Source organism: Sorangium sp. So ce362 (assembly GCF_051519845.1).
GTDB lineage: Bacteria > Myxococcota_A > Polyangia > Polyangiales > Polyangiaceae > Sorangium.
Map to the genome: position 1 here is coordinate 11,211,618 of NZ_CP150332.1, position 57,671 is coordinate 11,269,288.

A 57,671-nucleotide genomic window follows, 5' to 3' on the forward strand; every position below is an offset into this window, starting at 1 on the left:
GAGGAGCCCGCATCGGCGAAGACACCAGCGACGCCGGCGCAGCCGCCGGAGAAGGAGCCTCCGGCGGCTGCGCCGGCGTCGCTGCCGCCGGACGAGCCGCCCGCGGAGGAGGACGCGCCCGCGTCGGAGCCGACCTCCGAACGGATGAGCGGCTCGCGGCCTGCTTTCGCCCCGACGCTGCTGCGGGAGCTGGAGGCCGCCGAGGCGGAGCGCATCGCCCGGGAGCGCGAGGAAGAAGCCAGGCGGAAGCTCGCCGAGGAGACCGAGCGCGCCGCCAAGGAGCGCGAGGAGAAGGCCAGGCGGAAGCGCGCAGCCCAGGAAGCGCGCGCGTCGCGACCGAGCCACGCAGGCCTCGGCGGCCGCCTGGGCCGGATCGCCCCGTACCTGGGCGGCGTCCTCCTCGCCGCGGGCGTCATCGCAGCGCTCGCCGGCGGCGGGCGCGCCCCGCCCGAGCCGGACCCCCAGCTCGGCCAGACGAGCCCGCCCGCGAGCGCGCTCGCCACGAGCGAGCCCGCGCCGGCCGCCGCGGCGCCCGAGGCCGCTGCGCCGGCGACGACCGCCGTACCCGACGCGCCGGCCGAGCCTCCGCCCGACGACGCGGCTCGGAAGGCGCTCACCGATGCCTCCAGGGCGCGCCGGTGGGTGAAGGCCGCCGAGGCGCTCAACCTGCTCGCCGAGCGCGATCCGACCGCGCTGCGCGAGCGCGCGGTCGCGATCGCGGCGCGCAACGTCGCCATCGCCATCTCGAAGACGGGCGGCGAGCTCGCCGACAAGGTCTTCGACGCGCTCGCGAATCGCTTCGGGGCCGCTGGCCTCGACGTGCTCTACGAGATCGTCGAGACCCGCGGCCGCTCCACCCCGGCCACCCGCGCGGCGAAGCTGCTCCGCGATCCGGAGATCGCAGCCCGCGGGACGCCCGCCGTCCGGATCTCCTTCGAGCTGCGCGACGCCACGTGCGGCGAGAAGATGCCGTTCCTCGATCGCGCCGTCTCCGAGGGCGACCAGCGCACCCTGGTCGTGCTCGAGACGGCGGTGAGGCCCTGTTACAAGACGAACCGGACCATCGACGAGGCGATCAAGAAGCTGAGATCGCGGCTCGAAGACGGGTGAGCGCGGGCCGCGCCGGCCCCTTGCTCGTCGCGGCCCGCGCGCCGCGCCCAGCGCTCGCCGGCTCCCTCATCCGAACCGGACGCGCTCCTCGAAGGGCACGTCGCCGACCGACACCACCTCGCCGAGCACCCAGGCCCGCTCCCCGCTCCCGGCGAACGCCTCGATGGCCCGGTCCGCGGCGCCCTTCTCCACGACCGCGACAAGCCCGACGCCGAGGTTGAACGTGCGCCGCATCTCGGCCTCCTCGACCGGCCCGCCGCGCTGGAGCACCTGGAACACCGCCGGCCGCTGGTACGAGCCGAGGTCGAGCTGCGCGCCCAGCCCGTCCGGCAGCACGCGCGGGAGGTTCCCCGGCAGGCCGCCGCCCGTGATGTGCGACAGCCCCCGGACCGCATCGCCGCAGGCCGCGAGGAGCGCCGTGATCGCGCGGGCGTAGATGCGGGTCGGCGTGAGCAGCGCCTCCCCCACGGTCGCGCCGAGATCGTCCACGCGGTCGCTCATCCGGAGCCCCATCTCCTTCTCGAGCACCCGCCGCGCGAGCGAGAAGCCGTTCGAGTGCAGCCCGCTCGACGCCACGCCGATCACGGCGTCGCCGGCCGCGATCCGCTTGCCGTCGAGGATGCGCGAGCGCTCGACGACGCCCACGGCGAAGCCGGCGAGGTCGTACTCGCCCTCGGCGTACATTCCCGGAAGCTCGGCCGTCTCGCCGCCGATGAGCGCGCAGCCGGCCTGCTTGCAGCCCTCGGCGATGCCGCGCACCACCGCCTCGCCCACGTCCACGTCGAGCTTGCCCGTGCCGAAGTAGTCGAGAAAGAACAGCGGCCGCGCGCCGACCGTCACCACGTCGTTCACGCACATGGCGACGAGATCGATGCCGACCGTGTCGTGAACGCCCGTCGCGAACGCCACCTTCAGCTTGGTGCCGACCCCATCGGTGCCGCTGACCAGCACCGGCTCGGACAGGCCGCCCGGCAGCATGCACAGCCCGGCGAACCCGCCGACATCGCCCAGCACCTCGGGGATGCGCGTCGGCTTCGCGAGCCGCTTGATGCGCTCGACGAGCGCGTCCCCTGCATCGATATCGACCCCCGCTTCCCGGTATGTGACGCTCATGCGAGGCGCATCCCATACCTCGGCGGCAAAGGGAAGCGGGCTCGCTCCCGGCGAGGCCGCCGCGCCGGGAGCCGCGGCCGGCGAGCGCGGCGGCCATCCCGGCAGAGGCGCGCGGCGCTGCGCCGCCGCCACACGACGGCGCCGCGCCGCGCGGCCCCCCCCGAGCGCGGCCGCTCCTTGGCGCCTCGCGCCGCGGCCTGGTCGCCCGCGCCGCGGCGCGCATTCCCTTGCAGCGCATTCCCTTTATCGATGTGACTTTCTCGGTGGAGCTGACCGCATCCAGCCAATGCGGTTCCTCGCTGCGGAGCTGTCGTGAGCGGCTCTCCGGCCTTGTCTTCTGCGCCGCGGTCGACATTCTAGGCGCCATATGTCCGCCGCGTCCGATCCGTCGCCTGCCCTCGTCCTCGTCTCCGCCGCCGTCGTCATCGAGCGTGGCCGCGTGCTGCTCACGCAGCGCAAGGTGGGGGCCCACCTCGAGGGCGCGTGGGAGTTTCCGGGCGGCAAGGTCGAGGCCGGCGAGGATCCGCGGGACGCCCTCGTCCGCGAGCTGCGCGAGGAGATCGGCGTGGAGGCCCGCGTCGGCGACATCGTGGAGGTGACCTATCACCGCTACCCGGCGAAGCCGGTGCTGCTGCTCTTCTACGAGGCCTCCTTCGCCGAAGGGTCTCCCGCTCCGGCAGCGCTCGACGTCGCCGCCGTGCGCTGGGCCGAGGCGCCCGAGCTCCGGGACGAGCTCTTCCCGCCCGCCGACGTCGCGGTGCTCGCCAAGGTGCGCGCGCGCCTCGCGGGGGGCTCGTCTGGCGGGTGACCCGCCAGACGAGGGGCGTCCGCGAACCTCAGTAGGGATACCCGGGGATGTTCACGTCGATCGAATAGAGCGAGCCGCCCGCCGTGATGTAGAGCGTCTTCCGATCGGCCCCGCCGAAGGCGACGTTCGACGCCTTGCCCCCCACCTCGATGGTGCCGAGCCTCGCGCCGTCCGGCGCGAGGACCTCGACGCCGCGGAGCCACCCGACGTAGAGGTTGCCCGCGCAGTCGACGCCCATGCCGTCAGCGTCCTGGAGGTTCGAGGCGAACCCGGAGGAGGGGCCGGCCGCGCCGCCGTCGTCCAGCGCATACCGCCGGATCTGGCCGCCGAAATCGCCGGCGTAGAGCGTGCGCCCGTCGGGCGAGAGCGCGACGCCGTTCGGCTGGGCCATCGTGTCCACGACGCTCACCTCGCCGGACGGCGACACGCGGTACACGGCCGTCGGCAGCTCCGACCGGCCGGTGAGCTGGAACGCCGGATCGGTGAAATAGACGTTCCCGTCGGCCCGCACGGCGACATCGTTCGGCGAGTTGAACCGCTTGCCTTGATAGCCCTCGGCCACCGGGCGCCGCGCCTTCGTGCCGAGGTCGAACACGGAGATGCTGCGCGTGTCGTGGGTGCACGCGATCAGGTTCCCGTCCGTGGACAGGCCGAGACCGTTCGTCGAGCTGTTCTCGACGAACACCTCGAACGAGCCCGGAGGCGTGAACCGGCGGATCGTCGCCCGCGGGCCATTGAGCGGCGGCTGGTTCTCCTGCATGAGGTGAATCTCCGAGAAGAACAGCGCACCGAGCTCGGCGACCCAGACCGGCCCCTCGACGTAGTTGAACCCGCCGCGCACCTGCTGCGCCCTGCGGTTCGCCGGCAGCGGATCGGCCGCATACGGTCCTCCCGGGCAGATCCCCAGGTCGCCGCCCCCGCCGCTCCCGCCGCCCCCTCCTCCGAGCCCGCCCTCTCCGAGCCCGCCTCCGCCGCTCCCGCCGCCTGCGCCCGCGCTCTCGCCCCCTGCCCCGCTCGCCGTCGTCGCCCCGCTCGCCGTCGTCGCCCCGCTCGCCGTCGTCGCCCCGCTCGCGCCCGGGCCGCCGCTGCTCCCCGTGGCGATCTGGCCTCCGGTGGAGCCGCCCGGATCACCGCCCCCCTCCGACGAAGATCCGCCAGGATCGCCGCCGTCACCACAGCCGCTCGCGGCCGCGGACAAGATCCCCCATAGCAACAACGAAAATCGAGCTCTCATAAGCAAGGCCTCCACATCGAGATGCGCACAACGTGACTTACCACACGTCATCAGCCGGCTACGGCCACAACCGTCGCCGCCAGCCATGTAAGATGAAGCCATAGCCCATGACCAGGCGCATGAGCAGGGGTGCCCACTGGCTATATCTCTCTTCGGTGTTCGATGTTCCGCGGCTCATCCGGATGGCGTCTCCTGTCGGATCGGGTCACGTGGTGCTCCGCGGAGCTTGGGTGGTTTCCGGGGGGTGATGAGGGAGAGAGCCCGGCCGCGGGCGCTCACAGCGCAGGGGGGCAAGCCTCGCCGCGGACGTCGCCGAGCAGGCTCGCGAGCCGCTGGCGGGGCAGCTCGCCGACGGCGCGCTCCACCTCCTGCCCGGCGGCGTCGACGCTGAGGAACGTCGGCACGAAGCGTACGCCGTAACGTGCCGCGAGGGCCTGACCGCGCGGATCGTCGACCCGGATGCGCAGGACGGTGTCGGCCTCCTTGGTGCAGCGCGCTTCGAGCTCCTTCACGAGCGGCGCCATGCGCTCGCACACCGCGCAGTGCGCGCTCTCGAACTCGACAAGCCGGGGCTTTCCCTCGAGCAGCGGGACGTCGCCGTGCTCCACGACGCTCTCCGGGGCCGCGCACGCGCCGGCGGGGCCGCCGTCGCAGGGCGCGCTTGCAGCCACGGCCGCCGCGGGCGCCGGCGAGAGGGCGTCCAGACGGCCGGTCGCGAACGCGATGCCGAGGACCACGAGCAGCGCCCCCGTCACGCGCTGGAGGACCGGCGTGGCCGGCACCAGGCGACGCGCGAGCTCGACGGCCGTGGGCCCGGCGAAGGCCGCGACGACGAGCGGCGCGGCGAGGCCCGCGGCGTAAGCGCCGAGCTGGATCGCGCCGGTGAGCGGGCTGGCACCCGCGCCGGCCGCGTAGGTCAACGCGGCGCCGAGCACCGGGCCGACGCACGGCGTCCACCCTGCCGCGAAGGCGATCCCGAAGAGCATGCCTCCCCAGAAGCCGCCCGCGCCCGGGAGGCGGGAGAGGAGCGGGCGCGCCTCGCGCTCCAGCCACGGGAGGCGCAGCACACCGAGGAGCTTCGCGCCGAAGAGCACAAGGATCGCGCCGGACACGACGGTGAACGCGTGCCGATGGGGCGCGAGCGCCGCGGCGACCGCCGACGCGCCGGCGCCGAGCGCGACGAGCACGATCGCGAGGCCGATCGCGAAGCCGACGCCCGCGAGGCGCACGCTGCGCTTCGCCGCCGCGCGGTCTGGACCACCGAGCGCCCCGGCGCCGCCGAGGGCCGACAGGTAGACGGGGAGCATCGGGAGCACGCAGGGCGACGCGAACGTCAAGAGCCCTGCGCCAAAGAGCGTAAGCAATGAGCCGAGCGTCATGGGTCCTCGTGATGGCCGGGATCAGCGCCTGCCGAGCGCCGGCGCGAGCGCCGCCACGTCCACTTCGGCGACCGCGAGCACCGGCTGTTCCACGCTCCTCGCGCAGATCGCGTTGCCGAGCGGCCCCCGGGTGCACCCCACGCCGCGCCCTGCGAGCGCGCGCGCCGCCGTCGCGGCGTCGGAGCCGGGCGGCGGCACGAACACCGTGAGCGGCTTGTCCCCGCTCGCGTACATGAGCGCCGCCGTGCGCGTGCCCCCGATCTGGCAGAGGCGCGCCCCGAGAAGCCGCGCGCCGGACAGCGCCGGGACGGTCACCGCGTAGCCGAGCTTCCCCTCGAGCCATCCGGCGACGGCGCCCGGATCGGAGGACTCCAGGTCGCACGGGCGCTCGCGCGCGAAGCCACGCACGTGGTGGCTCACGAGCTCGTCTGCCATCGCCGCGCCCACGTCCCGGCTCGGGCTGGCGACGAGCAACGCGGCGGCCGCCGTGGCCGCGGCGAGGGCGGCCGTGATCACCCAGGGGCCGCGGCGCGGCGCGCGCGCCTTCCGCGCGGCGGCGGCCTCCGCCCGATCGCGCAGGCGTTTCGGGACCTCCCCGTCCGCCTTCGCGACGAGCGCGCGCCGCACGCTGCCGACGACCTCCACGGCGCGCCGGCAGGGCCCGCAACCGGCGACATGCGCCTCGATCCGCGCCGCGTCTTCGGTCGTCACCTCGCCGTCGTGCCACGCCGAAATGTTCTCGAACCACTCGCGGTTGCACCCTGCCATGACGTCTCCTCGTGCCGTTCGGAGAGGCCCTCGACAAGCGCCAGCCGCGCCCGCGAGAGCCGTGATCGCACCGTGCCCACGGGGCACGCCTGGAGCTCGGCGATCTCCTCGTAGGAAAGATCCTCGACCTCCCGTAGAAGCAACGCCTCGCGCCACTCCGGGGGCAGGCGCGCGAGCGCGCGCTCGACCTCGTCGGCGAAGCCGCGTTCGAGGAGCTCCGCCTCCAGATCGCCCCGCGGCTCCGGCACCGACTCGGCGCCGCGGCCGCCCTCGATCACCTCGAGGCGCTGCCGCGCGCCGCGCGTCGCGTTGAGCAGCACCGATCGCTCGATGCGGAGCAGCCACGCGCGCATGCGATCCTCGTCGCGCAGGTCGGCGTGCCGCTCGATCGCGCGCACGACCGTCGCCTGCGCCAGATCCTCGGCGTCCTGCTCGGAGCGCGTCAGGCGACGCGCCGCGCGCAGGAGGCACGGGAGCTCGGCGAGGAGCCGAGCGAGGAACGAGGTGTGGGGAGACGTGGGCATCGCTGGACCGGGAGCAGGAGGGCTTTGCCCCGCCTCGTTCGCCGGACACTCCCATGACACGGCGAGGCCCGCGAAAAGTTCCCGATCCTACGACCTGTCCGGTCAGGCGGTGATGCCGCCGTCGATCTTCAGCTGGGCGCCCGTGACGAAGGCGCCCTCGGGGCCGGCCAGGTACGCCACCATGCCGGCGATCTCGTCGTCCTTTCCGTAGCGCTGCACGGGGATCTGGCCTTTCAGCTCGGCGGCGAGCGGGCCGTCGGCCGGGTTCATGTCGGTGTCCACGGGGCCAGGCTGGACGTTGTTGACCGTGATGCCGCGCGGACCGAGCTCCCGGGCCCAGCCGCGTGTCAGGCCGGCGACCGCTGCCTTTGTCGCGGCATAGACGGCCATCCCGGGGATGTGCACTCCGTCGCTGCTGATGCTCCCGATGTTGATGATGCGCCCACCCTCGCCCATGTGGCGGACGGACTCCTGCGTGGCGGCGAAGAGGCCCCTGACGTTCACCGCCATGAGGCGATCGAACTCCTCCAGCGAGAACTGCTCGATGGGCGCGAGGGCGGCGACGCCGGCGTTGTTCACCAGCACGTCGAGCCGGCCGAAGATCTTCACCGTCTGGGCGACGGCGCTCCTCACCGCCTCGGCGTCGGCGCTGTCCGCCCGGAGAGCGATCGCCCTGCCGCCCGCCGCCTCGATGGCGTGCACCACCTCCGCTGCCTTCGCGGGCGACGCAGCATAGGTGAGGGCCACGGAGGCGCCCTCGTGCGCCAGGCGCCTGGCGATCGCCGCCCCGATACCCCGTGAACCCCCGGTGACCAGCGCAACCTTGCCCTTCAACGTAGTACCCATCGAGAGGATCTCCTTTTTTTTGGAACGATCGTTCCTGAAAAGGAAGCTAAGTAGGTTGCTGCTGTCCGTCAAGCGATTTATGGAACGGTCGTTATGAAAAAAGCGGCGGAGGGGGTCCAGCGGAGGCGAGGGCGGCCGCGCTGCTTCGATCAGGAGGCGGCGCTGGAGCGGGCCATGGTCCTGTTCTGGGACCGGGGGTACGAGGCGACGTCGCTCGACGAGCTGAGCGCGGCGATGGGCATCAGCCCGTCGAGCCTCTACGCGACGTTCGGGGGCAAGGAGCAGCTCTTCCGGGCGGCGGTCGACCGGTACCTCGTCAGGGGGGGCGGGAACATCGGCCGCATCTTTGCCGAGGAGCCGACGGCCCGGGGCGCGGTGCAGCGGCTGCTCGATGCGGCGGCCGACGAGTTCACCCGACCCGATCATCCGTCCGGCTGCATGATCGCGCTGGCCGGGACCCAGTGTTCCCCCGGCGCCCGGCCCGTACAGGACTTGCTGCGGGGGCACCGAGAGGGCTGGCACGCCTCGCTCCAGGCGCGGATCCAGCGAGGCATCGAGGCCGGCGAGCTCGCGTCCGACACGGACGCCGCCGCGCTGGCCACGTTCTATTTGACCCTCATGCTGGGGATGTCGGTCCAGGCGCGGGACGGCGCGTCACGGGAGGGCCTCAGCGCGGTCGCGGAGGCCGCGATGCGGGCATGGCCCGGCGCCCCGCGCGGTCCGTAGGCTCCCGCGCGTGCCGCCGCGCTCAGCCGGCGATGCCGGGCCGCCCGGGCGAGAAGGGCGACAGGTCCAGCGGCGGCTGCTCTCCCGCGATGAGCGCCGCGACGATCTTCGCGGTCACCGGGGCGAGGAGGACGCCGTTGCGGAAGTGCCCTGTCGCGAAGATCAGCTGGGCGATCTCCCCCTGTCCAAGGATCGGCAGCTCGTCGCTCGGGTGCGGCCGGAGGCCGGCCCACGTCCTGCCGAGCGGCGCGTCCTCGAGGGCGGGCACGAGCCGGAGCGCCGCGGTCAGGAGGTCGCGCACGGCCCGGGCGGTCACCGCGGGCACGAAGCCGACGAGCTCGACGGTCGCCCCCACGAGCACGCGCCCGTCGTCGCGCGGCGACAGGTAGCACCCGGGCCCGTAGACCACCTGCGTGAGCGGCGGCGACGCCGGCGTGAGCTCGACGATCTGCCCGCGCACCGGCCGCACCGCGGCGCGGGCGAGGCCGGACCCCTCGATCAGGGACGACCAGCTCCCCGCGGTCAGCACCGTCCAGTCCGCCTCGACCTGGGTCCCGTCCTCGAGCAGCGCGCCGCGCGCCCGCGCCCGATCGACGAGGATGCGCCGGACCGCCGCGCCCGCCCGGAACTGCACGCCGGCGCGCTCCGCCGCGATCCGCAGCGCGCGCATCAGCGACGGCGGATCGAGCCGCGCCTCGTCGACGAACCACGCGCCGCCGGCGACCTCGGCGCAGAGCGAAGGCACGCGCGCCCGGGCCCCGCCGCCGTCGCAGAGCTCCACCGCGAGGCCTGCCTCTCGTTGCCAGGCGACCTCGCGGGCGATCTCCTCGCGGCCCTGCTCGGTGAAGGCCACGCGGAGCGCGCCGCTCTGCCGGAAGCCCACGTCGACGCCGGTCGCCTCGGCGAGCGACGCGACGAGCTCCGGGTACAGGGCGCGGCTCGCGAGGCAGAGCCGCGCGAGGGGGCCGTCGCCCGCCGCCGTCTCGAGCTGGGGGCCGATGATCCCCGCCGCTGCCCAGGAAGCGCCCTCGCCCGGGTTGCGCTCGAGGACGCGAACGGAGAGCCCGCGCCGCGCGAGCGCGAGCGCCGAGGCGCACCCGGCCACGCCGCCCCCGATCACCACCACGTCGCTCATCGGCGCTTGCATAGCACGCTGGGCGCCGCGGGGAGCCGTGCGCGGAAGCGCTGCGGCTGGCTGGCAGGGGGTGAGCGATCAGGCCGTGTGAGCGCGCAGCGACCTACTCCGATGCCCCTCCACCGGTATCCTCGGCTGTCGCTGCGGGGTCGGGCACCTTCGCCGCGGTAGCGGGGTCCGCGGCCTTCGGCGCTTTCGCAATCTCAGGTGCCGCGGCCTCCGGCGCCTTCGCCGCGGCCTCCGGCGCCTTCGCCGCGGCCTCCGGCGCCTTCGCCGCGGCCTCCGGCGCTTTCGCCGTGGCCTCCGGCGCCTTCGCCGCGGCCTCCGGCGCCTTCGCCGCGGCCTCCGGCGCCTTCGCCGCCGCGCCCGCCTTCGCCTTCTTCTCCTTCGCCGCCTTCGCCTCGAGCGCGCCCGCCGCGACCGGCTCCCGCTTGCCGTGGCCGACCGCGCGCGGATCGCCGTACGGGAACGCCGCGCTGCCGCTCGCGTCGATCGGCTTGCGCGGGGCCTCCGGGTCGGTCGCCGGGCTCGGCGGCGGCGCGATCGGTCGCGGCGTGCGCAACCGGTTGCCCGGGCCGGCCTGCGTCCAGACCTGCACGTCGCCGAGCACGCGCGTCCGGTTCGCCATCCGCCGCTGGCCGCGCGCGCCGAGCAGCTTCTCCAGGAAGGTGAGCGGCGACGTCGCGCCGGGCTCCCCCTTCACCCAGCACGTGTAATCGCCGATCCCCGTGCCCCGGAACGTCTCGCGGCAGACCGCTATCCCGAGCTCGGCCGCGATGTCGCTGAGGAGCCGACCCGGCTCGGCCTCGACCGTCCTGTGCTCATTGACGAAGGTGACCCTGGGCATCGGTGGACAGGCAGCGTCCTGCCCCCCCGCGACGAGCGCGTCAAGAACCGGCGCTCGCGTCCCTCGTGTCCCGCACGCGGTGGAGCACGCGCGCGATCCCGAACAGGTTCCAGCCCGCGAACCCGAGGAACAGCGCGAACAGCGCGACCGCCCAGCGCGACGCGCGCGGCGAGCTGCCGTCGATGAGCAGCCAGGCGTCGCCGGTGACGGCCGTCCCCGTCTGCTCCTCCACCTCGGCGGCCAGCCGCGCGTGCCGGATGCCCGCGCTCTTGAACGGCACGAGCCGCCCGGCGAACGAGCTCGGCGGCACGAAGCGCGGCCCCTCGAACCCCTCCGGCACCCGGATCTCCACCCACACCCCCGGGTTGCCGGCCACCGGCGCCAGCCGGAACGAATCGCCCTCCGCGGCCCGGCCATACCGGATCGCGTCGCGCGTCCCGAGCAGGGCCACGGCCCGCACGTAGCGGTTCGCGAGATCCGCCGTGGGGCGCAGCGGCGCGAGCTCCCCCACGTCGACGGGCCGACCGGGCGACAGCGCGTAGCGCGCCTCCCCGAAGACGGCGATCGCCATCCACAGCGCGGCCACCGCGGTCACCGCCATCAGCACCACCGTGACCGTGCGCTCCTGCCTCGGCGGCGACGGCAGCGCGAGCAGCTCCGGATCCGGCCCCGTCACGTCGAGACCAGGGCCGCGCGGGCCGCGCGTCATGGATTCCAGGGTCGAGGTCGGGTCGGTGGGCACGCTTCGTCGAGTATACAGCCGGAGCGCCGGCCGCGGTGCAGGGAGCCGCGCCGCGCGCGCTCATCCTCATCCATCCCGCTCCCACGCGGGGGAATGCAGCGGGATGGATATGGCTGAGGATGAGAGCCTCGGAACAGGCCCGCCCTGTCCAAGACAACCCCGCCCCGGCGCGGTTCCGGTCGCCGCGCGCTTGCCCGCCCGCGGCGGCTTGCCTAGCCTAGCCGCGATGGCCCCGAAGAACGACAGCTCCATCGTCTGCCCGTCGTGCGGCGCGAACAACGCCTCCGTGACGGCGAGCGGGCGCTGCACCTCGTGCGGCACCCGGATGGGCTCGCTGCCGCCTTTCCGCGACTCCGAGCTCGACCGCCACCGCCGCTACCAGCAAGAGGGCTTCTCGATCCTCTGGTGCCTCATCGCCCTCGTCCTGCAGAGCGTGCTCACCGCGGCCCTCGTCGGCGGCCTCCCCATGATCGTGCAGCAGCTCGACTTCGAGGGGTCGAACGGGATGATCGTCGCCATCCCGGTGTGGTTCATCGGCGGCGTCCTCCTCGGCATGATCTCCCCCGGCAAGACCTTCCTCGAGCCGGTCGTCGCCTCGTTCCTCGTCGCGATCCCGACCGTCTTCTACCTCCTGCAGAGCCAGACCGTCCGGACGATGCCGCTCTTCATGTACGTGATCATGGCGCTCATCGGCGTGCTGTTCACGCTGATCGGCTCCTACCTCGGCGAGCGCATCCAGATGGGCCCGGCCCCCGCGAAGGCGGCCGACTGAGGACGCCCGGCGTGACGGGGAGCGCGGGGGCAGCAGGGACGGCGGCGCGGCGGATCGCGGCGGCGCTCGCCGCCCTCGCCGCGGTGGCGGCGGCCCCCGGGTGCGGCCGGTCGGCCGAGCGGCAGGAGGCGGACGCGCTCCTGCGCGCGATCGACGTCCTCCGCGACGCCCCGAGCGAGCCGCGCGCGGCGCGCGAGGCGCTGCTCGCGGAGCTCGAGCGGCAGCCCGCGTCGACCCCTCCCGCCGCGAGCGCCAGGGACACGTGCGCGCGGGCCTACCGCCTGCTGCTCGACGCGACGGCCGCCGAGGCGCGCGTGCGCGCCCTGCTCGAGGCGCCCGACGGGTCCGCCGGGCCCGGGGCGCTGTCCGAGCTCGCCGCGGCCGACGCCAAGGTCAAGGAGAGCGCCGAGATCATGCCGAAGTGCGCCGAGGCGCTCTCGAACCTCCGCCGCGCCGCCCGGCTCGGGATGTGACGGCCCGCGCCGCGGCGCGCCAGCCACGCCGGCGCCCTGGCCGCGCGCCGCCCGCGCCGCGGCGCCCGCGGCGCCCGCGGCGCCCGCGGCGCGCCGCCTGCCCCGCGCCGCGTTCCGCGCGCCGGGGTTGCGCGCCGCCGGCCCGCGCCGGGCGAGAGAGATCGCTTCCGGCAGGGCAAGGGATCCGCGCTCGCGGTCCCCTGTGCTAAGACCGCCCTGCCATGTTCGACACGCTGACACGGGGCTTTCGTCAGGCCAGAAACCGCCTCGCCGGGCTCACGGAGCTCACCGAGAGCAACATCGACGCCGCGCTCCGCGAGGTGAGGCTGAGCCTGCTCGAGGCCGACGTCGAGATCGGGGTGGTCAAGGCGTTCCTCGCCCGGGTCAAGCAGGCCGCGGTCGGCCGCACCCTGGAGACGCGCGTGAAGCACGCCGGCGAGCTCCACCAGGTCTCGGCGAGCGACCACTTCATCAAGATCTGCCACGACGAGCTCGAGGCGATGATGACCCACGAGGGCGACGAGATCGCCTGGGCCGACGGCGGCCCCACGGGCATCATGATGGTCGGCCTCCAGGGCTCCGGAAAGACGACGAGCTGCGCGAAGCTCTCGCGCTACCTCGAGAAGCAGGGGCGCAAGCCGCTGCTCGTCGCGGCCGACATGCAGCGCCCCGCGGCCGTCGAGCAGCTCAAGGTGCTCGGCGACCAGCTCAAGATCCCCGTCTTCAACCTCCCCGGCGAGTCGCCGGTCGCGATCTGCGCCGCGGCCCGCGCCGAGGCGAAGCGGCTCGGCCGCGACGTCATCATCTACGACACCGCCGGCCGCCTCGCGATCGACGAGCCGCTCATGCAGGAGCTCGCCCAGATCAAGGAGGCGACGTCGCCGGAGAACATCTTCCTCGTTGTCGACGCGATGATCGGCCAGGACGCCGTGAAGACGGCGCGCGGCTTCAACGAGCGGCTGTCGATCAGCGGCGTCGTGCTGACGAAGCTCGACGGCGACGCCCGCGGCGGCGCGGCGCTCAGCATCAAGGAGGTCACGGGCGCGCCGGTCCTCTTCAGCGGCATCGGCGAGACGGCGGACAAGCTCGAGCCGTTCCGCGCGGACGGCATGGCGAGCCGCGTCCTCGGCATGGGCGACGTCGTCGGCCTGATGCAGGACTTCGAGGAGGTCGTCGACCAGAAGAAGGCCGAGAAGGACGCCGCGCGGATGCTCCAGGGCGACTTCACGCTCGACGACTTCCTCGAGCAGGTGCGGATGATCCAGAAGATGGGGTCGCTGAAGGACCTCGTCGACAAGCTGCCCATCGGCGGCATGTTCCCGGGCGGCCTGCCGCAGGACGTCAACCTCGACGATCGGGAGCTCGTCCGCATCCAGGCGATCATCCAGTCGATGACGCCCTTCGAGAAGGGCGACCCGTACGCGCTGGTCCGTGAGCCGAAGCGGGTGGAGCGCATCTCCAAGGGCTCGGGTTCCAAGCCCGAGGCGGTGAGCGAGCTCGTCCAGAAGTTCCTCTTCATGCGCCAGATGATGAGCGGCCTCGGCCAGAACATGGGCCTGATGGGCAAGATCCCCGGCATGAAGCAGGCGGCCATGGCCAAGAACATGCGCGAGATGCAGAAGCAGATGATGGCCGGCGGCGGGATGCCGGGCATGCCCGGGATGCCGGGGATGGGGATGCCGGGGATGGGCTTCCCGGGGATGGGCTTTCCGGGGATGGGGATGCCGGGCATGGGCGGCTTCCCGGGCGCCGGCGCGGGCGGCCCGAACATGACGAAGATGAAGACGCTCAGCGCCAGCGAGCGCAACGCCAAGAAGTCGCAGCGCAAGCGCGAGCGCGACGCCCGCAAGAAGGGCCGGAAGTAGCGGCGGTCCGGATGCGCCGGCCCTGCAGTCAGCGGCGCGCTCTCGACCCTGCGCGCGCGCGGGCCCTCGGGCTGGCCGCTGTGGTCTTCGCCGCCTCGTGCTCCCGGGGCGGCGGGGGCGAGCAGGAGGCGGCGCCCGCGGGGGCCGCTGGCCGGGCGCCGGCGCCGGCGAGCAGCGGCGTGGGCGCCGGCCAGGGCCAGGGAAGACAGCCTGCCGCCGTGAAGGAGCTCTCGGTGCGCAAGCTCGCGCCCGGCGCGGCGGTCGCGATCGACGGCCGCCTGGACGAGCCGGCGTGGCAGACCGCGGCGAGGACTGGCCCGTTCGTCAACGTGGGCACGGGCCGCGAGGACCGGTCGCTGCCGACGCAGGGCGAGGCGCGGCTGCTCTGGGACGACGCGTTCCTCTACGTCGGCTTCGACGTCAGCGACGGGACGATCACCGGCGGCTTCCCGCAGGACGCGCGGGATCCGCACCTCTGGGAGCGGGACACCGTCGAGGTGATGATCGACCCCGACGGCGACGGCGACAACAAGGATTATTACGAGATCCAGATCAACCCGCAGAACCTCGTCTTCGACTCGCAGTTCGACGACTACAACGCTCCGAGGGGCGGCGCGAACGGGCCCTTCGGTCATGAGGCGTGGAGCGCGGGGCTCGCGAGCGCGGTGGTGCTGAGAGGGACGATCGACGACGACTCGGACGAGGACCGAGGGTACGTGGTCGAGGCGAAGATCCCGTGGCGCTCGTTCGCGAAGGCGAAGGCGGCGCCGCCGTCGCCCGGCGACGCGTGGCGGATGAACTTCTACGCCATGCAGAACAACGGCGGGGCGGCGTGGTCGCCCATCCTGGGGGAGGGGAACTTCCACCGGGCGCGGCGCTTCGGGCGCGTCCGCTTCGTCGGGTCGGGCGGGGAGACGGGCGGCGCGGGGGCGCCCGCGCGCGACGCCGGCGCGGCGCCCGCGATGGCGCCCTCGGCGGCGCCGCCCGGCGCGATGAGCGCAGAGCGGGCGACGCCGGGCGCGCGGGTGCCCTCCGCGTCGGTCGGTCCGAGGCCGGACTACCGGGCCGATCCGCCCGACCGCTGAGCTGCGCACCCGGCGTTTGTCTGAGGCGTGAGCCCTCGGTGAAAAAAAGGAGCAGAGGATGTTCACGAAGCTCGGACTCCGGAACTTCAAGGCCTGGCGTGGCGCACATGTGTTCGACCTCAAGCCGCTCACGCTGGTCCTCGGCGTCAACTCGGCCGGCAAGACGAGCCTGCTTCAGCCGCTCTTGCTCCTGAAGCAAACCGTCGAGTCGCCCGACCGGTCGCTGGCGCTCAACCTGGGCGGACAACCCGGTGAGATGCTGGACCTCGGCAGGCTCTCCGACGTCGTCTCCGGGGGCGATCGTCGCGCCGAGCTCGGGTTCCGCCTGACCTTCGGCCCGGTGAGCATCGGCAAGGGGGCCGAGCCACGCACGCTCGATTCCGTGGAGTACGAGGTGGATTATGGCGCCGCGGAGGATGAAATCCCCTGCGTGCAGCGGCTCTCGTACGTCACTGCTGGCGGCTCCTATGCTGTCGCACGCCAGCAAGACGGCACCTACGCGCTCTCCGCGCCGAGCGGCCCCTTGCCAGACGACCGGCGGGCCCGGAGAGCCTACGAGCCCGAGCGCTCCGTCGGCTTCTCGGCCGATGCGGTCGCTGCCCTGGGCCCCGCGGGCGCGGACGCGCAGGATCTCGCGCTCGCGCTGACGCGGGAGCTCCAGCGGCTCGCCTACCTCGGGCCCCACCGGAGCGTGCCCACGCGCCACCACGCCTGGACGGGGCGTTCGGTCGGACAGCTCGGATCGAGCGGTGAGCACGCGATCCCGGCGCTGATCGCGAGCCTCGTCGGCCGCCACGCCGACGAGTCCGAGCGGGGCCGCCTCGTCGAGCAGGTCTCCGCAGGGCTCGCGCGGCTCGGGGTCGCGGACAAGATGGAGATCGAGCGCCACGCGACGACGTTCTTCCAGGTCATGATCACCTTCCAGGGCCATCGGACGAACCTGCTCGACGTCGGCTTCGGTGTCTCCCAGGTCCTGCCCGTGGTCACCTCGGCGTACTTCGCGCCCGAGGGCTCGACGGTGATCATGTCGGAGCCCGAGCTCCACCTGCACCCGCTGGCGCAATCGGCGCTCGGCGATCTGCTCGTCGACGCAACGCGAGAGCGCAGGGTGCAGTTCCTTGTGGAGACGCACTCGGAGCACCTCTTCCGGCGGATCCAGACCCTGATGGCCGAAGAGCGCATCACGCCGGACGAGTGCGCCATGTACTTTGCCAGGTGCGATGACGGAGAATCGGTGCTGGAGCCGCTCGAGGTGAACGAGTACGGGCGGGTCGCGAACTGGCCCGACAAGTTCTTCGGTGACACGGTGGGCGAGGTGGAGCGGCAGGTAGAGCGGATGCTCGACCGCATGGAGAAGGACGAGCGACGTGGCTGATCATGTCGTCGACACAAACGTGCTCATCGTCGCGAGCGCCGCCGATCCGGCCTCGCCGTTCAAGGACACCCATGTCCCCGCGAACGAGCGGAGGATCGTCTTCGCGTGGCTCAAAGATTTCCGTGGCGACCACGGGCGCGGCCTGATCATTGACAGCGCCCGCGGCATCCTGCGCGAGTACAAGAAGAAGCTGACGGCCCAGGACTACGGCCTCGTCGTGGCGATGGAGAAGCTGCGGACGGCGGCGTTCGTCTCCGTGGAGTACGACGGAGAGTACGCCGTCGTTCCCGAGGGGCTCGCGCGCTTCGACAACTCCGACAAGAAGCTCGTGGCGGCGCACCTCGCGCATCGTTCGGCCGGTGGTCGAAGCACCATCGTCAACGCGTGCGACACCGACTGGCACGAGCACGAAGAGGCCCTCTCCGCCGAGGGGGTCATCGTGGAGCAGCTCCTCCCCGGGTGGTGCCAGAGAGAGTTCTGGCGCAAGCACCCCGAAAAGGTGCCTCTTCTGGCAAACGGTGGAGAGCGCGGCGTCGCGACGACGGAAGCAACGACGGAGGAATGAGCGCTGCTTGACCGCCTTCGCGCCGCGCGGCCTCTCGGGTCGCCTCCCGCGAGGCCGGACGACGAGGGCGCGGATGGCGCGCAGGCGCGCTTCGTGCCCTCGTCGCCCGGCCATGCGAGCTCCCCCGGCGTCACCCGCCGTCGCGCCCCGGCGAGGGAGGTCTGCGATGAACTCGCCGGGTTTCCGAGCCGGTCCCCCCGATCACTGCGCCATGCGCTAAGCTCCGCCCCCTGTGCCCGTCCTCACCGCTCACGATCTCCACAAATCCTTCGGTCCCCAGACCGTCCTCGATGGCGTCACGGTCAACATCCGCACGGGCGAGCGGGTCGGCCTGGTCGGCGTCAACGGCTCCGGCAAGAGCACGCTCGCCCGCATCCTCGCCGGCCTCGAGCAGCCCGACAGCGGCACCATCGCGCGCCGCCGCGGCGCCGAGATCGGCGTCCTCTCGCAGGACCCGGTCTTCGAGCCGTCCGACACCGCGCGCGACGTGGTGCTCGCCGGGCTCTCCGCGTGGTACGCGGCCAAGGCCCGCCACGACGAGGTGAGCCGGGCGCTCGCGGCCGGCACCGGGGACGCCGAGGCGCTCCTCGCCGAGCAGGCGGCCGTCGCGGCCGACATCGAGCGCCTCGGCGGATGGGACATGATGCACCGGGTCGACACCATCATCGGCCACGTCGGCGTCACCCGGCCCGACGCGCCCATGAGCGTGCTCAGCGGCGGCGACCGCCGGCGCGTCGCGCTCGCGCGCCTCCTCGTGTCGCGGCCCGCCCTCGCCGTGCTCGACGAGCCGAGCAACCACCTCGACGTCGAGACCGTCGAGTGGCTCGAGCGCTTCCTCGTCGACGAGCACCCCGGCGCGCTGCTCCTCATCACCCACGATCGCTACCTGCTCGACCGCGTCGCCGAGCGCACCCTCGAGATCGACAAGGGCAAGGTCTACAGCTACGACGGCGGCTACGAGGAGTACCTCGAGCAGAAGGCCGACCGCCTCGCCCTCGAGTCGCGCACCGAGTCGAACCGGCAGAACTTCCTGCGCACCGAGCTCGAGTGGCTCCGGCGGCAGCCGAAGGCGCGCACCGGCAAGCAGAAGGCGCGCATCCAGCGCGCGGAGACGACAAAATCCGCCCCGCCGCCGAAGGCCGAGCGGACAGCGCAGCTCTCGGTGGACTCGGTGCGCACCGGCAAGACCATCCTCGAGATGAAGAAGCTCGGCCTCGCGGTCGACGGCAAATGGCTCGTGCGCGGCCTCGACTTCTCCCTGACCAAGGGCGAGCGCGTCGGCATCGTCGGCCGCAACGGCACCGGCAAGACCACGATGCTCCGGGCGATCCTCGGCCAGCTCGACGCCGCCGGAGACGGCGCGGCCGCCGAGGGGCCCACGATGGAAGGTGAGGTCGTGCTCGGAAAGAACTCGAGCGTCGCCTACTTCGACCAGCACCGCAGCGGGCTCGACCTCGACAAGTCCATCTTCGAGAACATCGCGGGCTCGCATACGCGCGTCGAGATCGGCGGCCGATCCATGGACGTGCGCAGCTACCTGGAGCGGTTCCTCTTCGATCCGAACAAGGCGCGACAGCCGGTGGGCTCGCTCTCGGGCGGCGAGCGGGCGCGCGTCGCCCTGGCGAAGATGCTCACCCAGAGCGTCAACGTGATCATCCTCGACGAGCCCACGAACGACCTCGACGTGATGACCCTGGCCGCGCTCGAGGAGATGCTCATCGAGCTCGAGGGCTCGGCGCTCGTCGTGACCCACGACCGCTGGTTCCTGAACCGCGTCGCGACCTCGATCCTCGCGTTCGAGGGCGGCGGCCGCGTTGTGCGCTACGCCGGCAACTACGACGCCTACCGCGAGCAGCGCGCTCACGCCGCGCTCGCGGCGGAGGCCGACGCGCGGGCCGCGAAGGCGCAGGCGGCGGAGCCCCGGCCCGCGCAGGCGCAGGGAAAGACCGCCGCGCGCAGCGGGGACAAGCCGAAGCTCTCGTTCGCCGAGCGGACCGAGCTCGAGGCCATCGTCGGACGGATCGACGTGGCCGAGCAGCAGGTCGTCGAGCTCGAGGCGAAGCTCGCCGATCCGACGCTCTACGCGAGCCGCGGCGCGGACGTCGCGGGGCTGCTCTCGGAGCTCGAGCGCGCCAAGCAGGAGGCCGCGCGCCTCGTCAGCCGGTGGGAGGAGCTCGAGACGAAGCGCGAGGCCGCCGGCAAGGCGTGACCGGCGTGGCCGGCGTGACCGGCCGCGCCGGGCTCACGACGACCCTTGTCGGCGCCGCGCCGTCCGGCGACCATGGCCCCATGATGACCGTGTTCGAGGTGTACCTCGCCCCGGGGACAGCCGGCGCCGACCTGCTCACCGCCGAGGTGATGAGCGAGACGGGAGCGCAGGTCATGACGCTCCAGGAAGCAGAGCTTGTCGGCTTCCAGGGCCTGAAGACGCTGGACGGCGCCGGCGACGTCCGGCTCATCGCCGTGCGCGCGCGCGACGCCGCCTGGATCCATCGCTGTCTGGAGACCAGCGGGGCGGTGGCGTCGTTCCGGGCCCACCAGGTCGACTGAGCCGCCCCGGCACGATCCGCTCCCCCCCCCCGGGTAGCCATGGCGTCCAGCCGATGAGCGCAGCCCGAGAGCTCCGGCGCTCGCCGCCGGCGTCCCTGATCCAGACGGTCGATCGGCACCGCGCGCAGGCCTGCCGGCGCCTCGACTCCGCCCGGCGCTCCGAGCTCGGCCAGTTCCTGACGCCCCCCCGGCTCGCCTCGTTCATGGCGTCGCTCTTCCAGCGCCTCGGCGGGTCGGTCCGCGTCCTGGATGCCGGCGCCGGCGTCGGCTCGCTCACGGCGGCGCTCGTCGCCGAGGCGTGCTCCCGGCCCGACGCGCCGACAGACATCCTCGCCGTCGGCTACGAGCTCGATCCGGCGCTGGTAAAGCATCTTTCCAAATGCATGCGCGCTTGCCGCGACGCGTGCCGCGCGGCGGGCATCGCGTTCGACGGGCGCGCGGTCCGCGCGGATTTCATCGCCGCGGCCGTCGAGGAGCTCTCCCTGCCCGGGCCGCGGGCGCGCTTCACCCACGCGATCCTGAACCCGCCCTACAAGAAGCTCGGCGCCGGCTCGGCGGCCCGGCGCGCGCTCCGCCGCGCCGGGATCGAGGCGAACAACCTCTACGCTGCCTTCCTGGCGCTCGCGGTGCGCGTCCTCGAGCCCGGGGGCGAGCTCGTCGCCATCACGCCGAGGAGCTTCTGTAATGGTCCTTACTTCATGGCCTTCCGCGAGCTGTTCCTCCGCGAGATGTCACTCCGCCGGGTGCACGTCTTCGAGTCGCGCACGGCGGCGTTCGCGGAGGACGACATCCTGCAGGAGATCGTCGTCTTCTGCGGCGTCAAGGGCGCGCCGCCGGGCGCCGTGCTCATCTCGTCGAGCAACGGCCCGGACGACGGGCCGATCGTGGCGCGGCAGGTCCCCCACGCCGAGGTGGTGCGGCCGGGCGACCCCGAGCGCCTCATCCACGTCGTCCCGGATCAGGCAGGCAAGGACGTCGCGGACGCGTTTGCGAGGCTGCCCGCGCGCCTCGCGGATCTCGGCCTCTCGATCTCCACGGGCAAGGTCGTGGACTTCCGCGCCCGCGAGCTGCTCCGCCTGGACCCCGCGGCGGACACGGCGCCGCTGATCTACCCCGCGCACCTCGACGCGGGCGTCGTCCGCTGGCCGAGGCCCGGGAAGAAGCCGAACGCCCTGGTCGATTGCGCCGCGACAGCCCACCTCTGGATGCCGAGCGGGACCTATGTCGTCGTCAAGCGCTGCTCCTCGAAGGAGGAGCGCCGGCGCATCACGGCGGCCGTCTTCGATCCGGCGACGGTGCCCTGCGCGCGCGTGGGCTTCGAGAACCACCTCAACGTCTTTCACCGGAGCGGCGCCGGGCTGCCGCCGCTCCTCGCCCGCGGCCTGCGCGCCTTCCTGAGCTCCACGCTCGTGGACACGTATTTCCGGCAGTGGAGCGGCCACACGCAGGTGAACGCCGCCGACCTCCGGCGGCTCACGTATCCCGCGCTGGAGACGATCGAGCGGCTCGGCGCCCGCGCCGGCGATCGGGCCCTCGGCCAGCGCGAGATCGATCGCGCCGTCGAGGAGGCGCTCGGCGCGGGCGCGCGAGGCGTCATCCCCGAGGGCGAATCGGCGGGGATGCCGTGAATGCCAGTCCGGCCGCCTGACGCAGAGAACAGGGCTTTCCGGCAAACGCGCTGAAGCCGGCGGGCCTCGCGTGGGTCCTTTCCCGGCTCCGTGATGTAGAAGAATTTGAATCACAGAGGCACAGAGGACACAGAGGAGAGAACAAAGGATCTATGTGTCTTTATGGTTCCTTCTCACATGAAACCAGAAAAGAGCTCATGGGACGCGGCGCCGGGGCTGCTCGAGAGATGCGGTGTGGTTGCTTTGTCCAACGTCGATGGTAACAACACCGCATGTTTCATTCCTCTCTGCGTGGTAACGCGCTTTTCGCGCTCTTCGCCCTCTCCGCGCTCGCGCCGGGCTGCGGGTCGGAGCGCCCGCAAGCGGGCGACACGAAGCCTCCGGCCTCGGGGCCCGGCCAGGGGACGCCGTTCGAGAACCCCGGCGGGATGTGGATGCCCGAGCAGATGGGGCAGCACAAGGACAAGCTCGAGGCGCTCGGGCTCGAGATCGATCCGGCGTCGCTCACCGATCCCACGGCGGCCCCGCTCGGCGCGGTGGTGAGCCTGGGAGGCTGCTCGGCGTCGTTCGTCTCGCCCGACGGGCTCATCGCGACGAACCACCACTGCGCCACCAGGGCGCTCCAGTACAACTCCACCCCGGAGCAGGACCTCCTGACGAACGGCTACCTGGCGAGATCCCGCGCAGAAGAGCGCTGGGCCGGCCCCACCGCGCGCGTCCTCGTCACCCGCGGCTTCCGCGACGTCACCGGCGAGGTGCGGCGCGAGATCGAGGCGATCCAGGGCGATCTCGAGCGCTACGAGGAGATCGAGCGGCGCAAGAAGCAGCTCGTGGCCGCGTGCGAGCAGGGGCGCCCGGAGATCCGTTGCTCCATCGCCGAGTATTTCGGCGGCGGCCAGGTCTCCTTGATCGAGCAGCTGGAGATCAAGGACGTCCGCATCGTGTATGCCCCGCACGAGGCCATCGGCAACTTCGGCGGGGATATCGACAACTGGCGCTGGCCACGTCACACCGGAGATTTCGCCTTCTTCAGGGCCTATGTCGGCGAGGACAACCGCCCCGCGGGCCACGCGGACGACAACGTGCCGTATCGCCCGGCGCACCACCTGAAGCTCGCCTCCGCGCCGCTCAACCACGGCGACCTGGTGATGGTCGCCGGCTATCCCGGCACGACGAGCCGGCTCCGGACCGCGGCAGAGGTCGAGTCCGCCGTGTCATGGCAGTACCCGAAGCGGGTGTCGTTCTACGAGGAGTCGATCGCCCTGCTGGAGGAGCTCGGCAAGAACGACCCGGCGGTGCGCATCAAGGCGCATTCGTCCATCCAGGGCTACAGCAATTACCTGCTCAAGACGCGCGGTCTCCTCGAGGGGCTGGTCGAGGGCGGCCTGGCCAAGGAGAAGGCCAGGGTGGAGGACGAGCTCAAGGCCTGGATCGACGCCAAGCCGGAGCGCAAGGCGGCCTACGGCGGCGCGATCGAGAAGATCGCCGCGGCGCACGCCGAGCAGAGCAAGACGCGCGAGCACGACGCGGCCGTGTCCGAGATCCTCTCGTCCGCGAGGCTCCTCGACGCGGCCGTCACCCTCGTGCGCATGGCGGAGGAGCGGCCCAAGGCCGACGCCGAGCGCGACGCCGGGTACCAGGAGCGCAACTGGGAGCGGCTCGAGCAGGCGCAGGTGTCGCTGCAGAAGTCCTACGACCGCACCCTCGATCGGAGCGCCTTCAAGCTGGCCCTGAAGCGCGCGCTGCGGCTCGATCCGAAGGACAGGCCGGCGCTCGTCGGCAGCCTCGTGGGCGGGCAGGCGCCGACCGAGGCCGCCCTCGCCGCGGCGGTCGACGCCCTCTACGCCAAGACGGCGCTCGAGGACGCGGCGACCCGGGTCAAGCTGCTCAAGACGGCGACGATCGAGGCGCTCGGCGCGAGCCAGGATCCGATGATCCGCCTCGCCCTCTCGCTCGCGCCCGTCGACAAGGCCATCGAGGCCCGGGACAAGGCCTACGCCGGGGCGATGACCCTCGTGAAGCCCCGCTTCGTCGAGGCGCTCCGCGCGTACCGGGGCGGCATGCTGGCGCCCGACGCGAACGGCACCCTCCGCGTCACCTACGGCACCGTGCGGGGCTACCGCCCGGAGATCGACAAGCCGGTCTATCGCCCGTTCACCGCCCTCAGCGAGGTCGTGAAGAAGAGCACCGGCAAGCCGCCGTTCGACACCCCGGAGGCCCTGATCGAGGCCGCGCGCGAGCGGCGGTTCGGCCCGTACGTGGATGACGACCTCGGCGAGGTCCCAGTCTGCTTCCTGAGCGATCTCGACATCACGAACGGCAACTCCGGCTCCGCCACGCTGAACGCGCGCGGCGAGCTCGTCGGCCTCGCCTTCGACGGCAACTACGAGGCGATGGCGTCCGACTGGCTCTTCATGCCGTCGATCACCCGGACCATCCACGTCGATCACCGCTACATGCAGTGGGTGATGGACGCGGTGTCCGGCGCGGACGCCGTGCTCAAGGAGATGGGCGGCACGCCGGCCATCGAGTGAACGCGGCCCAGGCGGCGGCGCGCGATCGGCGCCGCCGCCGCGGGGCGTGCGTCCGTCGAGGCCGCGGCGCCGAGGGTCGGGGTCACGCGCCGGCGTCGTCGGACGTGACCCGCACGTCGCCCTCGGCCACGGTCCACAGGATCGACGTGCAGCTCCTCCCGAACGCCCGGTCGTGGGTGACAAGGAGCAGCGCGCCCGGGTAGTCGGCCAGGGCGCGCTCCAGCCGCTCGATCGACGGCAGATCGAGGTGGTTTGTCGGCTCGTCCAGCACCAGCGCCCACGCGTGCTGCCCGAGGCCGAGCGCGATCATCAGCTTCCGCGCCTCGCCAGGCGACGGCCGCGCCGACGCGAGCAGCCGCCCCGGCTCCACCCCGAGCGCCGCCACGAGCGACATCACCCGTCCGCGCTGCTCCGGGGGCAGGCGCCGGGCCGCGGCGATGAGCGCCTGCTCCTCCGCCTCTCCGAGCTCCTGCGGCACATACAGCACCTTCTCCCGCGGCACCCGCGCGCTCGCGAGCAGCGCCTTCACCAGCGTGGTCTTGCCGCCGCCGTTCGGGCCGGCGATCCGGATGCGGTCCTCGCGGCCGACGCCGAGCCGCACGCCCCGCAGCATCACGGGGCCATCGCCGCCGCCCGCGCGGACCTCGGGCGCGTCGAGCACGAACAGCCACGGCGCGGGCGACCGCTCGTAGCCGACGAACACGCTGCGCCCCACCGCCTTCTCGAGCTCGAGCTCCCCCGCCTCGGCCGACACCTTCTCGAGCTTGCGCCGCGTCACGCCCACGGTGCGCGACAGCCGCGCCTCGGCCGAGGACACGCGGTAGTCCGCCATCAGGCCCCGGGCGTCGCTGTCGTGCGGGCCCTTCATCCGCTTCCGCGTGCTCCGCGCCGCGTCCGCCGAGGCCTGCTCGCGCCGCTCCTCGCCGAGCCGGCGGCGGAGGTGCCGCTCCTCGGCGCGCAGCCGCTGGTGCGCCTCCTCGCGGCCGCGCGCCTCGGCCTCCCAGAGCTCCTTGGCGGCGCTGTACCCGCCGGGATAGAGCCGCGCCGCGGCCTGCTCGACCCGGATCGTGCCGACGGTCAGCGCGTCGAGGAGCTCGCGATCGTGCGAGACGCACGCGCCGATCCCCTTGAATCCGCCGAGCGCGCCGGCGAGCAGCGCCCGCGCGTCCGCGTCGATGTGGTTCGTCGGCTCGTCGAGCAGGAGCAGGTCCGGCTCGGCGGCGAGCGCCGCGCCGATCTGCCACCGCTTGCGCTCGCCGGGCGACAGCGTGGCCCAGCGCCCGAGCTCCGCCGGATCGAGGTGGAGCTCGCCGCGCACCCTGCGCGCGAGGCCGTCCTCGGCCTCGGCCAGCGCACGGATCGCCGCGTCCGCGTGCTCCACGGCCTGCGGGCAGACCGCGATCGCCGCGCCCCGCGGCTCGATGCGCAGGCTCCCCGCGTCGGGCGCGAGCTCGCCGGCGAAGAGCCGGAGGAGCGTCGTCTTGCCGGCGCCGTTCGGCCCGACGATCCCGTACCAGCCGGGCGTCAGGCACAGATCGACGTCCCCGAGGACCGGGGACGCGTCGGAATAACAGAAAGAGAGACGATGCGCGCGCAACGACGACATACAAGCTCCTGAATCCGAGGGCCACGCGGCCCGGTCACGGGACGGGCAGGCTGCGTTGCGCGGGCAGGCTCATCCGACCTGGCGCGCTCGCGACCTGCGACGGAGACCGATTCAGGAGCTGATCTTCACCGGAGCACTCTCCTCTTGCGTCAGCGGCAGTGTGTAACAGGCCGCGACGGCACGCGCAACCGAGGCTCCGTGGGGGTGGTGGGGGCATTGGCCCAGAGAGCTCCGTCGTGAGGTTGGGTGAGATCAGGGCCTCGGAGCAACTCCGTGCCTCGCGCGGCCAGGGAGCCGCCGTCGACCGGGAGCGCGGCGCCGGTCACGTGGCCCGCGCCCGCCGAGCAGAGCCACAGCGCGGCGCCGGCTTCCTCGTGAAACTACGCGGCGTCCGCGCCGAGGCCGCCCCGGATGAGTCGGACCACCTGCTGCGCGAGGCGGCGGCGGCGCCTCGGGCCGAGCTGCTTGCGCGGCGAGTCCGAGGCCAGCACCTCGTGGAGCTCGGCCCCGAGCTCCTGGAGCACGACATCGGTCAGCCCCGGGCCGATGACGGCGGCGACGAGGCGGGTCGCCACCTCCAGGCTCGTGTCGGTCGCGCGCAGGGCGCCGCTCGCGAGGCCCTGCGCGAGCAACGCCCGGAGCTCGGCGACGCCGGCCTCGCAGATCGCCCGGTGCAGGCCGCGCACCTCGACGTCCGCCGTCGGATCGGCGGCCGCGGCCGACAGGCGGGCGAGGCGCGGGTGCTCGACGAGGAACGCCATGCCTCGCTCGATCAGGGCCTCGAGGCGAGCCCAGAAGTCGCCCTCGAGGCACGCGGCGCCCACGAACTCGCGCTTGCGCCGCGGCGCCTCCTCGGTGAGCAGCCAGCGGTACAGATCGAGCTTGTCCTCGAAGTACTGATAGAAGCTGCCCTTCGGGATGCGGGCGCGGCGCGCGATCTGCGACAGCGACGCCTCGGCGTAGGTCCGATCGGCGAACTCCGCGATCGCCTCGCGCACGAGGCGGTCCCGCCGCTCCTCCGGAAGCCCGAAAAACGTGCTCTTCGGCATGCGACCGATCGGTCATATGACCGGTCGGTCGCATGGTCAAGGCATGCCGCCGGCGGCGGGTGGGAGCCGCGGCGTGCGCACGAAAGCGACGCTCGTCATCCCTTGCGCCGCCAGATGGGCGATGATGGCGGTGTGAGGGCGGATCCCGCCCCGCGCACCCCCTCCTTACCAAGGACCGATCCGTGACCAGCACCCAGCCGATGATCCAAGGAAGCGTGGCCCCTGGCTTCGAGCGCGTACGCGACGCGTTCGTCGAGAACCTCGCGCGACAGGACGAGGCCGGCGCGTCGTTCTGCGCTTACGTCGACGGCGTCGAGGTCGCCCACCTCTGGGGTGGCGAGGCCCGCCCCGGCGTCCCGTGGGCCGAGGACACGGTCGCGTGCGGGGCCTCGGTGGCCACGGGCGTCACCGCGCTGGTTGCGCAGCGGCTCGCGGACCAGGGGAAGCTCGACGTCGACGCGCCGGTCGCCGCGTACTGGCCGGAGTTCGCGGCCCAGGGCAAGGGCGGCATCACGGTGCGCATGGTCCTCAGCCACAAGGCGGGGCTGCCGTGGTTCCCCGACCCCGAGCTGCGCGTGCGCCTGGATCGCCCCGAGACGCTGCTCGACGCCGAGGTCATCGCGCGGCTCATCGAGGCGGCGCCGCCGGTCTGGGAGCCGGGGACGCAGTGCGGTTACCACTCGACCACCTACGGCTGGATCGTTGGCGAGGTCGTCCGTCGCATCACCGGCAAGAGCCTGGGGACCTACCTGCGCGACGAGATCGCGGGCCCGCTCGGGGCCGAGTACTGGATCGGGCTGCCCGAGGCCGAGCACCAGCGGGTCGCGTGGCTGATCCCCGATCCGATCACGGACACCGACCAGTTCTACAAGTTCGTCAACGCCGACTCGGCGCCCGGCAAGGCGATGTTCCTGAGCCCCGGCCGGCGCTTCGGGGACCTGCTCCGGGAGGGGATGAACCATCCGACGTTCTGGCGAGCGGAGCTCGCGTCCCGCAATGGAGTGGGGACCGCCCGCGGCATCGCCCGGCTGTACGCCCTGCTCGCCTCGGGGGGCGAGCTCGCGGGCACCCGGCTCGTCTCGGCCGACTCCACGGCTCGCCACACCGAGGTCCACTACGACGGGAACGACTGCATCTGGGGGAACCCGGTCCGGATCGGCCTCGGCTACATGCGGCCTTCGGCGAGCCTGGGCATGGGCCCGCACGACGAGGCCTTCGGCCACCCCGGGTTCGGCGGCGCGGTAGGCTTCGCGGATCCCGTCTCCCGGGTAGGGTTCGGGTTCCTCCCGAACCGGATGATCCTCGCGCTCACGACCGACGCGCGGGCCGAGGCGCTCGCGTCGGCGCTCTACGCGTGCCTGAAGACCACCGCCTGAGGGCCGGTCTGGGTCGCGCCTTCTCCATGAGCGCTCACGTGGCGCCGGGGAGATCCATGCTCGCCTGTTCCCGCGCTGCTCTCGCCCTCCCGCCGGCCTGTTGAAATCCGACCGCCATCGAGGGCTGCGGCCTCCGTGGCGTCGCACGACGTCCCGGGGCCCGCCGCGTCATCGACGCAGGGCACGTGACGCGGCCCGCGGCGCAGCGGGTCGAGCGACCCCCGCCATGGCCGCCGCGGCGACCACGTCCAGGAACGATGATCGCGCCCGGAGGGAGCGAGGCGTTCATCTTGCATGGCGAGCGGCCTCATCGTCGCGCAGTGCGGCGTCGCCGCGATGCACGTCACATCGCTACTGAACTACTTCGCCGTCAGCAGCTCCGGGAAAGCCATGAGCGTTCGATCCGACGCATGCTTCGAGCGCTCTCGTTGTTCAGGCGCGCTCCGTCCGGCGCGCCGCGGCGTCGCGTCCGGGCCGGGCGCCATGCATTCAGAGATGAAACCCGCGGCGACTCCAGATTTCATTGCTGCACAGTCGCTCCCGAGATCTCATGCGGATCCTACGGCGGTCACCGGACGCCCAACGCGCCGCCTTTCTACCGAATGGCCACTGCAGTGTCGTCCAGGTGCAGTAGGTCTCTTCGACGCCCGCTGGTGGAGCGCGCGCCGGCCGCGCAAGAATGTATTTTTGTTCACACGGGTTGTGTGCCGCGGCATGACCATCGCGTCTGCAGACTCGGTATCCTCGACGCTCCGAGCACGCGAAGGACGGCGTGGGTAGTTTCCGCACAAAGAATACAGTTGCGCATTCGTCCGCATGGTATACCATCCTGTCATCAGATGGAGGAGCACGGATGAACCATCGGACGCCGGCAGCGATGAAGAGAGCCTAGCGGCTCTCTCGTTTGCTCTGGTCTCATGATGCACCGGGAGATGCCCTCGCAGCAGTCCAGGCGATCGTGAGTCGTGCGCTCGCATCATCGCGAGCGCGGCGACGACCGAGGAACGGAGTCGTTTCGTGCGGGAACCGAGCCATTGGCTCGGGCTGCGCGGCGGCTGCCCAGCGCCTTGCTGGCGAGAGATGCGCCCAGGTGGCCACGCGCCGGAACCTTGCGGACGCGCGACCTGCGGCGTCCGGTTCGTGCTCTCTCCAGCGCCAGGCAAGCTGCTCTCCAAGGAGAGCCGACCCAACGCCATAGCGTCGCCCATCGGGGCATCTGAGGCAGCACGGCGCTGGCACCGCACGTTGAACGACGTGTGCCGCCGTGCCGCCGTGCCGCTGCGGCCGTGTCCACCCCATCTCACAGGAAGAGCGCAATGAATCGATTGAACTTGTTTGCCCCCGACGTGCGGGAGAACCCGTACCCCTTCTATGCGACGCTGCGGCGCGAGTCGCCCGTGTGCCAGGTGGACCCGAACGGGATGTGGGTGGTCACCCGGTACGACGACATCGTCGCGGCGCTGAAGAACACGCAGGTGTTCTCGTCGGCGGGGCTGCGCATAGCCACCGAACCACCTTTCCTGCAACGCTATAACCCTTTGTCCGATTCCATGATCGTCGAGGATCCGCCGCGGCACAGCCAGCTGCGCAACCTCATCGGCCGAGGCTTCACGACCGGCACGGTGAGCTCGCTGGAGCCGCGGATGCGCTCTACGGCAGCGCGGCTCGTCAATGAGGTGATGAAGCGGCGCGTGGTCGATTTTCTTCCTGACGTCGCTTGTCGCGCGCAGATCACCTTACTCGCCCAGTTGATCGGTCTCGATCCCTCGCTCGAGGAGCAGTTCAGTCGCTGGACGGCGGACATGGTCAGCGTCGGCAGCCTCTCCCCGGAGCAACACACGCGGATTGACGCGGTGCGCCAGTCTATTGATCAGATGGAGCACTACATGCATGAGCTGCTCGCCAGCCGACGTCGTCAGATGGAGAATGACCTGGTCAGCGACCTGCTCCGATCGCAGGTGAACGACAACGCGCTCACGGACAAGGATCTCGTCGCCCTCCTGTTCCTACTCGTTGTCGCAGGGATGGAGACGACGGTATCGCTGATGACCCACATGGCGTTGATCCTGGCGCAGCGCCCAGCCTGGATGGATCGTCTGCGAGGAGAGCCAGCGCTCATCCCGCGCTTCGTCGAGGAAGTGCTCCGCTTCGAGCCGCCGGTGCATGCCACGATGCGGCTGACCCTTGCAGAGGCGGAGATAGGGGGCGTACGCATCCCCGCGCACTCGGTCGTGGCGCTGCTCCTGGGCTCGGGCCTGCGCGACGAGACCCGATTTCAAGACCCGGACCGCTTCGACCCAGAGCGCCGCGTGCAGACCGGTCTGGCGTTCGGTCATGGCGCCCACTTCTGTCTTGGAGCGCTGCTGGCGCGTACGCAAGCCCGCGTGGTGTTGGAGGAGCTCCTGCCGCGGTGTCGCCGCTTCGAGCTCCGCGCCGAGCGAATCGAGTGGAACTCGGTCCTCAACACCCGCTGCCCGATAACGCTCCCGATCGAGGTGATCCCTTCCTGATGTGCACGCCGTGCGCGAGGGGCCTCATCTAGCAGATGACGCGGCACTGCTGTGTTGCCATCTCGACGCAAAATCCCGATTTCGAGATTGGCCTTGAGTTGCTCGCGAGGGCGCGACCGCGTTCCCAGCCGCAGCAGGCGCGACATGTTAGCACCGTAGAATCCACCACCAACATCTTTTCTTTATGCACCGTGGGGCGCCGCACTATGCTCGATGCCGCGAGCAGGAGGACCACGATTTGTGATGGAGTTCATGATGTCGTCTGATCGAAGCAGCATTGTCGTCAGCAAAAATGAATCTGACTACTTCGAGTACCCGTTCGCCGCGTCACTTCACGTCGACGCGGACGCCGTCGAGCGATGTACATCGCAATGGGTTCGTCGGCTACGCCTCGCGACCGATAAGCGTGCGCTCTCGCGCATCAAGGCGGCGAACGTCGCATATCTGGCTGCTTGGGTATTCCCGTCGGCCAACCTGCAGACTTTGCAGCTGGCGTCTGACTTCACTGCCGTGCTGTTCCTCCTGGACGACGCGTACGATGAGGGGAGGCTCAGCGCGGACCCTCAAGCAGTCGCGAAGCTCAACGAGAGGTACCTGGGCGAGCTGTTCGGGTACATCGAAGCGGACACCGACGATCCACTGACGCGCGGGTTGATCAACATCCGTGACCGCATTCGCATGGATCATCCACACTTCCTGCTGAACCGCTGGCTCTCGCATTTTCAATATTACTATGAGGCCAACCTCTGGGAAGCAAACAATCGCCAGCAGCAAAGGGTCCCAGAAGTCGCCGAGTACATCATGATGCGACGTTACAGCGGGGCGGTATATCCATACTGTGATCTGATCGAGCTGCTGCTCGAACAGCCGCTTCCTCTAGAGGTCGTCCAGCACCCGCTCCTGCAAAGCATCCGCGAGATCTGTAACGATATCCTCTGCTGGACCAACGATTACTTCTCGCTCGACAAGGAGTTGAGATCGGGCGAGGTGCACAACCTGATCGTCGTCCTTCGGAGTAACGACGGGCTTACTCTGGAACAGGCCATCGCGCGGCTCAGACGCATGCACGACGATCGCGTCGCAGAGTACCAAAGCGTCAAAGAGAAGGTGCTTTCGTCGTGGTCGTCCGCCGGGATCCGCCAGTACCTCGACGCGACCGATGCCATGATCGCCGGTCATCAGCGCTGGGCGCTCGCGGCGCTCCGCTACGCCGAGCTCGGAGGTCTCGTCGCGCACGCCGGGTGAGGGATGGTGAACCGTTCGGGAGGCGAGGTCTCGGGCTGCAAGCGGGAGCGGCAACACCGAAGGGAGGGACGCGGCGACCGCTCGTTCCAGCATGCCGTCGGCCGCGATGCGTTCGTGAGCTTCATGCGTACAGCCTGGCCGCAGTTCGCTTCATGGCGTATGCGATGCCTGCCTTGAGATTGGCTCGCGTCTCTATCAGGCCCAGATCGACGCCGAGCGCGACCAAGCTCTGTGCCACCGCAGGGCGGAGCCCGGTCAGGATCGCCTTGCTCCCGAGCAACCCCACCGCCTTCGCCAGGCTCATCAGCCGGCTCGCCACGCTCGTGTCCAGGCTCCTGACCCCGGTCACGTCGATGATCACAACCTTCGCGGAGCTGGCCGCGACGCCCTCCATCGCCGTCTCGAGCATCTGCGCCGCCCGTTTGTCATCGATCGTTCCGATGATCGGCATGACCATGATCTCATCGGTAATCGGGATGAATGGCGTCGACAGCTCGAAGAGCCGAGCCCGCTGCGTCTGGATGATCTCCTCTTGCATCAGGACTCGCTCCTCCTGCAGGCGGGCGCGCTCGGCCAGCTCCAGCTGTAGCCTGGCGTTGACGGAGCGGAGCTGCTCGTTGGAGACTCGAAGCTCGTCGGTACGCGCGGCGACCTCCCGCTCGAGCCCCTCGTACAGCTTGGCGTTCTCGATGGAGATCGCAATTTGGGTCGAGATGAGCCCCAGGAGCTCCAAGCGATCTTTCGTGAAGACCCCGGTCGAGAGATTGTTCTCGAGATAGAGCACGCCGACCAGCCGGCCTTGGCGCACGATCGGTGTGCACATGAGCGACTTCGGCCGCCGCTCTCGGATGTATGGATCGACAGAGAACCTGGCGTCATCCGCGGCGTTGTCCAGGAGCACGCTCTTCAGCGTGCGCTGTACATAGCTTATCAGCGTGATTGGTGCTTTGCTGAATGAGCTCACAAGAGCGCCTTTGAGGACGCTGACCTGCTTCGGCTCGACGGTCCCTTCTGCCTCCACGAAGAGCGCATCGCCGCGCGCCAAGGTCAGCACGCCGGACTGTGCACCGACGTTCTCCAGCACGATCGTCATCAGGTTCTCCAGCAGCCTCTCCAGGACGATCTCGCTCGCCACGGCTTGCGACGCCTTGATGGCGCTGAGCAGATCGAGGGCGGCGGCGTCGTGGGTGGACGTCGTCGTGATCGACGTCCGCTGGTCGGGCGTCCCCTCCAGGATGAGCTGAGGGAACGTGGAGACGAGGCTCTGGCACTTCGCGTCCGCACCCCACAGCGCATAACCGCGATAGGCCAGCGTCATATAGTGCTGAGAGATCTCGCGCCGGCCCATCTTTCGGTAGAACGACGACGCCAGCTCGCACGCCAGCGCCTCTTCTTGCATGTATCCATACTTCCGAGCGCCTTCGATCGCACGGTCGTAAAGGTCCATCGCCTCGAGCATCGTCTGCTTCACGCGCGCGAGCTCGGCGCTCACGAGGTCGTACTTGTGCTGGATGTTGTCGGGCGCAGATCGAGCCCAGAGCTCGAGCCGTCGCTGGTATGCGTCGACCCTGGAGAGCGCGGCCTCTCGCTCGCCGTCCGGTAGGTGATCGAGCGCGGCGAGGATCGCGAGCGAGTGGTAGAACTTGTACTCGAGGTCGGCCACCATGCCCACAACGGCGTCCTCGTACTGCTCGCCGGCGAGAAGGCAAGTGTACGCCTGCTGCGCGTTGCCGAAGTAGTACAGCAGGATGCCTTTTGCGAGGTGCAGTGACATGATGGATGTCCTGCTCTGGCCCAGGCATGGAAGCATCGTCGTCTCGTCGAAGCTATCCCCGACAAGCCCCAGCTTGGCGGCTGATGGGTCCCGGAGGCTGTGAACGAGCTGCTTCCAGATTCTGCATTGATACAGCGAGTACTGGTTGTTGAGCTTCAAAGACAGCTCTACCGAGTTCTTCATCCGCAGCTCGGTCGTCGCAAGGTCCTCGCCGGCGAAGAAGGAATGTGTCGAGTGGAATATCGAGCCATATGCAGCGTACTCGATGTCCCCCGTCTCCAAGCCGATCTGGACGGCGTGGAGCAGAGGATCCAGCGTCTCCCGCAGATGCCGCTTCCAGTGGTGAATGAGGACATGCACGGTGGCATGAATCCTGGATTCCAGCTCAACGGCGCCGAAGGTGTGCGCCAGGTTTATCGCGAGCCGACCGAGCTCGAAGGCCTGGTCGGTGTTGTTCATGAGGCACTGTATGACGCCATAGATCGAGTAAGCGAACGCGGCGAGAGGCGAGTTGCCATGCCTCACGCAGAGGTCGACCATCGTGAACGCGTTCGTCGGCAGCAAGTCCGGCCTGGCGAGGTACACGGCCGGATTGACGGTCGTCATGATCCGGAGCGCCGCCTGCATCCGCTTGTTCGAGATCCGGGGCAGGTGCGCAAGGCGGGACACGTCGACGTCGGCCGGCGGTGCCTCGGACAGCGGAACCTCGAGCATCGCGAGCACGCTCAAGGCGACGTCGATGGCGTCCTGCATCCGGCTCTGCGATATGTAGAACTGGATACGCGTCTCGTAGACCCGGATCTTCTCGAGCACGTCCCTGGCTCGCTCTTCGACGATCTTCGCGCACGCTTCCGCGCGCTCGAAGTTGATCGTCAGGTACTCGAGCTCGACGAGGTCCGTGTACACCGCGAGCGACAGATCGTGGTTCGTCTCCCACGCGTCCTCCGGCAAGAAGGCCGCCGCTGCGCGGAGGCACTGCACCCCGGGGTCGTAGGCCGTGGAGCGCCTGGCCTTCTGGCCGGCCTTCAGGTTGAGCAGCGCCGCCTCGCAGCGCTCCTGCCGGTTCACGATCAGCGGCGCCCCCATGTTGAGGTGCATCACGATGTCGTAGATCCGCTCCTCGATCGACTCGATCGGCGTCTCGCTGATCAGGAGCCGCCCGAGCTCGAGGTGGATCCTCTCCTGCTCCAGCTCCGTGAGCAGCTTGTAGGCCGCCTGCTGCACGCGGTCGTGCAGGAACTTGAGCCTGATCGAGCCCCCGTCCTCGTCGTCGAGGAAGCGCGCGAGCTTGTAGTCGTCGTCGATGGGCACGACGAGCCCCGCGTCCAGCGCATGCCAGATGTCCTCGTCGGTGGTGCGCCGGTCCTCGCGGTGGATGAGGGCGAGGATCTTCAGATCGAACTGGTTGCCGATGCACGCGGCGAGCTTCAGCACCCGCTGCGTCGACGCGCCCAGGCCCCGGATCCGCCGGACCATCAGCTCGACGACGTTGTCCGCGACGTCCATCCGCTCGATGTCGGCGAGGCTCCACTGCCAGGCGCCCGTCTCCGAGCTGAAGCGCAGGTGACCGTCGCGGGAGACGCTCTCGAGGTACTGGATCGTGAAGAACGGATTGCCGGCCGTCTTCGCGAAGATGATGTCCGAGAGCGGGCGACACTCCCCCGGAGGCGCGCCGAGCGTGTCGGACACGAGCTGGTTCACGTGCTCGGGCGCGAGCGGCCTCATCGTGACCGTGCGCACGCGCGCCTCGCTCCCCCGGAGCGCGCTCAGCATCATCATGAGCGGGTGCGCGTCGTCCACCTCGTTGTCCCGGTACGACCCGAGCAGCAGCAGGTGGCGGATGTCGGCGTCCTCCAGGAGGACGCTGATGAGGTTCAATGAGCCCGTGTCGGCCCACTGGAGATCGTCGAGGAACAGCACGAGCGCCCGCGTCTTCAGCGCGATCTCGCCGATGAAGTTCCGGAACGTCAGGTTGAACCGGTTCCGCGTCTCCATCGAGCCCAGGGCCGGGACGGGCGGCTGCTCGCCGACGATGAGCTCGATCTCCGGGATCACCTCGGCGATGACCCGGCCGTTCGGGGCGACCGCCGCGAGGATCCTCGCCCTCCAGTCGGCGAGCTCCTCCTTGCTCTCCGTGAGGATCTGCCGGACGATCTCCCGCAGCGCGGCGATCACGGCCGAATACGGGACGTTGCGCGTGAACTGGTCGAACTTGCCGGCGGCGAAGTAACCCCCCTGCTTCGCGATCGGCTTGTGGATCTCGCTCACGACCGCCGACTTGCCCACGCCGGAGTAGCCGGCCACGAGGACGAGCTCCGACTGGCCGCCCTCGGCCGCGCCCGGCCCTCCGCTGCTGATGCTCCCGAACGCCGAGAGGAGCGTGTCGACCTCCTCCTGCCGGCCGTAGAGCCGCTGCGATACCTGGAGCCGCGTGGGCCTGTCCTTCCTCCCGGGCACGAAGTCCAGCGCGGGCGCGCCGTGCTCGAGCATGTCGAGGCAGACCCTGAGATCCGCCTTGAGGCCGAAGGTGCTCTGATACCGCTCCTCCGCGGTCTTCGAGAGCAGCTTCATGATGACCCCGGAGAGCGCCTCCGGGATCTCCGGCCGGATCAGGCGCGGCGCGACGGGCGTCTTCGCGATGTGATGGTGCACGAGCTCCAGCGGATCCGTCGTCTCGAAGGGGAGGCGCCTCGTCGTGAGCTCGTAGAGCGTGACGCCGAGCGAATAATAGTCCGTGCGAAAGTCGATCGAGCGGTTCATCCGGCCCGTTTGCTCGGGCGAGATGTACTGCAGCGTGCCCTCGCCGGCCGTCCACGGGTCGACCACCGCCGCGCGCTCCCCCGGCAGGAGCGAGGCGATGGAGAAGTCCGTGAGCTTCGACGTGGTCACATCGCTGTCGACGATGATGTTGCTGGGCTTGATGTCCTTGTGGATGATGTTCCGCTCGTGGATGGCCCCGAGCGTGTCCGCGAGCTGGAGCGCTATCCTGACCGACCGCACGAGCCCGACGCCCTGACCATTGCCGCGCTCGTCGATGACCGCGCGCAGCGAGCGACCCGCGAAGTACTCCATGATGAGCGCGGCGTAATCGAGGCGGACCTCGAGGTCGTAGACCTTGACGACCCCCTCCAGATCGAGGTTCCGCGTGATCTCGTACTGGCGCTTCAGGATCGCGACGTTGCGGGTGCCATTGACACCCTTGCGGGCGACCTTGATGACGCACATCTCGCCCGTGCTCTTCTTCCGGCCGAGGTAGACGCTGCTGCGCGCGCCATCGTGCAGCGTGTCAAGCAGCTCGTGATTCAGTAGTTCCACCATGACAGCTACCCCCTGGGATGATTGAGGCGATCGATTGGGCGCGGCGGGTCGGTCGGTATCGAGAGGCAGGCCCCGGGGACACGGCAGCGCCTCGGGGGCGCTGAGATCGGCTGCGTCGTCGGAAGCACGCGCGACCCGCCGGAGGAGCGACCATGCTCGGTGGGACGCATCACCGTAAGCAATCCAAACGAGCGCGTTGTGTCAAGGTCGAACCGCCGGTTCTCTACCGCACGGATCGTGCGCTCTCACGTGGCGCCGCCGTCGAGACGCCGCGCGTCACGACAGCGGCGCGCGACTCGGTTCGAGCGCCTGGAGCGAATGCAACGCCTGCGTGTCCTCGTGGTGCGGGCGCACGGCACTCCGCAGCGACAGCGCGCTCGACGCCGTTGCGCTTCACGCGATGACGGCTTCACACAATGCGAGAGCCTCGATGCATTGGGCACACCCGCGGTGCCAGGATCGGCGCGATACACCAGGGTGGACGGAATTCCGTAGGGAAGGTCCTGATGTTTGCGGCGAGCTCGCGCGTCGACAGGCCATTGAACAGGAGGGGAGATACCGGGACGGCCCTTCCCCTCTCCTTTGGCGGCCTTGGCGGCCTTTCTACCGGTCCGGGGCGACTTCCTGCAGCCGTGCTACTTCCCGGCCGCCGCCTCGGAGCCCGGCCGCCGCGGCTCCCGCGCGCCCGCGAACGCGGCGCCCTCGCGGCCGATCGCCGGCGCGTCGGCGATGTGCCCGCGCTCGTCGAGGGTGTGGCCCATCGCGCCGAGCGCGCTCTTCAGCTCGTCGGGGAAGCCGCCCTTCTCGGCGAACAGCTTGTCGGGGTAGTCCTGGTGGTGGAAGCGCGGCGCGTTGACCGCCGTGGTCACGTCGAAGCCGAAATCGACCACGTTGGAGAGGATCTGGAAGACCGCGGTGAGGATCGTCGGGCCGCCCGCGGCGCCGAGCACGAGCTCCACGCGCCCGTCCTTCCCCGACACGATCGTGGGCGACATCGACGAGAGCATGCGCTTGCCGGGCGCGATGGAGTTGGCCTCCCCCTGCACGAGGCCGAACTGGTTCGCGGTGCCGGGCACGGCGGCGAAGTCGTCCATCTCGTTGTTCAGCACGAAGCCCGCGCCCGTCACCGTCACCCCCGCGCCGTACCAGCCGTTCAGCGTCGTCGTCAGCGCGACGGCGTTGCCCTGCGCGTCGACCACCGAGAAGTGCGTCGTGTGCGGGCCGCGGCCGCCCGAGTCCTTGGCGGCCGCGCCGCCGGTGAGCGCGTCGGTCGGCGTCGCGCGGTCCGGCGCGATCGTGGCGCGCTGCTTCTCCGCCCACGCGACCGAGAGCAGCTCCTCGACCGGGTTCTTCACGAAGTCGGGATCACCGAGGATCTCGTTGCGCGCGATGAAGACGCGCCGCATCACCTCGGCGACAACGTGCACGTGCGACGGCGAGTGCCAGCCGAGCTTCGCGAGGTCGAGCCCGTCGAGCTGGTGCGCGATCATCGCGAGGGCGAGGCCGCCCGACGAGGGGAGCGGCATCGAGACGACGCGGCGTCCGCGGTACTCGAACACGACCGGCTCGCGCCACTTCGCCTTGTAGCCCTTGAGGTCCGCGGCCGTGATGAGGCCCTTGCCGCGCCGCATCTCGGCGACGAGGAGCTCGGCGGTCTTGCCCTCGTAGAAGCCGGCGGGCCCCTTCTCGGCGATGCGCTCGAGCGTCGTCGCGAGCTCGGGCGACTTCCACGTCACGCCGACCTGGATGGGCGCGCCGCCCGGCAGGAACAGCGCGACCGAGGCCGGGAAGCGCGCGAGCTTGCTCGACGCCGCCTTGACCGTGGTCGCGAAGTTCTCGTCGACCGGGAAGCCCTCCCTCGCGAGCCGGATCGACGGCGCGATGAGCTCGGCCCAGGTCTTCTTCTTGGAGCCGAGCTTGTCGTACGCCTCCCAGAGCCCCGCCACGCTGCCGGGCACGCCGACCGCGAGGTGGCCGACGCGGGAGCTCTCCGTGGGCTTGCCGTCCTTGCCCCGGTACATGTCGTGGGTCGCCCTGGCCGGCGCGGTCTCGCGGAAATCGAGCGCGTGCTCCTTGTCCCCGAGGCGCGCGACCATGAACCCGCCGCCGCCGAGGTTGCCGGCCGTCGGGTGCACGACGGCGAGCGCGAACGCCGTCGCGACCGCCGCGTCGACCGCGTTGCCGCCCGAGGAGAGGACGTCCGCGCCCACCTTCGTGGCGAGCGCGGCGTCGCTGGAGACCATCGACGGGCCCCGCACCGGCGGCGCGCCCTCGGGGTAAGGCCACCCGGCCGGGAACCGCGAGACCGGCGCGGCCGGCGCGGGCGCGGGCGCGGGCGCCGAGGCGGAGGCGCTCGGCGACGGGGGCGGCGGCGGCGCGGGCGGCGGCGGCGGGACGGCGGCCTCGCAGCCGGCGAGGAGGACGACGGCGAGCAGCCGATGCAAGGCGCGGAGCTTCATCGCGGCGGCTTATAACCCAGGCCCAGCGCCGCTCGAAGGACGGAGGCGCGGCCGCGCGGTGATCGGATCCGGGCCCGAAGGCGGGAAGGCGGGAAGAAAAGACCAATGATTTTCATGTTTTACAGCCTTCTCGCCTCCATGTGAGCGCTCTCCAGGCGAAAGCGATCCCGATCCGCAGCCGCGCGAGCGCGACCGGAGGCCGCTTCCGCCGGCGCGGCTTCCGGGGCGCGGCGCGATCCGGGCTCGCCCGTCGCCGTCGCGGATCGCGGGCCCGGGGAGCGTGTCGGGCGGTCGCGTGATCGCGGTCGCGCGCGACTTCTCCACCGCGCTCGCTCGCGCGCCGACGGATCAGGCGTCGTATCTTCAGCGCGCCGGCGCTTGGCGGGGCCGCGCGGCGCCGGCGCTTGGCGGGGCCGCGCGGCGCCGGGGGGCGCGCAGCCCTCGGGCCCTTGGCGGGGCCGCGCGGCGCCCCGTGCTCCGTAATCCGTCACAGCTGTTCGGGTTTCTGCTGATCGGCCGTACCGCTCTCCGGCGAGCCGGAGAGCAACGCACCGTACAGGGCGCGTGGAGCAGGGCGCCTTACCGAGGCGCCCGGAGACGCCTCTCGGCGCCGCGAAGTGTTCCGTGTTGGTCGTTGGCTTGGGGGCTTCGCCGCGCTTGGGTATGATCGGCCCCGGATGTTTCCGACGGAGCCCGCTCCCGAGACGATTGGGGCCTACAAGATCCTCCGGCGCCTGGCCGGTTCTGGGCCCACCAGCGTCTATCTCGGGCGGCTGGACGGCCCGCTGGGGTTTCGCCGCGTCTGCGTGCTGAAGCTCGTCCCGAATACGGCCGAGGGCGATCCGCGGTTCGCCGACGAGCTTGCCCGCGAGGCGTCGATCTGCGCCTCGATGAACCACCCGGCCATCGTGCGGATGTTCGACTTCTTCGAGCACGCCGGCCGGCTCGTGCTCGTGCTCGAGCACGTCGAGGGCGTAAACCTCAATCGGCTGCTCCAGCACCTCGCGGCGCGGCAGCAGAAGCTCGCCGACGCGGCGGTCTACTACCTGGTCCACTGCATCGCCGCCGCGCTCTCGCACGCGCACGGCGCGACCGACGAGCACGGCAGCCCCACGCCGGTCATTCATCGCAACCTCCACCCGGAGAACATCGTGATCGGGTGGGACGGGCAGGTGCGCCTGACCGGCTTCGGCATCGGCAAGATCCTCGGGCGCACGCCGGACACGATCGCGGGCGTGGTGAAGGGGGCGCCGGGCTACATGGCCCCCGAGCAGGTGCGCGCCGAGCGCGTCACGGTCAAGGCGGATATCTACGGCGTGGGGCTCCTGCTCTGGTCGCTGCTCTCGGGGCGGCGGCCGTCGGCGGACGGCACAAGGCCGCCCGGCATCGCGTCGATCCGCCCCGAGATCCCGCGCCCGATCGTGGCGCTGCTCGACACGGCCCTGGCGCCGTCGCCGGACGATCGGAAGATCACCTCTCAGGAGATCGAGCAGGCGCTCGCGAAGGTCGCCCGTCCGGAGAAGGGGAAGGCCGAGCTCGTGACGCGCGTGCAGTCCGCGCACGCGACGATCGAGATCGAGGACGCGGATCCCGAGGAGGACCGGCGGCCGACGATCCCGGTCAAGGGCAAGGGCGGGCAGACCGCGAGGCCCGCGGCCGACGCGGCGAGGCGGCTCGCGAAGGATCTCTTCGCGAAGGATCAGGCCGCGAGGGACGGCGCGGCCGCGAGGCTGCGGCCCGGCGGCGCGCAGGCGAAGACCGCGCCTCCCTCGGCGGCGGCGTCCGAGGCGCTGGCGGGGTCTGCGCGGCAGGACGGCAGGGCGACGACCCGCGCGTCGGGGCCCGATCCGATCACGATCCCGGTGCCGGCGAACCATGCGCCGCCTACCCCGGTCGTGCTGAGGGGCGAGGGGCTGAAGGGCGTCGAGGGGCGGAAGCCCGCGCTGCCCGATCGCGAGACGTTCGGCCGGCTGTACGAGGCGTCGAGGCGCGCGGCGGAGCGCGACGCGGCGGCGGCCGAGGAGGTGCCGCCGGGAGGGGGGCCGGCGACGCTGCCCGAGGTCGAGCCGCTGTTCGAGGAGGACGACGCGACGATCCCGGGCACCGGCGCCGTGTCGGTCCGCTTCGAGCCGTCGATCTCCGCGATCCCGGAGGCGATCCGCTTCGGCCCGCCGCCGGCGCTTCCGGCGGATCTCACGCCGCCGTTCTTCGCGCCGCCGCCGCCGAAGCCGCCGTCCGGCTCGCCGGTGACGCCGTCCGGGGTGACGGTGCCCATGGGCACGACGGGCCTGACGCCGTCCGGGGTGACGGTGCCCATGGACGGCTCCTCGGGCCTGACGCCGCCCGGCGGGGTGCCGTACCCGAGCGCGGCGGTCCTGAACGGCCCCTCGGCGGAGTCGTCGCCGGCGGGCGCGCCGATGCGGCGCCAGCGCTCGCCCACGCTGGCGTGGCAGGCGCCGCGCTCGCTGTCGCCGGTCGGGACGATCGCGGTCTCGGCGATCACGGCGACGGTGGTGGCGGCGCTCTGGATCTACGTCGCGCGGCGGGAGCGGCCCGCGCCGGCCGCCGCTGCGTCGGCGGAGCAGGCGACGCAGATCGTCGAGCCCGTCGCCACCACGGCGGCGCCGGCGCCGAGCGCGCCGCCCTCCGTGAAGCGGCCCCCGAGCCCGAAGGCGCCTTCCGCGAAGGAGCTGGCGGCGAAGGAGGCCGCGGCGGCCAAGGAACTGACGGCGAAGGAGGCCGCGGCGGCGAAGGAGCTGGCGGCGAAGGAGGCCGCGGCGGCGAAGGAGCTGGCGACGAAGGAGGCCGCGGCGGCGAAGGAGCTGGCGGCGAAGGAGGCCGCGGCGGCGAAGGAGCTGGCGGCGAAGGAGGCCGCGGCGGCGAAGGAGCTGGCGGCGAAGGAGGCCGCGGCGGCCAAGGAGGCCGCAGCGAAGGAGGCCGCGGCGGCGAAGGAAGCCGCGGCGGCGAAGGAGGCCGCGGCGGCGAAAGAGGCCGCGGCGAAGGCAGGGGTCAACCCCGCCACGCTGCCCAAGGGGCAGGGCGTGCTCAAGGTGGGTTTCCCCGAGCCGGGGAGCGTCTACGTGACGGGCAAGTTCGCGGGGGATGTCAACGTGCCGCTGACGGTGCGCTGCGGCCGCTTCTTCGTGCGCGTCGGCCGCCCCGGGAAGACGAAGTTCCCCGAGTGGTCCAGCGCAGGTGTGACGGCGCAGGTGCCCTGCCAGGGGGCCACGACCATCGATATCAAGCCAACCGCCCCACCGAAGGCGCGAAAGAAGCGGTAGCTCGGTGCCGGGGAGCGGTGCTCGGACGGCGCGGCTCCTCCTGGCAGCCCGCGCTGCGTCGCGGCTCGCCTGATCCCGCTCCCTCTCCGCGGCCGCGAGCCGCGCCTTCTGCTGGCGCTGCTCCGCCGCGAGCCGCTCTCACCGGGGCGTCGCGCTCAGGCGGCCTCGGCCAGCGTCGACGGCACCTCCGGGAGCTCCCAGCCGCGCGTCCGGATCTCCTCGTTGATCCAGCGGATATGGCGCCGCTCGTCCTGCCAGTTCGCCTCCACCATCCGCCGGACCTCGTCCGGCAGATCGCTCGTGAGCGCGGAGGCATAGGCGTCGTTCGTGAGCTCCTCGTTGGCGCGCATGGCGACGAGCGCCGTCCGCTCCTCGCGCGCCGACAGCTCGGTATAGCGGCGAATGCACTGGCCACGATCGTCGGGCTCGTCGGTCGGCGCGGCGCCGAGCTCGTCCAGGAGCTCGCGCTCGTGCCGCTCGTGATCTGCCCGGAACCCTTCGAGCTGCTTCTTGATCTCCGGCGTCTTGCACACGTCGATCGCGAGGCGGTACGCCTCGGCGGCCGCCCTGTCGAGCAGGATCAACCCCATGATCTGCTCCAGGCCCGATGGGTCGCCGAGCTCGCCGCCTCCCGAGGAGCGTGGCCTCTTCGCGGAGCCTGCCGCCGCCTCGGCCGCTTCTCCGGCGGCGGCCTCCGCCGAGGGCTCGGCCGCGCCGCCCAGCGAGCTGCCGCGCTGGAGCTTGTCGAGCAGCGCGTCGTCGATGCCCGGCACGTGGTGCAGGTCCTCCCAGCTCCGGATGGGACCGCGCTCGGTCCGGTGCTCGATGATGAGTCGAGCCCGCTCGCCGTCGATGCCCTCGATCATCAAGAGCTCTTTTTTCGTTGCCGTGTTCAGGTCGATGCGCGGTGTGCGCGATGCCTTGGTCATGGTCGAGCCTCCCCCGGCTGTTTGTAGCGCCGACGGAAGCCCGCCGAAAGCTGGCGTGACTGCCAATCCAGCGCTGCGCTCGATCGAGCGTCGCGCTTCAGCGCTGCACGCCTCGGCCGACCAGGCGAGGCGGCTATCGGCGAGCCGTTGCCACAGCTCCTCGACGCGCTCGAACCATCCTGATGCGATGGATGTGGAGACGTGAACGGCGACAAGCCTGGCGGCTCGCCGCTGGACTGATGTCCGGAGAAGCGCATCGTCGGAGCGGCTGTCGAGGGAGCCCATCGGTTCATCGAGGTGGAACCTCGAAAAATCGATACCGTTTTGGGCCGATGAATACGCACACCTCTCCGTTCGAGTAGTGGTACCAGCCGCCACGGACCAGAGACACGCTTCGGCACCGTCCGAGATCTCCAGGTCCGACGCTGGGTTTGAACGGGTGAGGCATCCTTGCGGCGCATGAATCCTGAGCGGATCGAGCGCGTCTGCCGATTCGCCGGCTGGCGCCGTTGACGGATTTTTTTGTTCTGGCGTGCAATCAAGTGTCGATCAAGTGTCGATCAAGTATCGATTCATCGCGTCGTGCGTGGAGAGTCTCGATGGGTGCTGCGTGATGTTGCCGGTGCGAGCGCACATTCCGACCAGCATCGATGGGGGCTGCGCCGCTCGGTCCCCGCCACGATGCCGGCTGACTCCCGGCCAGGGCGCCGCGCTCTCAGGCTCCTCGCGCGCCCGCATCCCACGCCCTCCGCAGCGCCGCCGTCCGCGCGTGCTCCGGCACCCGCTCCACGAAGCTCGCTCGCCACGCCGGATCCGCGATCTTCCCCGCTCGCTCCCCGAGCCGCGCCTCCGCCTCCGCCAGCGCCGACCGCGCCCCCTCCCGGTCGCCGGCCGCCCAGAGCGCCTCGGCGTGGACCACCCGCACCAGCGCCTCGCCCTCTTCCAGCTGGCCGATCTCGCTCAGGATCTCCGCCGCCCGGCGCGCTTCCGCGAGCGCCTCGCCGCGCCTCCCGGCCGCGAGCAGGACGTCGGCGAGCGTCGCGAGCGCGTACGGCAAGAGCGGCCTCGCGAGCTCCAGCATCCCGACCGCGCGGCGCGCCTCCTCCTCGGCGCCCGCAAGGTCGCCGGCCGCATGCAGGGCGCCCGCCAGGTACGCGCGCGACGCACCCTCCATCCGCGGCTCCCGCATCGCCGCGAACGACCGCACCGCCTCGGCCTGCACCGCGCGCGCCTCGGCGAGCTCGCCGAGCCGCGCCAGCGCCACGCCGAGGTTCTGCCGCGCCGAGGCCGCGATGTTGCGCAACCCCATCCGCTCGGCGTCCGCGAGCGACACCCGCAACAGCGCCGCCGCCTCGCCGTACGCGCCGAGCTCGTTGCACGCGAAGCCCGCGTTCGCGCGCTGCCCGCACGCGCCCCGCAGATCCCCGCACCGGTCGAAGCACGCGATCGCCTCCTCCAGCCGCGCCCGATGCCGGTTGAGATCCCCCTCCACGAACAGCGCCGCCGCCGCGCCGCTCCACGCGATCGTGCCGGCGATCGGAGGGTCCGCCGCGAACCGATCCGCGACCCGCTCCACCCGCGCCATCAGCGAGCCGGCGTCGGCGTACCGGCCCGCGAGGAACAGCAGCGCCGCCGCCCACGCCACCGCGGCGACCTGCGCCGGCTCGGGCGCATCGTCCGACCAGCGCGCGACCAGCGCCGCGAGCGCCGACGTGAGCCGCTCCGGCCGGTTCAGCTTGAGCGTGGCCGTCATCGCCACCTTCAGCCCCGCGTACCAGCCCGGGCTCCCCTCGCGCAGCAGCGCCTGCGCCTCGGCCGCCCAGAGCGCCGCGTCCTCGAGCTCGCCGCGGAACCGGTGCGCCTCGGCCCGCGCGAGCGACACCGCCCCGAGCGGCTCGCCGGCCGCGCCGCAGCGGATCGCGCGGTCCGCCGACCGGATCACCCCGCCGAGATCGTTGCCCGAGAGCGCCTGCTCCGCCGCCCGCACGTAGCACGCCGCCGCCCGGCCGAGCTCCCCGCCGCGCTCGAAGTGCTCGGCCAGCACCGAGGCGTCGTGCTCGCCCGCGGCCTCGAGCCAGCCGCCCGCGAGCCGGTGGCCGAGCGCGCGATCCTCGTCGGTGAGCATGTCGTAGGCGGCCTCGCGCACGAGCGCGTGGCGAAAGGCGTACTCGGCCTCGCCCTTCAGGGCCGACTCGGGGCGGCGCGCGATCCACTCGCGCGCCGCGAGGCCCGACAGCCACGCGTCGAGCGCGGGGGCGCGATCCTCCCCGCCGAGCAGCGTCTGGACCGCGCCCCGCCAGAACACCTGGCCGAGCACCGACGCCGCGCGCAGCACCCGCCGCTCCTCGGGCGCGAGCCCCTCGAGCCGCGACTGCACCATCGCGAGCACCGTGTCGGGCAGGTGATCGCCGCGCCCCTCGGCCACGGCGCGCACGAGCTCCTCCAGGAAGAACGCGTTCCCCGCGGCGCGCGCCACCACGCGCGCCACCGTGGCCTCGTCCGCCGCCGCGCCGAGCGCGCCGCGCACGAGCCGCTCGCACGCCTTCGGCGGCAGCGCGCCGAGGCGCATCGTCGTGGCCTCGGCGTCGGCCCAGAGCCGCGGGGAGAGCTCGTCGACCTCGGGCCTGGCGAAGCCCACCACGAGCAGCGGCCGGTCCGCGAGCAGCCGGAGCGCCGCGCCGACGTGATCCAGCGACGGCTGGTCGCCCCAGTGCAGGTCCTCGAGCAGCAGCAGCACCGGCTGCGCCCGGCACTCGGCGTCGAGGAAGTCGACGAAGGCGCGGCGTAGCTGGTCGCCCATCAGCACCGGATCGCGCCGCGCGGCGCGGAGCTGCACGCTCTCGTCGTCCGGGAACGGCGTCCCCACCATCGCCCCGAGGAACTCGGCCACGCGGCCGCGTTCCGCCTCGGCCACGTGGCGCGCCACGCGGTCCTTGAGCTTCTGCCGCCGCGCCTCGAGCGGCTCGCCGTCCTGGATCCGCGCGCTCTTCCGGAGGACCTGCCCGAGCAGCCCGAACGGCGCGCCCGACCGCATCGGCTCGCCGCGGCCGAGCCAGATCTCGACCGGTGCGCCGCGATGCTCCGCGCGCCCCACGCGATCCTCGAGCTCCTTGCGCAGCCGCGACTTCCCGATGCCCGCGCCCGCGGTCACGAGGACGGCGCGGGCGGCCGGCTGGTCGACGCACTCGTCGAAGAGGTCCTCGAGGGCGCGCAGCTCGCGGTCCCGCCCCACGCAGGGCGTCCGCTTGCCGAGCAGGGTGCGCGCCGCCTCGGGCGCCTCCCGCTCGGCCCGGAGCAGCCCCCCGGCCGCCGCGCCCTCGACAACGAAGCGGCCCTCGAGCAGCCCCGCCGTCAGCGCATCGACGCGGATCGCCGGGGCCGCCTCGCCCGCCGCGCGGGCCCGCCGCGCGTCGTCGACGAGCCCGGCGGCGCGGTCGATCGCCTCGCCCGCGGACGACCGGCCGCGCACCCGGCCGCGCCCCGTCGCGAGCGCGATCGGCGCGCCCGGCAGGAGCGCCCTCATGGCGAGCGCGCAGCGGGCCGCCTGGCCGGCGTGGTCCATCGCGGCCCCGCCGGTGCTGGGGAGCCGCTGGCCCTCCTGCGCGCCCGGGCCTGCGCTCCGGGGCGCGCCCAGGAAGGTCACCATCCACGTCCGGTCGGCGAGGCGCTCGACCTCCCCGCCGTGCGCCGCGACCAGGGCGCGCAGCGCGGGCTCCTTGCCGTCCGGCGCCGCGACCCTCGGCACCTCGGCGACGAGCGTCCACGTCGACGGGTCCACCGCGGGTCGGCGGAGCTCTGGAGCCTCCTGGATCTTGGCGACCGCGCGCTGCGCCGCCGCCCCGTCAGGCGCCGCCGCCCCGGCGGCCTCCTCGCCGTCCTCGGCGCCCGCGAGCAGCACCGACAGGAACCGCTGCTCGCCCGCGGTCAGCGCCGGCTGCGCGCGGCTCTCGAGCGCCCGGAGCGCGCTCTGCTCCGGGCTGAGCGGGCTCATCGCCGCGAGCTCGGCCAGGAGCGCCGCGCCGTCCGCGGGGCGCCGCGCGGGCTCCCGGCTCAGCATGCGCTCGACGAGGACGTCGAGCGCGTCGGGCACGTCGGGCCGCTCGTCGCGCACCCGCGGGGGCGACGCGAGCAGCAGCTTCGCCAGCACCGCCATCGGGTTGTCCCCCGCGTAGGCCGGTTGGCCCGCGAGGCACTCGAAGAGCACGCACCCGAGGGAGAACACGTCGGCGCGCGCGTCGAGGTCGGCGCTCCCGCGCGCCTGCTCCGGGGCCATGTAGCCGAGCGTGCCCACGGTGGCGTTCGTGCGCGTGACGACCGCCGCGGCGGCCTGCGGCCGGGCGATGCCGAAGTCGATGAGCCTCGCCAGCTCGACGCGCCCCTCGCAGAGAAAGATGTTGCTCGGCTTGATGTCGCGGTGCACGACCCCGAGCGCGTGCATCGCGGCGAGCGCGCCGGCCATGCGCCGGACCAGCGCGAGGCTCTCGGCGAGCCCGAGCTCGGCGCGGGCGAGGTGGGCGGCGAGGTCCTCGCCCTCGAGCCACTCCATCACGAGGTACGGGCGCGAGCCCCCGGTGATCCCGTGCGCGATGTACCGGACGACCGCCGGGTCCTTGAGCTGGTCGAGGATCCTCGCCTCGCGGGCGAAGCGCGCGAGGTCGGCCTCCTGGCCGTGGTGGAGGATCTTCACCGCCACCGGCGCGCCGGTCCCGAGGTCGACGGCGCGGTAGATGGCGCCCATACCGCCGGCGCCCGTCTGGCGCTCGATCTCGAAGCGATCGGCGATCCGTTCCCCCGGCGTCATCGCCCGCGCGTACCATGCCGCCTGGACCGCGCGAAGCGCCGCGGCGCCCCGCCCCCGCGGGCCATCCCGGCGCAGCGCGCGAGGCCGCGCCCTCCGGACCGACGCCCGGTCGGCAGCGACGCCGCGGGCGCTCGCCCGTGGGCGCCCGCGTCAGTGCGCGGCGGTGCGCTCGTGCCGCCGCGCGACGGCCGCGATGGCGACGGCGATCAGCGCGGCGAGCAGGAACCCCCCGCCGAAGGCGAGGCCGATGACCCAGGGCTGGATCGCCCTCCCCAGGCCGTCCGCGAACCCCGTGGCGGCGGCGCGGCTCGCGCGCTCGATCGCGGCGCTCGAGCAGCCCGGGTCGTCGGCGGGGCAGCCTGCGAGCTGCTCCACGAGCTGCGCCGTCCCCTCACGCGCCACCGCCCTCGCCGCCGCGCCCGAGCCCTGCTCGACGAGGGTGACGAGCGCCCGGTCGTGCTGGAGGGCGCCCTGGACCACGGCGCTGCTCACCGCCTCGCTCGTCTGCGCGATCACCGGCTCCAGGCTCTCTGCCTGCCGCCCGATCTCCGCCGCGCCTGCCCGGACCGCGTCGTGGACGATGGCCCCGACGAGCGGCCGCTCGCGTTCCCGCGCGCCCTCGGCCCGCTCCTCGCCCGATCCTCCGGCGGGCGCGGCCCGGTCCTGCGCGCTGCGGTCGAGCGCCTCGAGCGTGCCGCGGGTCGCCTCCTTCGCGGCCTCACGGACGCACCCCGGGGCGAGCAGGAGGGAGGCGAGCAGCGCGGCCGCGGCCGCCCGGCCGGAGCGCGCCGCCTCGCCCGTGCGCGGCGCCGCGGGCGCCTCCGGTCCGGGAGAGAGCGAGCATTGCACAGCCGCGGTGGCCTTCATCAACCGTGCCCGCCGCGCGCCCGCGCGAGCTCGAGCTGCTCGACGTCTACGGAGCTGTCCTGACGGGAACGCCGATCGTCAACCTCGGATCCAACGAGCATGTCGCGTCGCCTCCCGCGCGCTCGCCTGACGTGCCGGCCGGCGCCTTTGCTCTATGCTGGGGCGTCATGCTCGACACGCGGGAGCTGCCCCTCCTCCGCGCCCTCGCGGCCCGGTATCCGACGACCGAGGCCGCGCTCTCCGAGATCGGCCACCTGCGGGCGATCCTGTCGCTTCCGAAGGGGACGGTGCACGTGGTCAGCGACGTCCACGGCGAGCACAGGAAGCTGAAGCACATCATCAACAACGCCTCGGGGAGCCTGCGGCCGCTTGTCGAGCGGGTCTTCGGCGACCGGCTCACGGCGGGCGAGAAGCGCGCGCTGCTCTCGGTCATCTACTATCCTCGCGAGAGCTACGCGCGGGTCGCGGCCGGCGGCGAGGCGGAGCGGCGGGCCTTCCTGCTCTGGACGCTCGCGCGCGAGGTCGAGGTCATCCGCGAGCTGTCGCTGCGCTACACGCTTCGCCAGGTGGAGCAAGCGTTCCCGGACGACATGCGCGGCCTGCTCCGCGAGCTCGTCTCGGCGCGCGCCGCTCTCGGCGAGGGCGGCTACCTCGACGCGCTCATCGACCCGTTCGTGCACCATTGTCGCGAGATCGAGATCCTGCGCGCCACGGCGCGCGTCATCCGGAATCTGACGGTCTTCGAGCTCGTCGTGGCGGGCGATCTCGGCGATCGCGGTCCCCGGCTGGACAAGGTGCTCGAGTACCTGATGCGCCAGCCGCGCGCGCGGGTCGCGTGGGGCAACCACGACGTGAGCTGGATGGGCGCCAGCCTCGGCCACGAGGCGCTCATCGCCACCGTGGTCCGCCTCTCGCTCCGGTACGGGCGCCTCGAGCAGCTCGAGGAGGGCTTCGGCATCCCGGTCGCCCCGATCGACCGGCTCGCGCGCACCGTCTATGCCGACGACCCGGCGGAGCGCTTCGCGGTGCGGGGCGACGGGCTGCGCGACGCGCTCCTCATGGCGCGGATGCAGAAGGCGATGGCGGTCCTGCAGTTCAAGCTGGAGGGCCAGCTCTGCCGGCGGCGCCCGGAGCTTGCCCTCGATCACCGGTGCTTGCTTCACCGCATCGACCCGCGCGCGGGGACGGTGTCGATCGATGGCGAGGTGTACCCGCTCCTCGACACGCGCTTTCCGACCGTCGATTTCGCCGATCCGTACGCGCTCACGCCGGAGGAGGCGTCGTGCATCGCGCTGCTCAAGGAGTCCTTCGTGAAGAGCCCTGTCCTGTCGCGCCGGATGCGCTGGATGGTGCAGCAGGGGACGACGTGGCTCCGGCGCGATCGGGCGCTCATCTTTCACGGCTGTGTCCCGGTGGACGGCGAGGGCGCGCTTCTCCCGTTCGTGGTCGACGGCGAGCCTCGTCGCGGCAGGGCGCTGTTCGACGCGCTGGAGCGCGTGGTGCGCCGGGCTTTCCGGGCGGGCGCGCAGGAGGACGTCGACCTGCTCTGGTACCTCTGGACCGGCCCGCTCTCGCCCATGTTCGGCAAGGACCGGATGACGACGTTCGAGTCCTATTTCGTGGCCGACGCGAGGACGCACAAGGAGACGAAGAACCCGTATTTCCACCTGATCCACGACGCCGGCTTCTGCGGCCGGGTGTGCCGCGAGTTTGGGCTGGACGAGGAGCGCGGGCTCATCGTGAACGGGCATGTGCCGGTGCGGGTCGAGCAGGGGGAGTCGCCGATCAAGGCGTCGCACCGCGCGGTGACGATCGACGGGGCGTTCTCGGAGGCCTACGGCGACAAGGGGTACACGCTCGTGCTCGAGGCGAGCGGGGTGCGGCTGGCGCAGCACCACCACTTCACGTCGGTCGAGCAGGCGGTGGAGGCGGGGGAGGACATCATCCCCGAGATCTCGGATGTGGAGGCCTACGAGGTCGAGCGCCGGGTGGGGGATACCGAGAAGGGGGAGGAGCTGGTGCGGGAGATCGAGATCCTGGAGCGGCTCATCGTGGCGTATCGAGACGGTGCGCTCCTGGAGCAGCCGAGGTGAGGCGAGGCGCGGCGGTTGCCGCCGCGCCGGGTCACGGGAGCTGGCCGTCCATGATCCACTGCTCGAGGACGAGCTCCTCAGCTCTCCTGAGAGGAGCTCGTCATTATGCGGGGGCCAGAGCTTCTTCTCGTCCTCGGGCAGGCCCTCGGACATCGACTTGGATGAGGAGGTACTCGACCCCGATGAGGTGCGCGTCCTTCGTGTTCCCGTCGAAGATCACACACTGCGTGAACTCTTCATTGATCCCTTTGCAATCGTGATGGGCCATCCATGCGATGGTCCGGGTTCTCCTTCATCACGTGGAATCCGTCCGGGTAGTGGTCGATCGCTCGCACGGGGCTCGGATCCTGGAGTGCTTCTGCGCCCTTCTCGAGGATCTCGAAAAACGCTCTTCCCGCCGGATCGCGGGGCAGGCCGTGGCCCTCCTGCGTCGGTTGTGGCGTTCTGCCACGGGTGAATTACCGCGCTGCGCCATCCCGTTTGCAACTTGCCGCGCGACTCGGACTATGGTTAACGGGTGGGCGTTCCAGGACGCGCCGTGTCATCCCGGCGCGCCGCGAGGGCCGCGCCAGGATCGAATTCATCGCCGCGCCGGCCGCGGCGCCGACGCGCGCCGCGCGCATCGAAGCGGCGATCGATCCCTCGTTCGCGGCGTGAGGGGGGCTTGCGTGCGGGTGGAGTCATGGATTAGAACATTCCCATTCTGTCTTATGTTGTCTTACACCCATCGCGTGGCGACCGGCCTGGAGCAGGGGGTGACCTCCGGGCCTCCGAGCACGAGGCCTGTTATCGGCCGTCCTGCTCGATTCGTTCGCGGGCGAACGGCGCGCGGGGCTCATCCCGATCGACGCTTTGCTTGACTGTCACGGTTCACCTCAGAGCCCATCCTTACATCTCATTGACATAGAGAGGGGAGCACCTATGCGCCTCACACGGTATTCGACATGGATCATGGCGGCGGCGGTTGTTCTCGCGCCGGCCGCCTGCGGGGACGACACGTCCGACAATCCGAGCAGCTCATCGACCGGAGCGGGCGCCGGCAGCGGCAGCGGCGGCAACGGCAGCGGCAGCGGCGGCAACGGCAACGGCAGCGGCGGCAACGGCAGCGGCGCGGGTGACAGCACCGGCGGCAACGGCAGCGGCGCCGGCGACAGCACCGGCGGCGGCGGCAGCGGCGCCGGCGACAGCGTGGGTCTCCTGCCCTGCGACGGCGGCTGGCCCGAGGTAGAGAGCGCGATCGCGAAGGATCCGGCCATCGAGGCGGCCGTCGCCGAGCTCCTCGGCCGGATGACCATCGAGGAGAAGGTCGGCCAGATGGTGCAGGCCGAGATCGGCTACATCACGCCGGAAGAGGTCAAGCAGTACCACATCGGCTCCGTGCTCAACGGCGGCGGCTCCTGGCCGGGCGGTAGCAAGAGCGCGTCGGCGGCGGACTGGGTCGCGCGCGCCGACGCCTTCTACAAGGCCTCGGTGGACACGTCCGGTGGCCGCGCGGGCATCCCGATCATCTGGGGCATCGACGCGGTGCACGGGAACAACAATGTCCGCGGCGCCACGCTCTTCCCGCACAACATCGGCCTGGGCGCGGCGAACGAGCCCGCGCTGCTCGAGCGCATCGGCGCCGCGACGGCCAAGGAGGTCGTCGCCACGGGGCTCGACTGGACCTTCGCGCCGACGCTCGCGACAGTCCGTGACGACCGGTGGGGCCGCACGTACGAGGCCTACTCCGAGGATCCGGAGATCGTGAACGCCTACGCCGGCCGGGTCGTGCAAGGCATCCAGGGCGCCGCGAACAGCCCGGATCTCTTCGGTGCTTCGCGCGTCATCGCGACGGCCAAGCATTTCATCGGCGACGGCGGCACCGACAAGGGCGATGACCAGGGGAACTACCTCGGGTCCGACACCGAGCTGTGCGAGATCCACGGTCAGGGGTACATGTCCGCCATCCCGGCGGGCGCGCAGACGGTCATGGCGTCGTACAACCGCGTGCGCGGCGACAAGATGCACGGCAAGGGCGATCTGCTCACCGGGGTGCTGAAGGACAAGTTCCACTTCGACGGCTTCGTCATCGGCGACTGGAACGGTCATGGGCAGGTGAGCGGCTGCACGGACGACTCGTGCGCGGCCTCGATCAACGCCGGTGTGGACATGATCATGGTCCCGACCGCCTGGAAGGCGTTCTACACGAACACCCTCGCCCAGGCGAAGTCCGGCCAGATCAAGATGGAGCGGGTCGACGACGCCGTGACGAGGATCCTGCGCGTCAAGATGCGGGCCGGGCTCCTCGGCCCGAAGAAGACGAAGGGCGCCCCGTCGGAGCGGATGTTCGCGGGGGAGCAGTCGGTGCTCGGCGCCAGGGAGCACCGGGACCTCGCGCGCGAGGCGGTCAGGAAGTCGCTCGTGCTCCTGAAGAACGCGGGCTCGGTGCTCCCCCTCGCTCCGTCTGCGAAGGTGCTCGTCGCGGGCAAGTCTGCGGACAACCTCTCGAACCAGGCCGGCGGGTGGTCGCGGACGTGGCAGGGCACGGACAACTCGAACGCCGACTTCCCGGGCGCCACGTCCATCTATGCGGGGATCCAGGCGCTCGTGTCCGGGGGCGGCGGCCAGGCGATGCTGAGCGCCAACGGCGCCGCCGCCTCGTCGGGGAGCTTCGACGCGGCGATCGTGGTGATCGGCGAGACCCCCTACGCGGAGATGAAGGGCGATATCCAGCCCGGGAAGGACGCCGATGACAACATCGAGCACGCGAAGACGCTGGAGCACGCGCGCTTCCACCCGGAGGACCTCCAGGTGCTCCAGGCCATCCGTACGGCCGCGCCGACGCTGCCGATCGTGACGGTCTTCCTGTCGGGCCGCCCGCTCTACGTGAACAAGGAGCTGAACCTCTCCGACGCGTTCGTGGCGGCGTGGCTCCCGGGCTCCGAGGGCGGCGGCGTGGCCGACGTGCTGTTCGGTGCGCACGAGTTCCAGGGCAAGCTCTCGTTCTCCTGGCCCGGGAGCGAGTGCCAGCTCGTCAACCGCAACGACGGCCAGACGGCGCAGTTCCCCTACGGCTTCGGCCTGACCACGAAGGACCAGGACACGCTCGGCAAGCTCGCCGAGACGTCCACCGGGACCGCCTGCAACTGAGCCCTTCCCCCGTGCCGCTGCCGCTCGCCCGAGCGGCGGCGGCGCCCCTCATCGCTGCGTGGTGAGCACCACCTTGCCGGTGGTCGCGCGGGACGCGACCGCCGTCATGGCGGCCTTCGCGTCCGCCATCGGCAGCGCGGCGGAGACGAGCGGCTTGATCGCGCCCTTTCCATACATCGCATAGAGCGCGTCCTGCGCGCTCCGCGTCACGGCGGGCTCGGCGCGGCTGTAGGTGCCCCAGTAGACGCCGATGACCGCGTAGTTCTTGACGAGCAGGTGGTTTGCGCGCGCCGCGGGGAAGCGGCCTGAGGCGAAGCCGATCACCAGGATGCGGCCCTCGAAGGCGACGCACTTGGTGGACTGGTCGAAGACGTCTCCGCCGACGGGGTCGAAGATGATATCGGCCCCTCGGCCCGAGGTCCGCTCCTTGACGAGGGCGACGAAGTCCTCGTGCCGGTAGTCGATCGCGACGTCTGCCCCGAGCGCGCGGCAGACCGCCCCCTTCTCCTTTCCGCCGGCGGTCGCGATGACGGTCGCGCCGGCCGCCTTGGCGAGCTGGATCGCCGCGCTGCCGACGCCGCCTGCGCCGGCGTGCACGAGGACCGTGTCGCCGGGCTTGATGCCGGCGCGGCGGTGCAGCGCGAGGTAGCCTGTCTGGTACGTGATGGTCAGCGCCGCCGCGTCCTCGAACGGCATGCCGTCGGGGAGCGTGTATGTCGTGCGCGGGCCTGCGATCACGTGGGTCGCGTACCCTCCCGAGCCGGGCAGCGTCGCGGCCACGCGGGTGCCCGGCCGCAGCGACGGCTCGCGGCTCTCGACGACGACGCCGGCGACCTCGAAGCCGGGGATGAACGGCGGAGTCGGCTTGACCTGATGGGCGCCTGCCGTGAAGAGCACGTCGGGGAAGTTGATCGCGGAGGCGGCGATCTCGATCCGGACCTCCCCCTCGGCGAGCGGGGGGTCGTCCACCTCTTCCCAGACGAGGATCTCGGGGGAGCCGAAGGCGTGTCCGCGCCAGGCGTGCATGGTGCGCGGACCTTAGCAGAAAGCGCGAGAGCCGAGCCACAGAGGCGCATGCAAGCACAGAGCGCCTGTTCCTCATTCCCTCTGTGTCTCTGTATCTCTGTGGTATATATATCGTTCTGCTCCCCGATCGTCGCCGCTACACCCGATCAATCACATCGGGCTCGCGGCGCACCGGGGCCTCGGCTGTGCCAGGTCGGGCCGCCGCGGTCACGCCCCCTCGGGGTACCAGCACGCCACGCGGTGGCCGCTCCCGGGGACGAGCTCCTCGAGCGGCGGGATCTCGACGTCGCACTTGCCCTCTTCCGCCTTCCGGCAGCGCGGGTGGAACACGCAGCCCTCGGGCGGGTTGATCGCGCTCGCCGGCGCGCCCGGCAACAGGCGGCGCGCCTTGCCCCCTCGCTCGATCGACGGCGTCGCCTCGAAGAGCGCGCGCGTGTACGGGTGGTGCTGCTGCTCGACAACGCCTTGCGCCGGGCCGAGCTCCACGATCCGGCCGAGGTACATCACGGCGACGCGGTGGCTCACGTGCTGGATGACGCGGAGATCGTGCGAGATGAACAGGAGGCCGAGCGAGAGCTCGTCCTGGAGCTCCTCGAGCAGGTTGACGATCTGGGCCTGGACCGAGAGGTCGAGCGCGCTCACGGGCTCGTCGCACACGATGAAATCCGGGCGCACGGCGAGCGCCCTGGCGATCGCGACCCGCTGCCGCTGCCCGCCGGAGAGCTCGTGGGGGAAGCGCCCCATCATGTCCGGCCGCAGCCCGACCTTCTGGAGCACGCCCTCGACCATCGCGGTCTCCTCGTCGCGGCTCCGCGCGAGGCGGTGGATCACGAGGCCCTCGCCGACGATCTCGCGCAGCGTCATGCGCGGATTGAGCGAGCCGTACGGGTCCTGGAAGACGATCTGCATCCGCCGGCGCATGGTCCTGAGCGCGCGCGCCGAGAGGGCGGTGAGGTCCACGCCGTCGAAGAGGACGCGGCCGACCGTGGGCTCGATGAGCCGGATCGCGAGGCGCCCGAGGGTGCTCTTGCCGGAGCCCGACTCGCCGACCAGGCCGAGCGTCTCGCCGCGGTGGATGTGGAAGCTCACCCCGTCGACCGCCTGCACGAACGCCGGCTTCGCAAAGGGACCGCGCTGCACCGGGTACAGCTTCGAGAGCCCCTCCGCCTGGACGAGCGGCCGCTCGCCCCGCGCGCTGTCGAAGCGCATGCTCTCCGGGCGGCCGCTGTCGGGGCGGCCGCTGTCCGGACGCATGCTGTCCGGACGCATGCTGTCCGGGCGCGCCGCGCCGGCGCCGTCGCTCGGGCCGGGCGACGGGGAGGGCGGCGGGAGGCCGCTGTCGCGCGTCACGCGGCGCCCTCGTCGCCCGCGCGCCCCGGGCCTGCGAGGAGAAAGCACCGCGCCGCGTGGTGCCCCGCGCCGGGCGGGACGGCGTACATGTCCGGCGCCTCCACGCGGCAGCGATCGAACACGGCGTCGCAGCGGTCGCTGAAGCGGCAGCCGCGCGGCGGATCGCGCAGATCGGGGAGCCCGCCCGGGATGGTCGGCAGGCGCAGCGCCCGCTGGCCGCGCACGCGGGGCGGGCGGAACCCGCGCGCCGGGACGCTCCTGAGGAGCGAGCGCGTGTACGGGTGCGACGGCGCCGCGAGCACGTTGCGCGCCGGCCCTCGCTCCACGACGACGCCGGCGTAGAGGACGACGATCTCGTCCGCGAGCTCGCCGACCACCGCGAGGTCGTGCGCGATGAGCAGGAGGCTCATCGACGTCTCGGCCTTGAGCCGATCGAGGAGGTCCAGGATCTGCGCTTGCGTGGTCATGTCGAGCGCGGTGGTCGGCTCGTCGGCGATGAGCAGCGAGGGCCCTGCCGCGAGGGCCATCGCGATCATGACGCGCTGGCGCATCCCGCCGGACAGCTCGTGCGGATAGCTGTTCGCGCGCACCTCGGGCTCGGGGAAGCCGACCTTGCGCAGGAGGCTCACCGCGTAGAGCCGGGCGGCGCCGCGGGACATGGGCAGGTGCAGCCGGACGGCCTCGGCGATCTGGGCGCTGACCGTGTAGACGGGGTTCAGCGAGGTCATCGGCTCCTGGAAGATCATGCCGATCTTCCCGCCGCGCACGGCGCGCATCTC

The 57,671-nt window shown here is 71.8% G+C and carries 39 protein-coding genes (2 of these 39 cut by a window edge); 19 read left to right on the plus strand and 20 right to left on the minus strand.

What is annotated here, in order from left to right; all coding sequences use genetic code 11:
• Nucleotides 1-1,110 carry the end of a protein kinase domain-containing protein gene (locus WMF17_RS42995; protein WP_437646696.1) on the plus strand. 2,130 nt of this gene lie to the left of the window's left edge, so 1,110 of the gene's 3,240 nt are visible here — the last part of the coding sequence; the start codon falls outside the window, past its left edge; its stop codon occupies nucleotides 1,108-1,110.
• Between the two features lie 66 nt (nucleotides 1,111-1,176).
• Here the strand turns inward: WMF17_RS42995 and purM are convergent, their stop codons facing one another.
• Nucleotides 1,177-2,223, minus strand: coding sequence for a phosphoribosylformylglycinamidine cyclo-ligase (purM, locus tag WMF17_RS43000; RefSeq protein ID WP_437599351.1), 1,047 nt, complete (start codon nucleotides 2,221-2,223; stop codon nucleotides 1,177-1,179).
• Between the two features lie 367 nt (nucleotides 2,224-2,590).
• Here purM and WMF17_RS43005 point away from each other — a divergent pair, with 367 nt between their 5' ends.
• The gene (locus WMF17_RS43005; RefSeq protein WP_437599352.1) at nucleotides 2,591-3,031 is read left to right on the plus strand and encodes a (deoxy)nucleoside triphosphate pyrophosphohydrolase; all 441 of its coding nucleotides are present in this window, start codon (nucleotides 2,591-2,593) and stop codon (nucleotides 3,029-3,031) included.
• 28 nt (nucleotides 3,032-3,059) lie between these two features.
• Here the strand turns inward: WMF17_RS43005 and WMF17_RS43010 are convergent, their stop codons facing one another.
• The 5 genes from WMF17_RS43010 to WMF17_RS43030 form a co-directional block, all read right to left on the minus strand.
• Nucleotides 3,060-4,265, minus strand: a complete 1,206-nt coding sequence (locus WMF17_RS43010; RefSeq protein WP_437646698.1) for an SMP-30/gluconolactonase/LRE family protein — start codon at nucleotides 4,263-4,265, stop codon at nucleotides 3,060-3,062.
• A 275-nt stretch (nucleotides 4,266-4,540) separates the two neighbouring features.
• Complete coding sequence (locus WMF17_RS43015) at nucleotides 4,541-5,644, minus strand: cytochrome c biogenesis protein/redoxin (protein ID WP_437599354.1); 1,104 nt, start codon at nucleotides 5,642-5,644, stop codon at nucleotides 4,541-4,543.
• 21 nt (nucleotides 5,645-5,665) lie between these two features.
• Nucleotides 5,666-6,412 carry a zf-HC2 domain-containing protein gene (locus WMF17_RS43020; RefSeq protein WP_437599355.1) on the minus strand — a complete coding sequence of 249 codons (747 nt, stop codon included), beginning with the start codon at nucleotides 6,410-6,412 and terminating at the stop codon, nucleotides 5,666-5,668.
• Nucleotides 6,352-6,936 carry an RNA polymerase sigma factor gene (locus tag WMF17_RS43025; RefSeq protein WP_437599356.1) on the minus strand — a complete coding sequence of 195 codons (585 nt, stop codon included), beginning with the start codon at nucleotides 6,934-6,936 and terminating at the stop codon, nucleotides 6,352-6,354. The genes WMF17_RS43020 and WMF17_RS43025 overlap by 61 nt, the downstream gene beginning before the upstream one ends.
• A gap of 102 nt (nucleotides 6,937-7,038) precedes the next feature.
• Nucleotides 7,039-7,782, minus strand: coding sequence for a 3-oxoacyl-ACP reductase family protein (locus WMF17_RS43030; protein ID WP_437646700.1), 744 nt, complete (start codon nucleotides 7,780-7,782; stop codon nucleotides 7,039-7,041).
• A 93-nt stretch (nucleotides 7,783-7,875) separates the two neighbouring features.
• On the opposite strand from WMF17_RS43030, the gene WMF17_RS43035 reads away from it, so the two are divergent.
• Nucleotides 7,876-8,508 carry a TetR/AcrR family transcriptional regulator gene (locus WMF17_RS43035; RefSeq protein ID WP_437646702.1) on the plus strand — a complete coding sequence of 211 codons (633 nt, stop codon included), beginning with the start codon at nucleotides 7,876-7,878 and terminating at the stop codon, nucleotides 8,506-8,508.
• Nucleotides 8,509-8,530: 22 nt separating this feature from the next.
• On the opposite strand, the gene thiO is transcribed toward WMF17_RS43035, so the two are convergent.
• The 3 genes from thiO to WMF17_RS43050 all read right to left on the minus strand — a co-directional run bounded on the left by thiO (nucleotide 8,531) and on the right by WMF17_RS43050 (nucleotide 11,232).
• Nucleotides 8,531-9,643 carry a glycine oxidase ThiO gene (gene thiO / locus WMF17_RS43040; protein WP_437599359.1) on the minus strand — a complete coding sequence of 371 codons (1,113 nt, stop codon included), beginning with the start codon at nucleotides 9,641-9,643 and terminating at the stop codon, nucleotides 8,531-8,533.
• A gap of 103 nt (nucleotides 9,644-9,746) precedes the next feature.
• Nucleotides 9,747-10,490, minus strand: coding sequence for a hypothetical protein (locus WMF17_RS43045; protein WP_437599360.1), 744 nt, complete (start codon nucleotides 10,488-10,490; stop codon nucleotides 9,747-9,749).
• Nucleotides 10,491-10,530: 40 nt separating this feature from the next.
• The gene (locus WMF17_RS43050) at nucleotides 10,531-11,232 is read right to left on the minus strand and encodes a hypothetical protein (RefSeq protein ID WP_437599361.1); all 702 of its coding nucleotides are present in this window, start codon (nucleotides 11,230-11,232) and stop codon (nucleotides 10,531-10,533) included.
• 226 nt (nucleotides 11,233-11,458) lie between these two features.
• Here WMF17_RS43050 and WMF17_RS43055 point away from each other — a divergent pair, with 226 nt between their 5' ends.
• The 10 genes from WMF17_RS43055 to WMF17_RS43100 all read left to right on the plus strand — a co-directional run bounded on the left by WMF17_RS43055 (nucleotide 11,459) and on the right by WMF17_RS43100 (nucleotide 24,079).
• Nucleotides 11,459-12,004, plus strand: coding sequence for a hypothetical protein (locus WMF17_RS43055; RefSeq protein WP_437599362.1), 546 nt, complete (start codon nucleotides 11,459-11,461; stop codon nucleotides 12,002-12,004).
• Nucleotides 12,005-12,015: 11 nt separating this feature from the next.
• Complete coding sequence (locus WMF17_RS43060; RefSeq protein WP_437599363.1) at nucleotides 12,016-12,477, plus strand: hypothetical protein; 462 nt, start codon at nucleotides 12,016-12,018, stop codon at nucleotides 12,475-12,477.
• A 221-nt stretch (nucleotides 12,478-12,698) separates the two neighbouring features.
• On the plus strand, nucleotides 12,699-14,342 hold the full coding sequence (gene ffh, locus WMF17_RS43065; RefSeq protein WP_437599364.1) for a signal recognition particle protein: 1,644 nt from the start codon (nucleotides 12,699-12,701) through the stop codon (nucleotides 14,340-14,342).
• Nucleotides 14,343-14,353: 11 nt separating this feature from the next.
• Entirely contained in the window at nucleotides 14,354-15,427 is a 1,074-nt protein-coding gene (locus tag WMF17_RS43070) for a carbohydrate-binding family 9-like protein (protein ID WP_437646704.1), read from the plus strand.
• A gap of 58 nt (nucleotides 15,428-15,485) precedes the next feature.
• Entirely contained in the window at nucleotides 15,486-16,802 is a 1,317-nt protein-coding gene (locus WMF17_RS43075) for a DUF3696 domain-containing protein (RefSeq protein ID WP_437646706.1), read from the plus strand.
• Complete coding sequence (locus tag WMF17_RS43080) at nucleotides 16,795-17,367, plus strand: hypothetical protein (protein ID WP_437599367.1); 573 nt, start codon at nucleotides 16,795-16,797, stop codon at nucleotides 17,365-17,367. The genes WMF17_RS43075 and WMF17_RS43080 overlap by 8 nt, the downstream gene beginning before the upstream one ends.
• Nucleotides 17,368-17,599: 232 nt before the next feature.
• A complete protein-coding gene (locus tag WMF17_RS43085; RefSeq protein WP_437646708.1) occupies nucleotides 17,600-19,576 on the plus strand; it encodes an ABC-F family ATP-binding cassette domain-containing protein in 1,977 nt (658 codons plus the stop codon).
• 5 nt (nucleotides 19,577-19,581) lie between these two features.
• The gene (locus WMF17_RS43090) at nucleotides 19,582-19,917 is read left to right on the plus strand and encodes a hypothetical protein (protein WP_437599369.1); all 336 of its coding nucleotides are present in this window, start codon (nucleotides 19,582-19,584) and stop codon (nucleotides 19,915-19,917) included.
• A 53-nt stretch (nucleotides 19,918-19,970) separates the two neighbouring features.
• A complete protein-coding gene (locus WMF17_RS43095) occupies nucleotides 19,971-21,545 on the plus strand; it encodes an Eco57I restriction-modification methylase domain-containing protein (RefSeq protein WP_437646710.1) in 1,575 nt (524 codons plus the stop codon).
• Between the two features lie 272 nt (nucleotides 21,546-21,817).
• The gene (locus tag WMF17_RS43100; RefSeq protein WP_437646712.1) at nucleotides 21,818-24,079 is read left to right on the plus strand and encodes a S46 family peptidase; all 2,262 of its coding nucleotides are present in this window, start codon (nucleotides 21,818-21,820) and stop codon (nucleotides 24,077-24,079) included.
• An 82-nt stretch (nucleotides 24,080-24,161) separates the two neighbouring features.
• Here the strand turns inward: WMF17_RS43100 and WMF17_RS43105 are convergent, their stop codons facing one another.
• A complete protein-coding gene (locus tag WMF17_RS43105; RefSeq protein WP_437646714.1) occupies nucleotides 24,162-25,685 on the minus strand; it encodes an ATP-binding cassette domain-containing protein in 1,524 nt (507 codons plus the stop codon).
• A gap of 380 nt (nucleotides 25,686-26,065) precedes the next feature.
• Nucleotides 26,066-26,734 (minus strand): TetR/AcrR family transcriptional regulator, encoded by a 669-nt coding sequence (locus tag WMF17_RS43110; protein WP_437646716.1) that lies wholly within the window; start codon nucleotides 26,732-26,734, stop codon nucleotides 26,066-26,068.
• 200 nt (nucleotides 26,735-26,934) lie between these two features.
• Between WMF17_RS43110 and WMF17_RS43115 the strand changes: the two genes are divergently transcribed.
• The 3 genes from WMF17_RS43115 to WMF17_RS43125 all read left to right on the plus strand — a co-directional run bounded on the left by WMF17_RS43115 (nucleotide 26,935) and on the right by WMF17_RS43125 (nucleotide 31,865).
• A complete protein-coding gene (locus WMF17_RS43115) occupies nucleotides 26,935-28,110 on the plus strand; it encodes a serine hydrolase domain-containing protein (RefSeq protein WP_437599374.1) in 1,176 nt (391 codons plus the stop codon).
• Between the two features lie 1,316 nt (nucleotides 28,111-29,426).
• The gene (locus tag WMF17_RS43120) at nucleotides 29,427-30,620 is read left to right on the plus strand and encodes a cytochrome P450 (RefSeq protein WP_437646718.1); all 1,194 of its coding nucleotides are present in this window, start codon (nucleotides 29,427-29,429) and stop codon (nucleotides 30,618-30,620) included.
• Between the two features lie 243 nt (nucleotides 30,621-30,863).
• Complete coding sequence (locus WMF17_RS43125; protein ID WP_437646720.1) at nucleotides 30,864-31,865, plus strand: terpene synthase family protein; 1,002 nt, start codon at nucleotides 30,864-30,866, stop codon at nucleotides 31,863-31,865.
• A gap of 121 nt (nucleotides 31,866-31,986) precedes the next feature.
• Here WMF17_RS43125 and WMF17_RS43130 read toward each other — a convergent pair whose 3' ends face one another.
• Nucleotides 31,987-36,957: an AAA family ATPase gene (locus WMF17_RS43130; protein ID WP_437646722.1), complete on the minus strand. Its 4,971-nt coding sequence runs from the start codon at nucleotides 36,955-36,957 to the stop codon at nucleotides 31,987-31,989.
• A gap of 635 nt (nucleotides 36,958-37,592) precedes the next feature.
• A complete protein-coding gene (ggt, locus tag WMF17_RS43135; protein ID WP_437599378.1) occupies nucleotides 37,593-39,416 on the minus strand; it encodes a gamma-glutamyltransferase in 1,824 nt (607 codons plus the stop codon).
• A 677-nt stretch (nucleotides 39,417-40,093) separates the two neighbouring features.
• Between ggt and WMF17_RS43140 the strand changes: the two genes are divergently transcribed.
• Complete coding sequence (locus WMF17_RS43140; protein WP_437646723.1) at nucleotides 40,094-42,697, plus strand: serine/threonine-protein kinase; 2,604 nt, start codon at nucleotides 40,094-40,096, stop codon at nucleotides 42,695-42,697.
• Nucleotides 42,698-42,852: 155 nt separating this feature from the next.
• Here the strand turns inward: WMF17_RS43140 and WMF17_RS43145 are convergent, their stop codons facing one another.
• The 3 genes from WMF17_RS43145 to WMF17_RS43155 form a co-directional block, all read right to left on the minus strand.
• On the minus strand, nucleotides 42,853-43,911 hold the full coding sequence (locus tag WMF17_RS43145) for a helix-hairpin-helix domain-containing protein (protein WP_437646725.1): 1,059 nt from the start codon (nucleotides 43,909-43,911) through the stop codon (nucleotides 42,853-42,855).
• Nucleotides 43,912-44,341: 430 nt separating this feature from the next.
• A complete protein-coding gene (locus tag WMF17_RS43150) occupies nucleotides 44,342-48,427 on the minus strand; it encodes a serine/threonine-protein kinase (RefSeq protein ID WP_437646727.1) in 4,086 nt (1,361 codons plus the stop codon).
• A gap of 150 nt (nucleotides 48,428-48,577) precedes the next feature.
• On the minus strand, nucleotides 48,578-49,294 hold the full coding sequence (locus WMF17_RS43155; protein WP_437599382.1) for a hypothetical protein: 717 nt from the start codon (nucleotides 49,292-49,294) through the stop codon (nucleotides 48,578-48,580).
• Nucleotides 49,295-49,461: 167 nt separating this feature from the next.
• Here WMF17_RS43155 and WMF17_RS43160 point away from each other — a divergent pair, with 167 nt between their 5' ends.
• Entirely contained in the window at nucleotides 49,462-51,387 is a 1,926-nt protein-coding gene (locus tag WMF17_RS43160) for a fructose-1,6-bisphosphatase (RefSeq protein ID WP_437604369.1), read from the plus strand.
• A 103-nt stretch (nucleotides 51,388-51,490) separates the two neighbouring features.
• On the opposite strand, the gene WMF17_RS43165 is transcribed toward WMF17_RS43160, so the two are convergent.
• A complete protein-coding gene (locus tag WMF17_RS43165) occupies nucleotides 51,491-51,655 on the minus strand; it encodes a DUF1264 domain-containing protein (RefSeq protein WP_437599383.1) in 165 nt (54 codons plus the stop codon).
• A gap of 653 nt (nucleotides 51,656-52,308) precedes the next feature.
• On the opposite strand from WMF17_RS43165, the gene WMF17_RS43170 reads away from it, so the two are divergent.
• Nucleotides 52,309-54,516: a glycoside hydrolase family 3 protein gene (locus WMF17_RS43170; RefSeq protein WP_437599384.1), complete on the plus strand. Its 2,208-nt coding sequence runs from the start codon at nucleotides 52,309-52,311 to the stop codon at nucleotides 54,514-54,516.
• A 48-nt stretch (nucleotides 54,517-54,564) separates the two neighbouring features.
• On the opposite strand, the gene WMF17_RS43175 is transcribed toward WMF17_RS43170, so the two are convergent.
• From WMF17_RS43175 to WMF17_RS43185, 3 genes are all read right to left on the minus strand, one after another.
• On the minus strand, nucleotides 54,565-55,542 hold the full coding sequence (locus WMF17_RS43175; protein WP_437599385.1) for an NADPH:quinone oxidoreductase family protein: 978 nt from the start codon (nucleotides 55,540-55,542) through the stop codon (nucleotides 54,565-54,567).
• Between the two features lie 207 nt (nucleotides 55,543-55,749).
• Nucleotides 55,750-56,892 carry an ABC transporter ATP-binding protein gene (locus WMF17_RS43180; RefSeq protein WP_437599386.1) on the minus strand — a complete coding sequence of 381 codons (1,143 nt, stop codon included), beginning with the start codon at nucleotides 56,890-56,892 and terminating at the stop codon, nucleotides 55,750-55,752.
• Nucleotides 56,889-57,671: the 3' portion of an ABC transporter ATP-binding protein gene (locus WMF17_RS43185; RefSeq protein ID WP_437599387.1), read on the minus strand. Its footprint extends 579 nt past the window's final position; only the last 783 of its 1,362 coding nucleotides appear in the window; its start codon lies beyond the right edge, outside the window; its stop codon occupies nucleotides 56,889-56,891. The genes WMF17_RS43180 and WMF17_RS43185 overlap by 4 nt, the downstream gene beginning before the upstream one ends.

Coding starts and splice junctions, on each gene's coding strand:
- WMF17_RS43020 (WP_437599355.1), bottom strand. CDS start 6,412: ATGGCAGGGTGCAACCGCGAGTGGTTCGAGAACATTTCGGCGTGGCAC.
- WMF17_RS43105 (WP_437646714.1), bottom strand. CDS start 25,685: ATGTCGTCGTTGCGCGCGCATCGTCTCTCTTTCTGTTATTCCGACGCG.
- WMF17_RS43155 (WP_437599382.1), bottom strand. CDS start 49,294: ATGAAGGCCACCGCGGCTGTGCAATGCTCGCTCTCTCCCGGACCGGAG.
- WMF17_RS43145 (WP_437646725.1), bottom strand. CDS start 43,911: ATGGGCTCCCTCGACAGCCGCTCCGACGATGCGCTTCTCCGGACATCA.
- purM (WP_437599351.1), bottom strand. CDS start 2,223: ATGAGCGTCACATACCGGGAAGCGGGGGTCGATATCGATGCAGGGGAC.
- WMF17_RS43165 (WP_437599383.1), bottom strand. CDS start 51,655: ATGGCCCATCACGATTGCAAAGGGATCAATGAAGAGTTCACGCAGTGT.
- WMF17_RS43095 (WP_437646710.1), top strand. CDS start 19,971: ATGAGCGCAGCCCGAGAGCTCCGGCGCTCGCCGCCGGCGTCCCTGATC.
- ffh (WP_437599364.1), top strand. CDS start 12,699: ATGTTCGACACGCTGACACGGGGCTTTCGTCAGGCCAGAAACCGCCTC.
- WMF17_RS43030 (WP_437646700.1), bottom strand. CDS start 7,782: ATGGGTACTACGTTGAAGGGCAAGGTTGCGCTGGTCACCGGGGGTTCA.
- WMF17_RS43015 (WP_437599354.1), bottom strand. CDS start 5,644: ATGACGCTCGGCTCATTGCTTACGCTCTTTGGCGCAGGGCTCTTGACG.
- ggt (WP_437599378.1), bottom strand. CDS start 39,416: ATGAAGCTCCGCGCCTTGCATCGGCTGCTCGCCGTCGTCCTCCTCGCC.
- WMF17_RS43005 (WP_437599352.1), top strand. CDS start 2,591: ATGTCCGCCGCGTCCGATCCGTCGCCTGCCCTCGTCCTCGTCTCCGCC.
- WMF17_RS43125 (WP_437646720.1), top strand. CDS start 30,864: ATGGAGTTCATGATGTCGTCTGATCGAAGCAGCATTGTCGTCAGCAAA.
- WMF17_RS43140 (WP_437646723.1), top strand. CDS start 40,094: ATGTTTCCGACGGAGCCCGCTCCCGAGACGATTGGGGCCTACAAGATC.
- WMF17_RS43160 (WP_437604369.1), top strand. CDS start 49,462: ATGCTCGACACGCGGGAGCTGCCCCTCCTCCGCGCCCTCGCGGCCCGG.
- WMF17_RS43075 (WP_437646706.1), top strand. CDS start 15,486: ATGTTCACGAAGCTCGGACTCCGGAACTTCAAGGCCTGGCGTGGCGCA.
- WMF17_RS43010 (WP_437646698.1), bottom strand. CDS start 4,265: ATGAGAGCTCGATTTTCGTTGTTGCTATGGGGGATCTTGTCCGCGGCC.
- WMF17_RS43035 (WP_437646702.1), top strand. CDS start 7,876: ATGAAAAAAGCGGCGGAGGGGGTCCAGCGGAGGCGAGGGCGGCCGCGC.
- WMF17_RS43170 (WP_437599384.1), top strand. CDS start 52,309: ATGCGCCTCACACGGTATTCGACATGGATCATGGCGGCGGCGGTTGTT.
- WMF17_RS43070 (WP_437646704.1), top strand. CDS start 14,354: ATGCGCCGGCCCTGCAGTCAGCGGCGCGCTCTCGACCCTGCGCGCGCG.
- WMF17_RS43120 (WP_437646718.1), top strand. CDS start 29,427: ATGAATCGATTGAACTTGTTTGCCCCCGACGTGCGGGAGAACCCGTAC.
- WMF17_RS43055 (WP_437599362.1), top strand. CDS start 11,459: ATGGCCCCGAAGAACGACAGCTCCATCGTCTGCCCGTCGTGCGGCGCG.
- WMF17_RS43045 (WP_437599360.1), bottom strand. CDS start 10,490: ATGCCCAGGGTCACCTTCGTCAATGAGCACAGGACGGTCGAGGCCGAG.
- WMF17_RS43150 (WP_437646727.1), bottom strand. CDS start 48,427: ATGACGCCGGGGGAACGGATCGCCGATCGCTTCGAGATCGAGCGCCAG.
- WMF17_RS43175 (WP_437599385.1), bottom strand. CDS start 55,542: ATGCACGCCTGGCGCGGACACGCCTTCGGCTCCCCCGAGATCCTCGTC.
- WMF17_RS43115 (WP_437599374.1), top strand. CDS start 26,935: ATGATCCAAGGAAGCGTGGCCCCTGGCTTCGAGCGCGTACGCGACGCG.
- WMF17_RS43100 (WP_437646712.1), top strand. CDS start 21,818: ATGTTTCATTCCTCTCTGCGTGGTAACGCGCTTTTCGCGCTCTTCGCC.
- thiO (WP_437599359.1), bottom strand. CDS start 9,643: ATGAGCGACGTGGTGGTGATCGGGGGCGGCGTGGCCGGGTGCGCCTCG.
- WMF17_RS43130 (WP_437646722.1), bottom strand. CDS start 36,957: ATGGTGGAACTACTGAATCACGAGCTGCTTGACACGCTGCACGATGGC.
- WMF17_RS43025 (WP_437599356.1), bottom strand. CDS start 6,936: ATGCCCACGTCTCCCCACACCTCGTTCCTCGCTCGGCTCCTCGCCGAG.
- WMF17_RS43110 (WP_437646716.1), bottom strand. CDS start 26,734: ATGCCGAAGAGCACGTTTTTCGGGCTTCCGGAGGAGCGGCGGGACCGC.